We start from the raw sequence: 53664 nt of genomic DNA on the forward strand, positions 1-53664 counted from the left end.
AGGTGCTCTTCCGCAAAAAATAGTGAACTGACAGGAGGAAAGGTCTGTTTTTCGATTAAGTCGGTGTTTTTTGAACCTCAGACAGCTAGACCGTTAAAAACGGCTGCTTACTTCAGACCTTCCTTAGATGGGAATTTAAAGAAAGCCTCTTGAATAACAGCTTGATTTTTCCTGACGAGCGCTTTTGGGGCACGTTCAATTTCATTGTGGCATTCAAGAAATTTTCTTGCCGTGTCGAGTTTTTGGGATTTTCTCTTTATCTCGAACTGGTCAAGGTCAGATAAAAGATGCTCTGTGTCAACAATACCTTTTGCATTGAGTATGTTTTGAAAAGCGATAATGCTGCCTTCATCTGTTTCTTTCTTGCTTGCGTTCTTAACTGTATTTTTTAACTTGCTTCTTAATTCAATCAGTTCAGACCTGTTGTCGTTTACGATAGTTGGTGCTTCTGCTTCGTCTGCAATTTTTGCAAGCAGTGCTTCTCTCTGTTCTTTCGGGTAGTCGTCAAGTTTTGTTGTGCCCGTTTCAGGAAGCCAGATTAGGTTAAGATGAGATTGCTCATCGAGCCATTCAAGTTTTTTCGGTTGGCTTGCTGGTATGCGCAGAGAGTGGCGCAGACTCTTAAACAACTGACGGCGACCGCCATGTCCATTAGTGGATACTTTCTTGATTTCATTCGTATAGTTCAATGTTTTGAATATCATTGACGTTATTTTTTTGCCATTCATTTTGTCCTCATATTGATATATTATATTGGCGCGCCTTGTTTTTGCTTCTGCAATTCCGGCAGGAACCCGTGCTTATTACCGGAAGCGAAGCGTCTTAACGTAGTTAAGTCTGGTAGTAAGCCCAACGGGTTAAAAGAGGCCACACATAAATATTAGCATTTGGATTAATGCTTTTTTGCTTTTGGCTGGATTTGTCCAGCCTGATTTTAATTCTTTTAAACGAAGCGCTGAAATACGCCTAATCTTGACTAGGCATATTGAGGAGTAGACAAAAAAACCTAGCCTTTATAACGACTCAACAAGACTATTAATATCATCTAAATGACTCTTAAAAAAATCAGAATACTTACTTCCAACAGGCAAAAAGACCACGATACTTTCCTTTGCACGAGTAAGCCCGGTATAAACTATCTCAGGCGTATCTTTTTCACTTACAAAAAGAACTATAAATGGCGACTCATACCCTTTAAAGCTATGGATAGTTGATAACTTTGTAACACCACTATTTAAATTAAATCCTATTTTCTTAGCATTACCCATGACCTTTGTAGATTCCTTATACTTTGGATGCTTTTTCATTTCCAAAGAGGGAAAAGTAGTGAGCGTTTTTTCTTTATGTCCTTCCCCATTTCTTATCAGGTAGTCAACCTCTTGAAGCACCCCCTCCCTAGACGAGATAATTGATATATCATTAGGGTGAATACTTGAACTCCTAGCCAAACCAACAATCACTTTGACTAAACTTTCGAGTTTCGACTCATCATAATAACCACAAGCATTTATCCCGAGCATTCCTAGCGATGGCTGATATGACTCATCTACATCCACCTCATAAGTTTCAGAAAGGAAACTGCTCTGGAAATAAGTAGCCAGTTTAAGAATATGACTATCTTCCTTAAACCTGAAACTTTTAGTTAACTTCTCCCACCTACCAAAGCCCTCTACAAGTTTTGACTTCCTGTCCGAATCAACTGCCCTCGAATAAATATTCTGTTTCTCATCGCCAAACAGAACCATTTCACCATCGCTTTCAAGGAAGTACTCCCTGATTATTTTTATCCACTCTGGCTTATAGTCTTGCACCTCATCTACCAGAATAGTTTTATACTTCCTAATATCCTCTACACTTCTAAAGACATTAACATTGGAAAAGTAATTGGTCTCCAACTGCTCCCAAGGGACCGACTTTGCGGGGTCCCCTTCAAAAAACTTTATGTCTATACCGTAATTATTGAAAGCCGATGTTAGAAACCCATGATAATGAGCAATCTCAAATCCCCCCCATGAAAACCCTTCCCTCACCTCACTAATCTTGCCTTTAATATACATTTGAAGTGTTATATTAAAAGTCAAAATCAGCACTGCATCCTCATGTCTTTTAAGAGCATTCACCGCTCTCTTCGCCAGAACAGTTGTTTTACCAGACCCAGCCACACCACAAATTTTAGCTCTTGCACCAGAGTCACTTTCGCTTAATCGGCTTTGGAGCTTTGTATAAGCTATCACTTTCCCTTCATTTTCATAGTGGTATGGTGGACATAGAAGTCGCACGAATTCGTTATAAATAGACTCTTCGAAACTAACACCCATAAGATTTTTGCTGAATGCTATTTTCCCTAAGTTATCCTTTGTGACCGACAACATTGTAGCGTCACGGAGCAACTTTTTCTTCTTTCCACCTAAGTAACTATCTCGTTTACAATAATCGAAATGAGATATATCTTTATTCTTAAACCGTTGCGTATTCTCTTGCATCTGTCGAAAAAGCAACTCAACACTATCTTGATAGAATCTGCCAACCCCTTTTTTGTCGGCGCAATGAAAATAAACATAAACACTCACAATATTATAGAAATTTTTGTCTCTCAGTCTCTTTTCAAGCAGCCCATTAACATGAATATCAAAAAAGTTCTTTTTATAGTTGAACACCTGTGCAAACGGCGACTTTAACTTCTGGTGATTGCTTTTTAAAATCCAATCATTATCGACTGTGACAGCGTACCTTGACAAATCCCAGTCTTTAACCTCGACAACTATCACCCCCAGGTCTTTATTAATCAACACTATGTCTGGTCTATCACCATTAAAACATGGCTGGACATATATATCCGTTTTGGAGTCAAACCGTTCACTAAGCGCTTCAATTAAGTACAACTCGCCGCTTGTGGGCGGCTGCCGTGATTTTTTTATTTTTTCTATACTTGGAATTATATTTGCCATTTACCTTTCCTTTTAAACAACAGACACCCTACCACAGCGTACTTTTATGTTGCCAACTTAAAAAATTCGGTATTATTGAATCACGTTTCAAGACAACAGCAATATACCTCTTACTTCTCTTTAACAGATGGGTACTACAATGACGAATATCTAACAACAAGAATCGAAAACGCTAACAACAATACGCCACCGCACACATAAATTACCCCCATATCAGGAGCGTTACGATGTGAAACATCACTAATCAAGAGCCTAATAAATGCTGTAAAACCGATATATAGCAAAAATCGCAGGGGCATATGATTTTTTTTGACGATTTGGCCGGTACTTTTTTAAGAAAAATATTTAAAGATTTTTACTGATATTAATTTCCGAAAAACTCAAAAATCAATATCGTATCCTTTCAATGGACTCATTAATATCCATCATTACGTGTTGATGTAACGAAATTAGCCCCCCTGTATTCCTTATCCTCAACCCACTTCCGGCATTGACAAACCCTACGACACCTGATATGAAATCATCATTTACCGAAAATATTTCAGATGCGCGCCTATAAACATCATCCTCACCGCACATAGCTGTAATCTTCTCACTTAATAACTTAGGCGAACTAGTAAGATAATCATTCGCAACAGAGCTTATAAATTCAGACAAAACTATATCACCCGACTGCATACCTAGTGTGAGTGCTTCAAAGTCAGCAATAGTAATATATACAACCTGTTCTAATGGTATAACCAACTCAACGCCGCACTGTTCCCTTACATAATCCGCAAGATTTTCACCAATAAAATTCTCTATATTTGCGGCTGTAAGAAACCCAAAGTCTCCGTGAGTGACCACCATAGCCTTAAAATCTTTATCAGCGTACTTACTAATACTTTTCAATCGAGCAGCACACATCTGACACTGCACAAGGGCTTTTAGAATATGGTCATGAGTAACTTTCTTCAACAGGGCCGGGTCTGAACTAACTTTAAGCCAATCAGCTTGCTCGACTGCCTTGCTTTCCACAAAAACAAAATCTGATTCTTCGACTGCAAAATCAGGAAACTTATTCCCTTTTAGAGGAATTAAAAACTCACGATATATATTTTTTAAGTCACTTTCCGAATGGACTACCTTCGAAGTTTTCGCGAGACATGCTCCAACATATCCCTCAATATCCTTTCCTAACTCCCCTTTCAAATCGGCACGCTTAATTATATCAACGAGCATATAGGGGAAGCTTGAAAAAATAAGGTCGCAGTTAAAAATGTAGACATGCGCACCGGAAACCAAGAACGGCTTCCTTTTCAAAGGCGTATCGTAGTAGTAATCCTCAAACGTACCATTACTTTTTTCTTTATACTGCTCGAAATACGCTGGTAAATCTTTATAGCGTATTCCAAAATACCCAAAAAAATTTATAATTTCGTCTATCTTTACTACTGCCTGCAACCTAAACAGCAGGTCAACCATATTCAACTCAAAGACCTGACCATCCTTCCTATCTCCCATCTGTAAAAAAATATGCAGCCAAATAATTGAAAAACTTGTAACTCCAAAACCCACAACATTACGACCTGCAACTTCATACTTCTCTTTACCGCCTAAAATCTTACACTGCCTAACCAAGCTCATTATACTTTTACCCTCCCCTCCTCCTATCCACATTTGCTGATTGATTAAGGGACGAAACGACATCAATATATTTTCGTAGTCAGGTTTGAACAAGTAATCCTGCAATCTAAAAAGCAAATTAATGACACGAACAAAATCCGCCTCATTCATTTTCAATTTACCGTTTTCTTGAGATGATATTTTTACAAGCAAGAACACTAGCCAAGGTGCGTTCTTTATATTTAAACCTTCATCACTTCCACTGCGCTTATTTGCGAGGTACTTCATCGAAATTTCAAAAACTGAAATCCTCGTGTACTTACTAATTGTATTAGTCACCAAAGCAAGCTGCTGCGAATACGCCAAATCGTCCTTACTCATAATAAAAATCCTTTTTAGGTCAACAGCTAGTTCTCTGAGCGCTCTTTAACAGATGGATATTTTGAAGATGAGAATCTAACCACAAGAATTGAAATTGACAGCAGAAGCACACCACCACAGACGTAAAGAATCCCCATGTCGGGGGCGTTGTGATGTGAAACGTCGCTAATCAAAAGCCTAATCAAAGCCGTAACGCCGATGTACAAAAGGAAGCGTAAAGGCATGTGATTTGTACGAAAATAAATGCCCGCCATAGCCAGCAGTTCAAGGAAAATGAAAAGCAGCAAAATGTCATCGACAGAGATTTTAGGCTGTTGCAGCATCACTATAAAGGTCGAAATCCCGGCGTAAACCGTCACAGCCCCGATGCCAAAAAGCGCAAGGTAATGGAATGTTTCTACGAAGAGATTGCCGATTGAGTCAGCCCCACCGTGAAGTTTCTTGCGCAGGCTTTCGGCCCATTTTACTTGTTCAGTCATCATTCCCACCACCATCAAAAAATTGAGCGATTCAGTCCAGTCACACGGCACGTCAGAGGCGGGTTATGCACACCACGCCCCAGCGTTTCCGTGGCTTTCAAGGGGTTTTCCATGGCAAAATAAATTGTTAGTAACGTAGACCCTCGTCTTGAAATAAATTCCGACCATGGCGCCCAGTTCGAGGTAGATGAACAGCAGCAGAATGTCATCGATGGAGATATTGCCCTTCTCCACCATCTGCAGAAATTCCATCACCGCCGCCCAGGCAGTGACTGCGCCAATGGCAAACAACGCCATATAGTGGAAGGTCTCGACGAACAGATTGCCCATCGATTCGGCCAGTTCATGAACCTGGCGACGTAGCTTTTCAGCTTTGTTAACTCTCACGATGCAGCTCCTTGAATCGACTCGAACGGATCATCCGCATGTACATGGCCCTTTCTGCATGCAGAAATAAGGCCAGGCATCCCCAGTGAGATGGTGGCGGCCGGCTATTAGACACCTCGGATGCCCGCTGCGCACACCAATTGCGGCTAGAGTAAAAAAGCCGCTATTCAAATCCCGGGGATTGGCTTATTCTTTTTGCTGTATATAAATACAGTAATCGCTAGATAATTTACGTGAAGGCATATGAGGTGGTAAATGGCCGTCGAAGTGGTATACCGCAGCAGCCGAGATCTGGAGCGTTTGTTCATGGATAAAGCCGAAGCTGACCGTCATGACAAAATGCTGGAACTTGCAGAGTTGCTGGCTGAAGTATTGCAAAAAGCCGTGCCGTCGCTGAGCGAGCAGCAGGTCGAAGAAGCCGGCATTTACATGGCGAAAAACCGCGATGTGTTTGCCAAGGCCTTCAAGAGCCAGCCGGACGCCCTGTCCGAGTTGCTGGTCGAAAGCGAGTAACAGCACCGAGCCCTCGCTTGACTCTCCCCCTGGGGGCAGACCCTATCCTGAAAGGCCGTCTTTCAGGTTGGTGTAATGATGAGCAAGCGAGTACTGGTAATTCTGGGACATCCCTCTACCGACAGTTTTTGTGCAGCCCTGGCCGACCGCTATGTCGAAACGGCCATTGGCGCCGGTCAGGATGTCCGCGTGTTGCATCTCGCAGCCCTGTGTTTCGATCCGGTGCTGCACGAGGGTTATAAACAGATCCAGCCGCTGGAGCCGGACTTGCTCAAGGCCCAGGCTGACATCACCTGGGCGGAGCATCTGGTACTGGTGTTTCCGGTCTGGTGGGGCGGGGTTCCGGCTTTGCTCAAAGGCTTTCTCGAGCGCATCCTGCTACCCGGCTTCGCCTTTAGCTACCGCAAGGGCAAAGCTTTTCCAGAGAAACTGTTGTCAGGACGCAGCGCCTGTCTGCTGGTGACCATGGACACCCCGCCCTGGTATTACAAATGGGTGTACTGCATGCCGGCATTGCATCAAATGCGCAGGACCACTCTGGCCTTTTGTGGCATAAAACCCCTCGTGACCCTGACATTCGGCCCGATTCTGGATTCAACCGCCAGGCAACGGGACATTTGGCTCGGGCAAATCCGCGAACTCGCTGCCAGGTAAGGCTCCAATATGCGGGCGGCCATTAAAAAGGACTTTTCATGTACATCGGCAAAGCCGCCCAACGATCGGGCACCACCATCAAAAGCATTCGTCACTATGAAGACATCGGCCTGTTGCCGCCGCCGCAGCGCCGTGGCAACTATCGCGTCTACAGCGAGCAGAGTGTCGAGCGGCTGATGTTCATAAAGTGCGCCCAGCAACTGGGCTTCAAACTGAAGGAAATGCTGGCGATTCTTGATGAGCACCACGGGCAGGCACTGCCATGGGATGTGGTGCGAAACGCTATCACCGACAAAAAACAGTCAGTGCTGGAGCAGATCCAGGCCCTGCACAACCAGCATGCCGGGCTGGTCGCATTCGAGACCCGTTTTTTGGCCGCTGATCAATCCTGTCAGGCAAGCAACCTGCTGGAGCAGCCGGTGGATGCTCGATTGCTGGCAATGGCCTGAAGGTCTGGCTGTTCGGCTTGATCAGCTTCCTGGGCAAGCCTGCGCCTACGATGAGGTCGCAGTGCTTTTGGGGTACAACAACCGCTGCGCCAGCTCATCGGAAACCCGTGCCGGTGAACGCTTCTCGGCCTGGGCGTGGGCGTAGATGCCCGTCAGGCGCTGGCTGATACGCAACAACTGCTGGTTAATGGCCTCGGGGGTCGCGCCTTCATGGGTCAGCGCCATGTAAATCAGACCACCCGAATTGATCACATAGTCAGGCGCATACAATATCCCCCGGCGTTCGAGCTGATCGGCAACTTGCAGGTTGGTCAGCTGGTTGTTCGCACAGCCGGCCACTGCCGAGCAACGCAGTTGCGCCACGCTGTGCCAGTTCAGCACGCCGCCCAGACCGCAGGGTGCAAGAATGTCACAGGGGGTGCTGAGCAAGGCTTCACAGGCAACCGGATGGGCGCCAAGCTGATCCATGGCCAGGCGAACTTTACCGGGATCGGTATCGCACACCAGCAACTCGGCACCCGCCGCATGCAGTTGCTCGGCCAGGGCGTAACCGACCTTGCCCAGCCCCTGCACGGCAACCCGCAATCCTTCCAGGTTGTCACTGCCCAGACGCGACGACGCAGTGCTGCGAATACCGGCAAACACCCCCATCGCCGTATGCGGTGACGGGTCGCCTGCCGCAGTGGTACTGGTTACGTGGCGGGTGCTCTGGGCAATACAATCCATATCGGCGGTAGAGGTGCCGCTGTCAATCGCGGTGATATAGCGTCCATCGAGTTGCTCGACACAGCGACCGAATGCTTCAAACAGCGCCGCGCGACTTTCGACATGGGCCGCCCGCATGACGACTGCCTTGGCGCCGCCCACCGCCAAACCGGCCAGCGCCGCTTTATAGCTCATGTCCTGGGCCAGGCGGATGGCATCGTTGACTGCACTTTCATCGTTGGGATACGCCAGATAACGGCAGCCACCCAGGGCGGGGCCCAGACGACTGCTATGAATGGCAATCACTGCCTTGAGCCCGGTGACAGGATCGACACTGAGGTGCAACGACTCCACATGAGCACTTTGCATGAGAGCAAACATTAACCAGCCCTCGAACGATAAAAGGTAAACGCCAGTATAGGTGGCGCCAGAAAAATCGTTGAAGTGCGCAGGAATAAGTCTGAGCTGTTTTCAGGGTTTCAGACATAACCTGCCGGGGCTACAGTTTGTGCGTCTGAACCCCGGCCCGGCCATTGTCTTGTGTGCCGCTAGGCGGGTGTATCCGGTTGCCGCGCGGGGTGTGCAGCGACAAACGCGGGGTGCTGCTCTGCCAATGCCGCAACCCGGGCGATCCGCGGGTATGGCACCAGCGATACCTTGAAGCGCTCAGCCGCATACAGCTGCGGGATCAGGTACACATCCGCCAGCCCGGGCTCCGGGCCGAAGCAATAGCCGCTATCGCCAATCAGTTGTTCAATGGCCGCCAGGCCCTGGCTGACCCAGTGACCTATCCATTGCATGACCTGCTCTTCGGTCTGCCCCGTCTGGCGCAGTTGATTGAGCACGCTGGCGTTGTGCAGCGGATGAATATCACAGGCCACCAGGGCTGCCACCGCACGTTCGCGGGCACGGGTGTCCAGATCTTCGGACAGCAACGCCACCTGCGGATACCGCTCCTCGAGGTATTCGATAATCGCCGGGGACTGGGTCAGCACCCTGCCCTCCTCCGTACGCAAGGCCGGTACCCGGCCTTGGGGATTGATCGCCAGATATGCCGGCTGGCGGTGCTCGCCGCCGCCAGCGGCAATCAGGTTGACCGGCACCGCCTGATAATCCAGACCTTTAAGCGCCAGCGCGATCCTCACCCGGTAGGACGAGGTCGAGCGGTAGTAGGTAAAGAGTTGCATGGCTCGCTCCTTTAGCGCGCAGCGACGACCTTGCCCCGGCATTCGCCAAAACCGATGGAGGCATACCCTTCACGGGTGCAACGGGCACGCAGGATGATTTCGTCGCCGTCCTCAAGGAACTTGCGAACCTCGCCCGACACCAGTTCGATCGGGTGTTTACCGCCCTCGGTGATTTCCAGCAGGCTGCCCAGTTGCGAGCGGTCAGGGCCCGACAGGGTGCCCGAACCGAACAGGTCGCCCGACTGCAGCTGGCAACCGTTGACACTGTGGTGAGCCACCAGCTGCGCGGCAGTCCAGTACATGTTCAGACTGTTGCTCAAGCCCAGTCGATGGGCCGGCAGATTTTGTTCACGCATCCCCTGGGTCAGCAGTAGCACTTCGAGCTCGATGTCCAACGCGCCCTGGCCCTGATCCTTGGGATCGAGCAAGTACGCCAGGGGCTGCGGGTCGCCTTCAGGGCGGGCCGGCTGCGCGCGGCGGAACGGCTCCAGCGCTTCGGCCGTCACCACCCACGGGGAAATGCTGGTGATGAAGCTTTTGGACAGGAACGGCCCCAGCGGCTGGTATTCCCAGGCCTGGATATCACGCGCCGACCAGTCGTTGAGCAGGCAGAAACCGGCAATGTGTTCGCCCGCTTCGCTGACCGGGATGGCATCCCCCAGGTCATTGCCCTGGCCAATCCAGATACCCAGTTCCAGTTCGTAATCCAGACGTGCACAGGGCCCAAAAGTCGGCTCGGCCTGACCGGCGGGCAAGGTTTGTCCTTTAGGACGACGCACCTCGGCACCCGATGCGCGAATGGTGGAAGCGCGGCCGTGGTAGCCGATTGGCACGTACTTATAGTTGGGCAGCAAAGGATTGTCAGGGCGAAACAGTTTGCCGACGTTTTTCGCGTGTTCGATGCCGACATAAAAATCGGTGTAGTCACCGATTTTGGCCGGCAGGTGTAATTGGCAATCCGCCGCCAGCGGTAGCAGTTTCGCACCCTGGGCTTCGATCTTGCCCCGCAGGGTGCTGCCCTCGCCCAGCAGCTCCAGCAAGCGTTCGCGCAGGGCTACCCGGGCACTGCGGCCCAACGCAAAATAGGTATTCAAGGCGCCGCCCAGCGAGGCTTCCACCGCGACCTTGGCCTGACCTTCAAACAAACCGGCAGCCAGCGCCGCCTCAAGATCAAAAATGTGCTCGCCGATGGCGATACCGCTACGGGGCGCCGAGCCATTAAGGCTGAAGATCCCCATGGGCAAGTTTTGCAACGGGAAATCACTGTGGCCGTTGGCGGAGGCGATCCAGCTGCGGGTAAATGTGGACTGGGTCATGTTTATCTCCGATTCGGGTTGAAGGTTGTGGGCAGCGAAGCCCAGCAAGCGTCGTAACTGGATTGCAACTGCGGGCATTCAAGGGCGAACCGGCTGGGGCGCAACACCTGGCTGGTCTCAAACATAAAGGCCATGGTGTTGTCGATTTTGCTCGGTTGCAGCTCTGCTGCAATGGCATTGGTACAGGTTTCGGCGTCCGGGCCATGGGCGCTCATGCAGCTGTGCAGCGAAGCACCGCCGGGCAGGAACCCCTCGGCCTTGGCGTCGTAACTGCCCTGGATCAGGCCCATGAACTCGTTCATCAGGTTGCGGTGGAACCATGGTGGCCGGAAGGTGTTTTCAGCCACCATCCAGCGCGGCGGGAAGATCACGAAGTCGAGGTTGGCCAGACCCGGCACGCTGGTGGGCGAGGTCAATACCGTGAAGATCGAGGGGTCGGGATGATCGAAGCTGACGGTGCCAATGGTGTTGAAGCGCCGCAGGTCATATTTGTACGGCACGTTATTGCCATGCCAGGCGACCACGTTGAGTGGCGAGTGATCCAGCTCGCAACCCCAGAGTTCACCGAGGAATTTTTGCACCAGAGGGGTCGGTTGCCCGTTATGTTCGTAGTGGGCCACCGGGGCCAGAAAATCCCTGGGATTGGCCAGGCCATTGCTGCCAATAGGGCCCAGATCCGGCAGGCGCAGCGGCGCACCATGGTTTTCGGCCACGTAGCCACGGGCTTGCGGGTCGAGCAGTTCAACACGGAACTTGAGGCCACGGGGGATCACGGCAATCTCCAGAGGCTCAAGCTCCAGCACCCCCAACTCGGTCGCAATCCGTAGACGGCCCTGCTCGGGTACCAGCAGCAATTCACCGTCGGCGTTGAAGAACACGCGCCGCATCGAGGTGTTTGCGCAGTAGCTGTAAATGCTGATACCCGCAGGTTTGTCCGCAGCGCCATTGGCCGCCATAGCCACCAGACCGTCAATGAAATCTGTGGCCTCATCCGGGATTGGCAGCGGGTTCCAGCGCAGGCGATTGGGGGTTACCGGGCCCAATCCGCCGCCGCCCAGTTGCCGCCCGAGCTTGACGAATGCCGGGTGGTTGGCTGATGGCTTGATCCGGTACATCCAGGTGCGGCGCGATTCGCTGCGTGCCATGGTGAACGCGGTACCCGACAACAACTCGGTGTACAGGCCGTAAGGGACTTGTTGCGGGGAGTTCTGGCCGACCGGCAACGCGCCGGGCAATGCTTCGCTGCTGAATTCATTGCCAAACCCGGATTGATACACGGGATCGGACAAAGACGAGTCGAGGTTCATGGCGCCTCCAGTGTGGAGAATACAGCTGACTGCGCCCGGCCCGAAAACAGCTTGCGCGTCGCTGCGTTATTTTTATCGTAATTCAATTACGCATAACGTAATTTGATTGGTATTAAGCGTCAAGCTATAAAGACGCCCATTCGTCCCGAGATCCCAGCAGCCCATGGAAAAGCCACGCAGCAGTAACGACAGCACTGGCAAACAGAAAGTGCGCTCCGCCGAAGTCGGCACTGACATCCTCAAGGCCCTGGCCGAGCTGTCACCTTCCACTTCCCTGTCGCGTCTGGCCGAGCACGTGCAAATGCCGGCGAGCAAGGTGCATCGCTACTTGCAGGCATTAATCGCCAGTGGTTTTGCCGAGCAGAATGCAGCCACCAATCATTACGGACTGGGGCGTGAGGCGTTACGTGTGGGGCTGGCCGCACTCAACAGCATGGATGTGCTGAAAGTCGCCGCCCTGCCCATGGCCGAACTGCGCGATGACTTGAATGAAACCTGCTTTCTGGCGGTGTGGGGCAATCAGGGGGCAACCGTGGTGCATATTGAAGCCGCGGTTCGCGCAGTCACGGTGGTGACCAAACTGGGTTCGGTGCTACCCCTGCTGAGTTCGTCCACGGGGCTGGTGTTCAATGCCTTTCTGCCTGACCGGGAAACCGCCACATTGCGCGAGCTGGAGTTGCAAACCGATAAAATTCATCCGCTGAAAAAACCTGAAACCTACGCCGCAACCGGTGTACAGATCCGTGAACGGGGATTGCATTTTGTCCATGGCTTGCTGATGCCCGGGGTCGATGCATTATCGGCACCGGTGTTTGATGCCACCGGTCATGTGGCTGGCGTACTGACCGTGGTCGGGCCGGCGTCGCTGTTCCATGCCGATGAAAACGGCCCCGCAGCCAAGCGGCTGCTGGAAGCGAGCACGGCCATCAGCTGGCGGATGGGTTATCAACCGGGTTAACAACGCCTGCCGCGGTATAACTGTGGCGCCTGGTTCGGCTTTCGACTATTGCCGAAGCGGTAACAGAGATTGTCGAAAAGCGGCCTTACTCCATAACAAGACAGCCATTATTCTTATCGAACTTTCCGGCACGGCTGCCGGTCACACGGATTGAGTCAACTCGACTCTCCCCCAGATTTACCCTGACGTTGATTTGTTGCTCCTTGATGAACGTCTTCGTTGGCCGCTGTCCTTCAGCGGCCTTTTTTATGCCCGGAATTTGCCGCGGTTCAAAGCAGCAGCATCAGCAATGGCGCCGCAAACAGGTTGAGGATCCCGGTGAGGACCATGACCAGCCCCGCCACTGACCCCTCTTCACTGCCGACCTCGCGGGCGCGGCTGACCCCCGCTCCGTGGGCCCCGATGCCGAACAGGGCACCCCGCGCCAGACTGCTGCGCAGCGGTAGCCACTTGAGCAGAATCCCCCCCAGCAGTGCGCCAAATACACCGGTAAACATTACGAACACCGCAGTCAGTTCGGGGACTCCGCCCAGGTGTTGGGCCAGGGGCATGGCGAACGGCGTGGTGATGGAACGGGGCACCAAAGACATGGTCAGCGATGTGTCGAGGGCCAGTGCCCTGGCCAGCCAGAATGAGCTGCCAATGGAGGCCACACTCCCCGCCAGCATCCCCAGCAACAAGGCGACCCAATGCCGCGCCAGCAACTTGCGCTGCTGCCAGATCGGCACGGCGAAGGCCACTGTCACCGGGCCCAATACCAGCATCAACCAATGGGTATCGCTTGAGTACTCGGCATAGGCGGTGTGTAGCGGTACGGCCACTGCGAGCAACAGGGCAGGCACCAGAATCAGCGGCGACAGCAGATAGCGCCCGGTGCGCCGGTACATCCAGCGGCTCAGACCGTAGGCCCCGAGGGTGAGGATCAGCCAGAACACAGGCATCCATTCAAACTTCATGGCGCAGTCTCCAGCGGCATACGGCTTCGACGGTAAAGGCGGTCACCACCATGACCAACAAGGTGCTGACCCCGATCACCAGCAATATCCGCCATCCGTCATCGCGTACCAGTGCGCCGTAGTCGAGCAGGCTCATCAGCGCCGGGATGAAGAACAGCAACATTTCGGCCATCAATACCCCGGCACCCAATTGCAGGGTCGCCGGGTTGATCAGCCCCAAGGCAAATGCCAGCAGCAGCAAGGCCATGCCAATCACCCCGCCGGGTATTGGCAGGTGCCACCACGCCGCGATCTGACAGCCGAGAAAATAAATGGCCAGCAATACCGCCACCTCACTGACCAGACGGGCAAAGCGTTTTACATCGAAGCGTTTCATATGGGTTCCAGTGCAGACTGGACTTCAGTTTAAAGACAGGCCTTCCATCCCTAAAACGAATTGTTAGACTGGAAGCTATTCCAAAACGGAATCACGCACATGGAATTCAAACAACTGCGCACATTCGTTGAAGTGGCGCGTCAGGGCGGGTTTACCCAGGCCGCCCATCTGCTGCATATCAGCCAGTCAGCGGTGAGTAAACAGGTGGCGCAACTTGAGCAGAACCTTGGCACGCCGCTGTTCGATCGCCTGGGTTCGCAGGTGCGCCTGACGGCGGCGGGAAATGTGGTGCTGCAGCGCGCAGAAGGCATGCTGCGCCTGCACAATGAGCTGCTCAGCGAGCTGGACGACTTGAGCCAGTTGACCCGGGGCGAGTTACGGGTAGGGCTGCCGCTACTGGGCAGTAATACCTTGTTCGCCAGCCTGTTTGCCGAGTACCGGCGGCGTTACCCCAATATTCAGGTGCAACTGCTCGAAGGCGGCAGCATGCATATTGAGCAGGCGGTGATGAGCGGAGAACTGGAGCTGGGCGGCAGTCTGACCCCGAAAAACCCGCTGTTCGGCTATCAACCGTTTTGCGATGAACCGCTGGATGCGCTGCTGCCGGAGGATCATCCGCTTGCACAGGACGGCAGCGTGCGTCTGGAGCAATTGGCCGATACACCGTTTTTGCTCTACCAGCGCAGCTTCATGCTCAACGAGCGTTTGCTGCAGGCGTGCCATCAATCGGGCTTCACACCCAAAGAAGGTGGCCGCAGCGGGCAATCGGATTTTTTAGTGGCGCTGGTGGCCGCCGGACAAGGTGTGGTGCTGCTGCCCAGCGTGGTGGCCCGGGCTCTGGTACGGCCGGGGGTCGTGCGTTTGAAGCTGATCGCGCCGCATTACCTGCGCTGGGATATCGCCTTTATCTGGCGCGACGGGGCTTATTTGTCGCGGGCAGCCCAAGCCTGGCTGGAGCTGCTGCGCGAGCGGCCGGTTATTGCGTCAGTGCCTTGATCAAGTCCTGCAGCCAGGGCTCGGCGTCTTCTTCCGGGGTAACGGTGACGCTGGAGTCCAGGCGCAGCATGGGCTGCACCTCGCGCAGCCCCAACTCTGCGAACAGCTCACGGATTTGCTCGCCGCCGCCGCAGAAAGTGTCGCCATAACTTTCATCACCAAGGGCGATCACGGCACCAGGCAAGCCACGCCAGGCGGCCGGCAGCAGATCACGGATCTCGCAGTACAACGGCATCAGGTTGTCGGGCAGCTCGCCCATGCCCGTGGTCGAGGTGACGGCCAAAAAGGCTTCAGGAGCGAAGGCCTGAATATCTGCCAGGCGGGCGCGAGGATTGAGCAAAACCTCAAAGCCGGCATCGGTCAGCAGTTGTCTGGCGTTGCGGGCGACTTCTTCTGCGGTGCCGTACACCGAGCCGGAAAGGATGGCGACTTTCATCAATCTGATCCTGTAACTGACTAAAAGTCCGGGATATTAGCAGGTGAGGCGCAGCTTTCGGTGATGGCACGTAGACTGCACCTGCGACCGGCTTAAAATGCCAGCACTTTGCCGCCCCTCCGGAGAACCCCACGATGATTACTTCCCGCTTGTTGCAACGCATGGTGGACGCGTCCCAGGACGGCATTGTGATTGCCGAACAGGAAGGCGAAGACAACATTCTGATTTACGTGAACAAGGCGTTTGAAACGCTCACCGGTTACAGCAGCGACGATATCTTGTATCAGGACTGTCGCTTTTTGCAGGCTGGTGACCGCGATCAAACCGGCCTGCAATTGATCCGCGATGCCATTGCCAGCGGCCAGCCGACTCGCCAGATACTGCGCAACTATCGCAAGGATGGTGCGCATTTCTGGAACGAGCTGTCGATCACCCCCGTGTTTAACGAGAACGATCAGCTCACCTACTTTATTGGCGTGCAAAAAGATGTCACGGCCCAGGTCAAAGCCCAACAGCGGGTTGCGCAACTGGAAGCCGAACTGGCCGGGGTAAAAGCCGAACTCCAGGCGCTCAAGGCGACGAACGGAGTTAACAAAACACAGATTTGAGGGTCTTAGTCTCACCTGCGCTGATTTGTAACGCTAATTTACGAGCCAGATAATGTCCCACGAGACCCTTCTGACTCAGGACGAGTTGGATTTTATCCAGACGATGCATCAGAACCCGCAGCTCAATCAGCGGGACGCTTCGTCGAGCCTCACGGTTAAAGGGGTCTCGCAAATACGTGATCTGCTCACCCGCCTGGCCGCCTATGAACAAGTCACGATCCAGGCGCAATTTGCCGACCAGCAAATGAGCTTTCCGTTAAGCCTGGTAGAAGACGAGTTCCATGCACAGCATTTGCAGCTGGGAGCGCCGAGCATTTTTGAAGACGGGCCCCTTGGCCGCCCGTGGCGCCTGACCCTGGAAGAACCGGTGGCACTGGAGAATATTCGGGCCAGACCCGGAAACCTGTGGGTCACCCAGGTATCGTTCAAGGGACTGCTGGTGGAGGTGCGCAACAACAGTCAGCCACCGCGTCAGTTTGCCCAATGGTTCAGCCCCGTGGGCTATGAACGGATCGCCGTACGCGGCACGCTGGAGCGCAAGACCGAATCAGGCCTGTATGCCTACCGGCTTGGCCAGCACGATAAAGGCCAGACCGAGCGTCTGCGCCAGTTCATCCTGCAACAGCATCGTCTGGCGCATCCGGCATTTCACAGCTCATAGCCCTCAGCGCCCCTTGAGTTCAGCATCCAGCTGCTGACTCACCCCAGCAGCCTGGCGCCCCAAACAGGCAACCGATGTTCCCTGCAGCGCCTCTTGCGCCGTGTGCACAGCCTCGCCCGCCAAAAACAGCGGACAGTTCAGGCTGGGCGCCAACCGCGTCAGCCGCCGATGGTGCGCGGCGCCCAGGGTACGCTGAGCAAACAGCACAACGGCCTGGGGCCTGATCTTCTCGCAAATCAGCGCAAGCTCGTCCAGTGGCTGCCCTGTCGCCAACACCCTGACCACCCTATCGTGGCGGCTCAGGAGCAAGCCGGCGACCAGCAGCTCCAGCTCATGACACAGCTCCGGCACTGCAACCATCACCACACACTGTGCGGCTTGTGCCGCCTGCATCTGCAGCCGGTGCTGTACCCGTGCGCGCAGGAACCCGTCCAGCATCAGCCATTCACTGGTGCGGCCGAACTCATCCCGCCCCCTGAGCAGTTGCTGCCACAGCGGCAGAAAAATATCCTGGAAAACGGTTTCCGCCGGGTAACCGGAATAAATCTGCCCGTACAGGCGTTCCAGCTCGGGCTCGTTGAATGCACTCAGCGCAGCCCCTGCACGGCATTGCCATTCACGGTGCTCATTGGCGACAGGCTGCAGGCGCTCATGTGCAGAGTCGTTGGCCAGTAACTGCGCGACTTTGCTGACGGCCACCCCGCGCTCCAGCCAGCCCATGACCCGGCGCACTGTCTCAATATCGGTCACGGAGTACAGACGATGCCCGCTTATGGTGCGCGTTGGCTGGATCAGACCGTAGCGCCGCTCCCAGGCGCGCAGGGTCACCGGGTTGATGCCTGTGAGCCGCGCGACTTCCCTGATCGGATACAAGCCTTGCTGTTCAGGGCAATCGGCAGATAACGCTACGGGCTCAAGTTCAGTAATCACGGGCATTGGAGGGCAAGGACCAAGAGGATATGCAGGGGATTCTACGCCTCATCGCGTCATCTGGTGCTCAAACAGGGGCCGGGATTTTCACGATGCTTTGCGGGATCAGACTTGTCAGCGATACAAACCGGCGCAAAAGAGCTCAGGAGGAACAATCCTTGCTTGTTTTCCAGAACACGGCCCACCACCCCGGTGCTGTGTTTTGTGGCTGCCCTACCCGGGCAGCATCAGCCTTCTGGAGATACACAATGTCTACCACTCCTGTCACCTTGCTGGTTGCACGCCGTGTCGCTGAAGGCCGCTATCAGGAATTGATCGCCTGGCTGCATGAGGGTGAGCAATTGGCCACAGACTTTCCCGGCTACCTGGGCTCCGGCGTTCTGGCCCCGCCTGCGGGCGATGACGAGTTTCAGATCATTTTTCGCTTTGCCGACGAAGCCACCCTCCACGCCTGGGAACACTCGGTCTCGCGCAAGGCCTGGTTGCTGCGTGGCAGTGACCTGTTTGCCCATCCTTCAGAGCGCCGCGTGAAGGGTATCGATGGCTGGTTCGGTGCCAGCGGTCAGCGCCCGCCCCGCTGGAAGCAAGCGGTGGCCATCTGGCTGGCTTTCTTTCCGGTGTCACTGCTGTTCAACTTTGTACTGGGCCCGGTGCTGGGCGAGCTGAGTTTGCTGCCACGCATATTTGTCAGCACCCTGGCCCTGACCCCGCTGATGGTGTTCTGGTTTATTCCACTCTCAACCCACTTGCTGGCCAACTGGCTTCACAGCCTTCCAAACAAGCCGCCGGCCGGCGCAATCGCATCCCATCGCAGCTAAACCCGGATTCGGGCTTGGCCGTTACGTCGCGGACGCTGGTATAGTTTTGCTACTACGCCGCGACAGTTTCCGGCCTTACCTCACCGAGTCCGTCATGCCCTCTCCTTCTGCACCGATTCTGATCACTGGCGCTGGCCAGCGCATTGGTTTGCATTGCGCCAGGCAACTGCTGGCGGACGGTCATGGGGTGATCATCACCTACCGCAGTGAAAAACCCGGCGTACAAGCCTTGCGCGAACTGGGCGCCACGACGCTGTTTGCCGACTTTTCAAACGAAGAAGGTATTCTCGATTTTATCCAGCGCCTGAAAAGCCACACTGACTCGCTGCGGGCCATCGTCCATAATGCCTCGGCCTGGCTTGTGGATACCGTCGACGACCAGACCGCTGCCTTCACGCAGATGTTCAGCGTGCACATGCTCGCACCCTACCTGATCAACCTGCACTGCACTGAACTGCTGGAGCGCTCGACTCCGGCGGACATTGTGCATATCAGCGACGATGTCACCCGCAAGGGCAGCAGCAAGCATATTGCCTATTGCGCGACCAAGGCCGGGCTCGACAGCCTGACCCTGTCATTCGCCGCTAAACTGGCGCCACGCATCAAAGTCAACGGCATTGCCCCGGCCTTGCTGATGTTCAACCCGGACGATGACGCGGCGTACCGCGCCAGCACCCTGGCCAAGTCGGCGCTGGGGTTTGAACCCGGCGCCGAGGTGATTTATCAGAGCCTGCGCTACCTGCTGGATAACCCGTATGTGACCGGCACCACCTTGACCGTCAATGGCGGCCGGCATCTCAAATAGCCGTCCCCGAGGAAGTACTTCATGAGCGCAACACTGCCTGAGCAATATCGCGAGATCCTCATCGGTCTCGGTGAAAACCCTGACCGCGAAGGCTTGCTCGACACCCCAGAACGCGCAGCAAAAGCCATGCAGTACCTGTGTCATGGTTACGAACAAAGCGTTGAAACCATCGTCAATGGCGCCCTGTTTGCCTCGGACAGCGATGAAATGGTGATCGTCTCCGACATCGAGCTGTATTCGCTGTGCGAGCATCATTTGCTGCCGTTCATTGGCAAGGCGCATGTGGCCTATATCCCGACCGGCAAAGTGCTGGGCCTGTCGAAAATTGCCCGCATCGTCGACATGTTCGCCCGCCGCCTGCAAATCCAGGAAAACCTGACCCGGGAAATCGCCGATGCCATTCAGGACATTACCCAGGCCGCCGGTGTTGCCGTGGTGATTGAAGCCCGGCACATGTGCATGATGATGCGCGGCGTAGAAAAACAGAACTCAACCATGAACACCTCGGTCATGCTCGGCGCATTTCGCGAATCCAGCACCCGCATGGAGTTCCTGCAATTGATAGGACGGAGCAAGTCTTAATGCCACAACTTCAGCCAGGAATGGCCCGCATCCGCGTCAAAGACCTGTGTCTGCGCACGTACATCGGGATCAACGAGGAAGAAATCCTCAACAAGCAGGATGTATTGATCAACCTCACCATCCTCTATGCCGCCCAGCAAGCCGTGCGTGACAACGATATCGATCACGCCCTCAATTACCGGACCATCACCAAAGCGGTGATCCAGCATGTCGAAGACAATCGCTTCGCCCTGCTTGAGCGTCTGACCCAGGAACTGCTGGATCTGGTCATGTCCAATGGCGCCGTTCTGTACGCCGAAGTCGAAGTCGACAAGCCGCACGCGTTGCGCTTCGCCGAATCGGTTTCAATTACGCTGGCGGCAAGCCGCCAGGCACCCACCCTTTAAATGTCGGTGAATCCCATGACGCCCCAAGAACGCCTTGAACTCGAAGCCGCCGCCTTTCGTCGCCTGGTTGCGCACCTGGACAGCCGCAAGGACGTGCAGAACATTGACCTGATGAACCTCTCGGGTTTTTGCCGTAATTGCCTGTCCAAGTGGTACAAGGCAGCGGCGGACGAGCGTCAGATCGACCTCAGCCTCGATGACGCCCGTGAAGTGGTGTACGGCATGCCTTATGCCGAGTGGAAATCCCAATACCAGAAAGAAGCCAGCGCCGAACAGGCTGCGGCCTTCGCTACAGGAAAAAAGCATGACTGATTTGAATACCCTGCGCGCCAGCCTCAACAGCGGCGAGCACCTGTTCGCCGATACCCTGGCGTTTATCGCAGCGCACTACGATTACCAGCCACAAGCCTTCACCAATGGCGGTGTAGAGAACGCGGCCGGGCAGAATGAGGGCTCGTGCAAAACACTGGGTCTGGCCCTGCTGGAAGGCCTGAGCGATAAAGAAGCACTGCTGGCTTTCGGCGAGCACTATCGCTCGGTGGTGGCGACTCCAGACGGCACGGACCACAGCAACATCCGCGGGTTGATCGCCCATGGCCTGGCCGGGGTTGAATTCACCGCCCCGCCGTTGACCCTGTAGGAGCGAGCTTGCTCGCGAGCTCTTCTTTGCTGCTCTGAAAATCTCGCGAGCAAGCTCGCTCCTACAATTTGCCGCACACAAAAAAACCGGCCGAAGCCGGTTTTTTTATGTCGCAAACTGTCAGAACTGCGCGTTCTGCAGGCCGTCCAGGTAGCGCTCGGCGTCCAGTGCAGCCATGCAGCCCGCACCTGCCGAAGTGATGGCCTGACGGTAGACGTGGTCAGCCACGTCGCCGGCCGCAAACACACCTTCGATGCTGGTGGCAGTAGCGTTGCCTTCACGGCCGCCCTGCACAACCATGTAGCCATCCTTGAGTTCCAGCTGGCCTTCAAACAACGAGGTGTTCGGCGTGTGGCCGATGGCAATGAAGACGCCGTCGACTTTCAACTCGTCAAAGCTGCCATCGTTGTTTTTCAGGCGCGCACCGGTCACACCCATGTTGTCACCCAGCACTTCGTCCAGGGTGGCGTTGAGCTTGAGCTCGATCTTGCCTTCAGCCACACGTGCGTGCAGCTTGTCGATCAGGATCTTCTCGGCGCGGAATGTTTCGCGACGGTGAACCAGAGTCACCTTGCTGGCGATGTTGGCCAGGTACAGCGCCTCTTCAACAGCGGTGTTGCCACCGCCAACCACAGCCACAGGCTTGTTGCGGTAGAAGAAACCGTCACAGGTGGCACAGGCGGAAACGCCTTTGCCCATGAACGCTTCTTCAGACGGCAGACCCAGGTAACGGGCGCTGGCGCCTGTTGCAATGATCAACGCATCGCAGGTGTAAACACCGCTGTCGCCGGTAAGGCTGAACGGTTTGTTTTTCAGATCAACGGCGTTGATATGATCAAACACGATCTCGGTTTCAAAACGCTCGGCGTGTTCGCGCATGCGTTCCATCAAGACCGGACCGGTCAGGCCATGAACATCCCCTGGCCAGTTATCGACTTCGGTGGTGGTGGTCAGTTGACCGCCAGCCTGCATGCCCGTGATCAGCAGTGGTTTGAGGTTGGCGCGGGCCGCGTAGACCGCGGCGCTGTAACCGGCAGGGCCGGAACCCAGAATAATCACACGCGAATGACGTACTTCAGACATGACTCACTCCTATGACCGCCCGTGTCGAAACCGGGTCGGAACGCCGATTGACCGGCTGGAATAAAAAGAAATCGCAAACCTGCTCAGGCAACGCCTGAAACACGCAGATCCTGAAAAATATAGGTGCAGCGTATAGAGGCCGCAGAGAGTAAGGAAATACGCAATAACAATCCAGCTCATAGCTGGTCTCTATGTAGTCAAATAGATGCCTGGACGTCTTTGTTACAGCAATTGTCGATTCTTACGCAAGACTTTCGCCCTACAGATAAAGCCGTTAAGGTCGCCCGGTTTTCCACTGCTCGGAGCACACTATGCCCGCACCCGTTCTCTCTGGCCCACAGTACTTGCGTGAAGGCCTCAAGTTGGTCCTCAGCCCTGGCCTGCGCCTGTTCGTGCTGTTGCCACTGCTGATCAATCTGGTGCTGTTCGTCGGGCTGATTTATTTCGCCGGGCACCAGTTCAGCCTGTGGGTCGATGCCCTGATGCCGTCGCTGCCCCACTGGCTCAGCTTCCTCAACTATTTATTGTGGCCGCTGTTCGTGGTGCTGGTGGCGTTGATGGTGTTTTTCACCTTCACCATGCTCGCCAATATCATTGCTGCCCCTTTCAACGGTTTTCTCTCGGAAAAAGTCGAAGCTGTGGTGCGCGGGGTGGATAACTCGCCGCCTTTTAGCTGGGGCGAACTGATCGCCATGGTGCCACGCACCCTGGCCCGTGAAATGCGCAAGCTGGGCTATTTTCTGCCGCGGGCGATTGCCCTGCTGATCCTGTCGTTTATTCCGGTGCTCAATTTGGTAGCCGCGCCCCTGTGGCTGATTTTCGGGGTCTGGATGATGGCCATCCAGTACATCGACTACCCGGCGGACAACCACAAGCTTGGGTGGAATGAGATGCTCGCCTGGCTGCGTGAAAAGCGCTGGCAGAGCCTGAGCTTTGGCGGGATCGTGTATCTGGTGCTGCTGATTCCGGTGGTCAACATTCTGATGATGCCGGCCGCTGTAGCAGGCGCGACCCTGTTCTGGGTGCGTGAGCGGGGCGACGAAGCACTGGCCAGAACCAGAGCCTGATCACTGCAGGGGCCTCGCAATGCTCTGACGCGAGGCACCTGCAGCTATTATTTTTGCCCGCGTCATAAATCCAACATGGCGCTGACATATTGTCGACATGGCTGTACCTGACACTGAGGTCATGACAACAGCCCTGCACATAGCCCTGATCACTGAAACCTTCCCGCCCGAAATCAATGGAGTGGCCAATACCCTCAGCCATTTGAGTGACGGCTTGCGTGCGCGCAATCATCTCGTGGAAATGGTGCGCCCGCGCCAGACCGAGGATGCCAACCAGCGCAGTACCCCGACGCTGATGCTGTGTCGGGGTTGGCCTTTGCCGGGATATCCGGGTCTGCAATGGGGCATGACGTCGACCCACAGGCTGACCAGACGCTGGCAGCAACAGCGCCCGGATGTGGTGTACATCGCGACTGAAGGGCCATTGGGATTGTGCGCATTGCGTGTTGCCCGACGCCTGGGCATCGCGGTGGTCAGCGGTTTTCACACCAACTTTCAACAGTACTTCAACCAATATGGTTTGACCTTCTTCAGCCGCGCCCTGACCCGCTATCTGCGCTGGTTCCATAACCGCTCCAGCCTGACCCTGGTGCCCAGTGCCAGCCAGCGCCTGGAACTGACGCGCAGACATTTCGAGCGGCTGGAGTTACTCGCCCGCGGCGTCGACAGTCAGCTGTTCAGTCCGTCCAGACGACAAATGTCTTTGCGCCAAAGTTGGGGCCTGAGGGAAAACGATATTGCGCTACTACATGTCGGGCGCCTGGCACCGGAAAAAAACCTCGGAGCCCTCAAACGTTGCCTTGATGCATTGCAAGCACGCTATCCGGCACGGCGCTTCAAGTTGATTGTGGTCGGTGACGGACAAAAGCGGGCTGCTCTCGAGGCATCGTTGCCCGAGGCGGTTTTTTGCGGGGTGCAGTGCGCAGAAGCCCTGGCCAACCATTACGCCAGCGCAGATGTGTTTTTATTTCCAAGCCTTTCCGAGACCTTTGGCAACGTGGTGCTTGAAGCCCAGGCCTCGGGGCTGGGGGTCGTGGCCTATGACGAGGCCGCTGCCGGCCAGCATATTCGCCATGGCTATAACGGCGTGCTGGCCATGCCGGGTGATGAGTATGCCTGGCTTGAAGCCGCCTGCTGGCTGCTCGAAGACCCGGAAACCCTGCGCACCATTCGTCTCAATGCCCGCCGGCATGCCAGCCGTCAAAGCTGGCAGGGCATCATCGAGCAGTTCGAAGGCCATTTGCTGCGGGCTGCCCGGGGCTGCACCGGCGCCGTCGAGGTGCCGGTTTAGGACAGGGCTTTTTCAATCGCCTGAATAACCGTCGCATCGTCCGGTGCGGTACGCGGTGAAAAGCGTTCGAGCACGCGGCCGTCCGGCCCCACCAGAAATTTCTCGAAGTTCCAGCTGATGTCACCCGGGAACTCTGCCCCTTCGCCGGCCAGCAAGCGATACAGCTGATGACGCTCCGGACCGTTTACGTCCAGCTTGGCGCTCAGTTCGAAAGTCACGCCATAGTTCAGGCTGCAAAATTCGCGGATTTGCTCTTCAGTGCCCGGTTCTTGCCCGGCGAACTGGTTGCAGGGCACGCCAAGCACCCTGAAGCCCCTGGCCTTGTACTGCTGATAAAGGTTTTCCAGCGCGGCATATTGCGGGGTCAATCCACATTTCGAGGCAACGTTCACCACCAGTACAACCTGGTCTTTGAAGGTTTCCAGGAGCAGCGGCTTGCCGTCCAGTGCGTGGAGATTAAGTTCGTGAAAAGCGCTCATGACAAACTCCTGAATTCCCGGGCCATGTATAAACAATCGCCTGAAGTGCCGATTGCCATATTCTTCAAAAAGCAAAAAGGCGCCCGTAGGCGCCTTTTTCTGGCTAGCTCGCAATTGAGCGTAGCAGCAGTGATCAGTGCTGATGACCGCCTTCACCGTGCACGTGACCGTGAGCAACTTCTTCTTCGCTCGCGTCACGTACTGCAACAACCTTGACCTTGAAGGTCAGGCGCTGGCCTGCCAACGGGTGGTTGCCGTCTACAGTTACGTCGTCACCGTCCAGATCACGGATAGTCACGATCTGCATCTGACCGTCCGGCGCGGAAGCGTGGAACTGCATGCCCACTTCCAGTGTGTCTACGCCTTCGAACATGCTGGCGCTCAAGGTGCTGACCAGTTCGGCAGAGTACTCGCCGTAAGCGTCTTCAGGTTCAACGGTCACTGTCAGTTCTTCACCAACGGCCTTGCCGTCAAGCGCCTTTTCCAGACCCGGAATGATGTTACCTGCGCCTTGCAGGTAAACCAGCGGTGCACCGCCGGCAGAGCTATCGATGACATCACCATCGTCGTTGGTCAGGGTATATTCGATGGAGACAGCCTTGTTGGCGGCGATCGTCATGGGGCGAGACCTTTTGCAAAAAAATAAGTGAGTTCGCAAGTCTAACCAAGCAATCGCCCGAAAGCGAATACAACAAAGACCAACGGATAACTTTGAAAACTTCAACGATCATTGGCTGGCGTCAAGATGAAGAGCAGCACTGGGTCGCAGTGTTGTCATGTGGCCATACCCAGCACCTTCGTCACCAGCCACCCTGGCAATCCAGGCCCTGGGTCCTTGACCCGCAGCAACGCCAGAAAAAAATAGGTCAGCCCTTTACCTGTGGCTGGTGTGCTCAAGACGCAGATAGCGCTAATCTTGGCAATTGATTCAGGCACCCGTCCCGCACATCGGACGCTGCCCTGCACTGCCACGTCAGGAAGCTCGCATGCAAACTTTCTTTATTGCCCCCACTGATTTCGGTGTGGGCCTGACATCTATTAGCCTCGGACTGGTTCGCACGCTGGAGCGCGCGGGGTTGAAAGTCGGCTTTTTCAAGCCGATTGCCCAGCCGCATCCGGGTGATATCGGCCCTGAGCGCTCGACCGAACTGATCGCCCGCACCCACGGTCTCAAGCCGCCAACCCCTTTGGGACTGGCCCATGTGGAACGCATGCTGGGTGACGGCCAACTGGATGAACTGCTCGAAGAAATCATCAGCCTTTATCAAGAAGCAGCCATTGGTAAAGATGTACTGATCGTTGAAGGCATGGTGCCCACCCGCACCGCCAGTTACGCCGCACGGGTCAACCTGCACCTGGCCAAGAGCCTGGATGCCGAGGTGATTCTGGTGTCGGCCCCGGAAAACGAAGTGCTGACCGAGCTCTCCGGCCGGGTTGAATTGCAGGCACAGTTGTTTGGTGGCCCCAAAGATCCGAAAGTGCTCGGCGTGATCCTCAACAAGGTGCGCACCGACGAAAGCATGGAAGTTTTTTCGGCGCGCCTCAAAGAGCACTCGCCGTTGCTGCGCAGTGGCGATTTCAGACTGCTGGGCTGCATTCCTTACCAACCCGAACTCAACGCGCCACGCACCCGCGACGTGGCCGACCTGCTGGGTGCCCAGGTGCTGAATGCCGGGGACTACGAAACCCGGCGCATGTCGAAAATCATTCTGTGCGCCCGCACCGTACTCAACACCTTGCAACTGCTCAAACCCGGGGTGCTGGTGGTTACCCCCGGCGATCGCGATGACATTATTCTGGCTGTCAGCCTGGCGGCCATGAATGGCGTGCCGCTGGCCGGTCTGCTGCTGACCAGCGACACCAAGCCCGACCCGCGCCTTATGGAACTGTGCCGTGGCGCGCTGCAGGCCGGGCTGCCGGTGCTGTCAGTGAGTACAGGGTCCTATGACACGGCGAACCAGCTCAACCAGCTGAACAAGGAAATCCCGATTGATGACCGCGAGCGCGCGCAAATCATCACCGATTTTGTTGCCGGCCATCTGGACGCCAACTGGCTGCATCAACGCTGCGGCACCCCGCGGGAAATGCGCCTGACCCCGGCGGTGTTCCGCTATCAACTGATCCAGCGGGCCCAGCAAGCCAACAAGCGCATCGTCCTGCCCGAGGGCAGCGAGCCATTGACCGTGCAGGCGGCTGCCATTTGCCATGCCCGCGGAATTGCCCGCTGCGTATTGCTGGCCAAACCTGAAGAGGTTCTGGCAGTGGCCAAGGCCCACGGTTTCGAGCTGCCTGAAGGGCTGGAGATTCTGGACCCGGACCTGATTCGCGGGCGTTACGTCGAACCGATGGTGGCGCTGCGTAAAACCAAAAGCATCAATGCGCCGATGGCCGAGCAACAGCTGGAGGACACCGTGGTGATCGGCACCATGATGCTGGCCCTGGACGAAGTGGACGGGCTGGTTTCCGGGGTTATTCACTCGACCGCCAACACCATCCGCCCGGCCCTGCAACTGATCAAGACGGCACCGGGCTGCACCCTGGTGTCATCGGTGTTCTTCATGCTGTTTCCCGAACAAGTGCTGGTATATGGCGACTGCGTGATGAACCCGCATCCGTCCGCCAGTGAACTGGCCGAAATTGCCTTGCAAAGCGCCGACTCGGCCGCCGCCTTCGGTATCACCCCGCGGGTGGCAATGATCAGCTACTCCAGCGGCGAATCGGCCAGTGGCGAAGAGGTCGAAAAAGTACGCGAAGCCACCCTGCTGGCCCATGAGGCCCAGCATTCATTGCTGATCGACGGGCCTCTGCAATATGACGCCGCTGCCAATGAAGCGGTCGCCAGACAACTGGCCCCCGACAGCAAAGTGGCGGGCCGGGCGACGGTCTTTGTGTTCCCTGACCTGAACACCGGCAACACCACGCACAAGGCGGTACAGCGCAGCGCCGATTGCGTCAGCCTTGGGCCTATGCTGCAAGGTCTGCGCAAACCGGTAAATGATCTGCCTCGCGGCGCGCAAGTCGACGACATTGTCTACACCATCGCCCTCACGGCGATTCAAGCCGCCAACCGACCTATGGATGTGTAAATGCTGGATTTCCTGCCTGCGCCGTTACGCGGCGTCATCGCTTCATTGCTACTGGCGATCAACACTATCCTGTGTTGCACGCCGCTGTTCGTAGTTGCCATTTTCAAGCTGTGCCTGCCATTCCCGGCAGCGCAGCGTGTGACCGACGAGTTGATGCGCCGGATCCACGAAGCCTGGGTCAGCAACAATTCGCGCTGGATGGATTTACTGCGCAAGACCCGCTGGCACATCGAAGGCCTTGAGGGGCTGGACTACCAGCACTCCTACCTGATCACCAGCAACCACCAGAGCTGGGTTGACATCATGGTGCTGCAGTACGTGCTCAACAAACGTATTCGTCCGCTCAAGTTCTTCCTCAAGCAGGAGCTGATCTGGGTCCCGGTGATCGGTCTGGCGTGGTGGGCTCTGGGCTTCCCGTTCATGAAGCGCTACACCAAGGCTTACCTGGACAAACACCCGGAGAAAAAAGGCGCGGACCTGGCCACCACCCGTAAAACCTGCGCCAAGTTTAAAAACCAGTCGGTAGCGATTTTCAATTTCGTTGAAGGCACACGCTTTACCGAGGCCAAACACGCGCAGCAGAACTCCCCGTTTCGCTACCTGCTCAAGCCCAAGGCCGGCGGCATTGCCTTTGTCCTGGATGCGATGGGCGAACAGCTGCAATCGATCATCAACGTGACGATCCACTACCCAGGCGGCAGACCGGGTTATTGGGATCTGCTGTGCGGCAACGTGCGGGAGGTGGTGGTGGATTTCGAAGAGCTGAGAATCCCGGCCGGGTTTATCGGTAAAAACTACGACCAGGACCCTGAGTACAAGCGGGCGTTTCAGAGCTGGATCAATACCTTGTGGGAAAACAAGGACCGGCTGCTGGACGAGTTGCATCGCAAATACCCCGGCGCCTGAGCTATCCCCTTGCTCGCGTGCCTGGAATAGATCGCGAGCAAGCTCGTTCCTGCAGAGGGGAAATACACGCGCATAAAAAAGCCCGCCACCGAGTACTCGGTGGCGGGCTTTTTCGTACGGCTTAGATAGCGCCGTGTTTGCGCAACAGTTCCAGTACCAGCTTCACACTTTCATCCAGCGACAGCGATTGCGTATTGACCACCAGATCGGCATTCAACGGCACGTCATACGGGAAAGATTCTCCCGGGATGTTATCGCCACCGGCTGCATACAGCCCTTGCGGGTCACGCTCGGCACATACGGCCGGAGATGCCTGCACATAGACGGTCAGCAGGCGATCATCACCGATCAGTGCCTTGGACTCTTCACGGCCCAGGGCATCCGGAGCCACGAACGCGGCCAGGGTCAACAAACCGGCTTCATTGAACTGACGCGCCACATGGGCAGCACGACGCCAGTTCTCGGTACGCCCGGCACGATCCTGGGGCAAGCCCTTGTTCAGGTCGTGGCGCAGGTTCTGGCCATCCAGTACGAACACTGCACGCCCCATATCGAACAGCTTGCGCTCAACGGCGTAGGCCAGGGTGCTTTTGCCCGCCCCGGAGAGACCGCTGAACAGCACGGTGGCCGGTTGCTGGCCAAAACGCTGGGCCCGCTCCTCGGTGGTCACATGGGCCAGTTCACCATGATGGGTCGCGCTGCCATGGCTCTGCGGCTGGGCGACAATCATGCCCGCGCCGACGGTGCCGTTGGTCAGGCGATCGATAATAATGAATGAGCCCGTGGTGCGGTTGCTGGCATAGCCATCCAGCGCAATCGGTGCATCGAGGCTGATCCTGACCTTACCGATCTCGTTCAGCTGCAAGGCACTGGCCGGGCCTTCTTCCAGGGTGTTTACATCGACCTTGTTGACGATGCTGGCGATCGAACCCGGCACATAGCTGGTGGCACGCTTGATGTCGTATTTCTTGCCCGGCAACATCGGCTCTTCAGCCATCCACACCAGCATGGCCTCAAAGTTGTCGGTCACCAGCGGCTGGTTGTCGGCATGCACCAACAGGTCGCCACGGGAGATGTCGATCTCGTCTTCCATGGTCAGCGTCACCGCCTGACCCGGACCGGCGTGTTCCAGTTCACCTTCAAAGGTGACGATGGATTTGACCCGGCTGCTCTTGCCCGACGGCAGCACCACAATTTCGTCGCCCTTGCGCACGATGCCGCTGGCCAGCGTACCGGCAAAGCCACGGAAGTTCAGGTTGGGACGGTTCACGTACTGCACCGGGAAGCGCAGGTCGGTGAGGTTGCGATCGGCCGCCACTTCAACGGTTTCAAGAATTTCCATCAGCGACTGGCCGGTGTACCACGGCGAGCGCTCGCTTTTGTTCACCACGTTGTCGCCCTTGAGGGCAGACATCGGCACAAAGTGCATGCTGGTGGGCTTCATCTGCAAGCCTTCGGCGAACTTCAGATAATCGGCCTTGATCGACTCGAAAACACCCTGATCGAAGTCCTTGAGGTCCATCTTGTTGATGGCCACCACGATGTGTTTGATGCCCAGCAACGAAGCGATGAAGCTGTGGCGACGGGTCTGGGTCTGCACGCCGTAACGGGCATCCACCAGAATGATCGCCAGGTCACAGGTCGAAGCACCGGTGGCCATGTTGCGGGTGTACTGCTCATGGCCCGGGGTGTCGGCAATGATGAATTTACGCTTGGCGGTCGAGAAATAACGGTACGCCACGTCAATGGTGATGCCCTGCTCGCGCTCGGCTTGCAGACCGTCCACCAGCAGCGCCAGGTCGATGTCGTCACCGGTGGTGCCGCTCTTTTTCGAGTCACGGGTGATGGCTTCCAGGTGATCTTCGTAGATCATCTTGGAGTCGTGCAGCAGGCGCCCGATGAGGGTGCTCTTGCCGTCGTCGACGTTGCCGCAGGTCAGAAAGCGCAACATCTCTTTGCGCTCGTGCTGGCCCAGGTAGGCGAGGATGTCCTCGCTGATCAAATCAGATACATGCGACATGACAACCCCTTAGAAATAACCCTGACGTTTTTTATCTTCCATCGAGCCGGCACCATCGTGATCGATGACTCGGCCCTGGCGCTCGGAAGTTCGGGTCAGGAGCATTTCCTGGATGATGTCGGTCAGGGTTTCAGCCTCGGACTCCACCGCGCCGGTCAGCGGGTAGCAGCCAAGCGTACGGAAACGGACCTTTTTCTTGACGATGCGAGCCTTGTCTTCGTCAGACAGGTGCTCAAGGATGCGCTCGTCGTCGATCATGATCAGGGTGCCGTTCTTCTCGATCACATCGCGTTCGGCCGCGAAGTACAGGGGCACAATAGGAATGCCTTCGAGATAGATGTACTGCCAGATATCGAGTTCGGTCCAGTTCGACAACGGGAACACGCGAATCGATTCGCCCTTGTTGACGTTGCCGTTGTAAACGTTCCACAACTCGGGGCGCTGGTTTTTCGGATCCCAGCGGTGCTTGCTGTCGCGGAAAGAGTACACGCGCTCTTTGGCACGGGACTTTTCTTCGTCGCGGCGCGCGCCACCAAAGGCGGCATCAAAACCGTATTTGTCCAGCGCCTGCTTGAGACCCTCGGTCTTCATGATATCGGTGTGCTTGGCGCTGCCGTGGGTGAAGGGGTTGATCCCTTGCGCCACGCCGTCCGGGTTGACGTGAGTGATCAGGTCCAGGCCCAGCTCGGCAACCATCTTGTCGCGAAAGCGGTACATCTCCTGGAATTTCCACTGGGTGTCGACATGCATCACCGGAAACGGCAGCTTGCCAGGGAAAAACGCCTTGCGTGCAAGGTGCAACATCACGGCAGAATCTTTACCGATCGAGTACAGCATTACCGGGTTATCGAACTCGGCTGCCACCTCGCGGATGATGTGGATGCTTTCCGCCTCCAGCTGTTTCAGGTGCGTCAGTTTGTCGACCATGGCTACTCACGAAAGCTATCTTATGAACGGCCTGCGGGCCGTGTTCGAGGGGAGAATCCTAGCACAGCGCTCTCTTCTATTGAGGGCGCCAACTAGATCGAAACGGTCTAAGAATAGATCGACGAGTTTGCCTCTTTACCTCTGTTGGAGCGAGCCTGCCTCGCGATGTTTTGATCTTGAAAGCTCGCGGCCAATCGAGTGCCGACCGGCTGCTCCCCAGAGGGCATAAGGGTTAAATCGGGTTCGGACAGTCGATGAACAAATGTTCAAGGGCAAAGCGGCGGGCCAGGTAGTCACCCAGGGCTTGCACACCATAACGCTCGGTGGCGTGATGGCCGGCAGCAATGAAACTGATGTCGTTTTCCCGGGCACTGTGGAAAGTTTGCTCCGACGCTTCGCCGCTCAGGTACAGATCAACCCCGGCCAGTACCGCCTGATCGATGTAACCCTGACCGCCACCGGTACACCAGCCTACGCGGCGAATCATTGCACTGCCTTCAATCAGCAACGGCTCACGACCCAGGGCTTCTTGCACGCGGCGGGCAAAATCACGGGCCGTCACCGGCTCGGCCAAAGAACCCACCAACCCCACCACTTTGGCGTTGTTCGGGTCCAGCGGCCCTTCAACAGTGATGTCCAGCTGCCGCGCCAGTTGCACGTTATTGCCAACTTCGGGGTGCAGGTCGAGGGGCAGGTGATACGCCAGCAGGCTGATATCGTGTTTGAGCAAGGTTTTGAGGCGGCGCTGCTTCATCCCGGTGATGCAGGGGTCTTCGCCCTTCCAGAAGTAACCGTGGTGCACCAGCACCAGATCGGCCTGGGCCTCGACTGCCGCATCCAGCAACGCCTGGCTGGCGGTCACGCCGCTGACGATTCGCAACACCTGTGGCCGGCCCTCGACCTGCAGCCCGTTGGGGCAGTAATCGCTGATTGCAGCGCAGTTCAGGTAACGATTTGCTTCTTCTACCAGTGTGCTCAGGGCAACAGCCATAAAAGACTCCTAAATATAGCGTTCAGAGGCGTTCGGCCCTCGTATAATGGCCGCCATTATGGGCCGTCAAGATGGCTCTGCAACCTTCAGGACTGAGTTCAATGTTTAAGGCTTTGCGTTATTCCGGCTGGCCACTACTGGCGGGCGTGCTTGTCGCCATGCTGATTATTCAGCGCTACCCGCAGTGGGTCGGGTTGCCGAGCCAGGACGTCAATCTGCAGCAGGCCCCGCAAACCACTTACGTGCAGCAGGGCCCGGTCACCTATGCCGACGCCGTGACCCGCGCGGCGCCCGCTGTGGCCAACCTGTACACCACCAAGGTGGTGAACAAAAACGCCAAGCCCCTGTTCGAAGATCCGCAGTTCCGGCACTTCTTCGGCAATAACGCGCCCAAGCAAAAACGCATGGAGTCCAGCCTGGGTTCGGCGGTCATCATGAGCCCCGAGGGCTATTTGCTGACCAACAACCACGTGGTAACGGGCGCCGACCAGATTGTGGTGGCACTCAAGGACGGCCGCGAAACATTGGCCCGGGTGATTGGCAGCGATCCGGAAACAGACCTGGCGGTTCTCAAGATCGATTTGAAAAACCTGCCGGCGATCACCATCGGCCGCTCGGACACCCTGCGCATTGGTGACATCGCCCTGGCGATCGGTAACCCGTTCGGGGTCGGCCAGACCACTACCATGGGCATCATCAGTGCCACCGGCCGCAATCAGTTGGGGCTGAACAACTATGAAGACTTCATTCAGACGGACGCCGCGATCAACCCCGGCAACTCCGGTGGCGCACTGGTGGATGCCAATGGCAACCTGACCGGCATCAACACTGCAATCTTCTCCAAGTCCGGCGGTTCACAAGGCATAGGCTTTGCGATCCCGATCAACCTGGCGATGGAAGTCATGAAGTCGATCATCGAACACGGGCAAGTGATTCGGGGCTGGCTGGGGATTGAGGTGCAGCCGTTGACTGCTGAGCTGGCCGAGTCCTTTGGCCTGGCCGGACGCACGGGGATTGTGGTGGCGGGGATTTTCCGTGACGGCCCGGCGCAGAAAGCCGGCCTGCAACTGGGCGATGTGATCTTGAGCATTGACGGTGCACCGGCCAGCGACGGCCGCCGCTCAATGAATCAAGTGGCGCGCATCAAGCCTTCGGACAAGGTGTCGATAGTCGTCATGCGCAATGGCAAAGAGATCAAGCTCACCGCCGAGGTTGGCCTGCGTCCACCGCAAGAGCAGCCGCCGCAGCAAGAGGAATAACCTGCAGGAGCGAGCCTGCCCGCGATCTTTTAAAAGCTCGCGAGCAGGAGAGCAGGTTTACAGGTCGGACAAGCCTTCAATCAACGCCGCATTCTGCTCCGGCGTGCCGATAGTGATGCGCAAGAACTGGGCGATGCGCAGTTGCTTGAAGTGACGCACTATCACCCCCTGCTCCCGCAATTTTGCCGCCAGCGCGGCCGCATCATGCTCCGGGTGACGGGCGAAGATGAAGTTCGCCGCCGATGGCAGCACCTCGAACCCCAGCGCCTGTAGCTGCCCGACCACTTGCTCGCGACTGTCGATCACGACTTTGCAGGTGTGCTCGAAATACTCACGGTCTTCGAACGCCGCCGCCGCACCGGCAATCGCCATGCGATCCAGCGGGTAGGAGTTGAAGCTGTTTTTGATCCGCTCCAGCGCCTCGATCAGGTCGGGATGCCCCACCGCCAGCCCTACACGCAAACCGGCCAGCGAGCGGGACTTGGACAGGGTTTGCGTCACCAGCAGGTTCGGGTAGCGGTCGACCAGGCTGATGGCCGTCTCGCCGCCAAAGTCGATATAGGCCTCATCCACGACCACCACGGAATCCGGGCTGGCCTTGAGTATTTGCTCAATGGCATCCAGCGCCAGCAGGCAGCCGGTCGGAGCATTGGGGTTGGGGAAGATGATGCCGCCATTGGGCCTGGCGTAATCCGCAGGCTGGATCTGGAACTGTTGATCCAGCGGTACCGCGTCGAACTCTATGCCATACAGGCCGCAGTAAACCGGATAGAAGCTGTAGCTGATGTCCGGGAACAACAGCGGCTTGTCGTGCTGAAACAAACCGTTGAAAACATGGGCCAGCACTTCGTCAGAGCCGTTACCCACAAACACCTGGCCGGTCTGCACGCCGTAATACTCGGCAACCGCCTGTTTGAGCAGGTCACTGTTCGGGTCCGGGTACAGGCGCAGGTTGTCGTTTATCTGCGCCTGCATCGCTGTCAGCGCTTTTGGCGAAGGGCCGTAGGGGTTTTCATTGGTGTTGAGCTTGACCAGTCTGGCCAGCTTAGGTTGTTCGCCCGGCACGTAAGGCACCAGTTCTTTAACGAACGGACTCCAGAATTTACTCATGCTTATTGCCCCTGTTCGCTGTCAGCAATGATCCGGTATTCGGCACTACGGGCGTGGCCGGTCAGTGATTCTCCACGGGCGAGAATCGAGGCCGTCTTGCCCAGATCGGAAGCGCCCTGCTCGGAGCAGAAGATGATCGAGGAGCGCTTCTGGAAGTCATACACACCCAGGGGCGAAGAGAAACGCGCGGTACCGGACGTAGGCAATACGTGGTTGGGACCGGCGCAATAGTCGCCCAGCGCCTCGGACGTGTGACGGCCCATAAAGATCGCACCGGCGTGGCGGATCTGCGGCAGCCAGGCTTGCGGGTCGGCAACCGACAACTCAAGGTGCTCCGGGGCGATGCGGTTGGCTACGTCTATGGCTTGCTGCATGTCATTGACCAGAATCAGCGCACCACGACCATTGATCGAAGTGTTGATGATCTCGGCCCGCTCCATGGTTGGCAGCAGTTTGGCGATGCTGGCCGCCACCTTGTCGAGGAACTCGGCGTCGGGGCTGACCAGAATCGCTTGCGCATCTTCGTCATGCTCGGCCTGGGAGAACAGGTCCATGGCGATCCAGTCCGGATCCGTCTGGCCATCGCACACCACCAGGATCTCCGAAGGGCCGGCGATCATGTCGATGCCGACCTGACCGAACACGTGGCGCTTGGCAGTGGCAACGTAGATGTTGCCGGGGCCGACCACCTTGTCGACTTTTGGCACGCTTTCGGTGCCGTAGGCCAATGCCGCAACCGCCTGGGCGCCGCCGATGGTGAACACCCGGTCGACACCGGCGATACAGGCAGCTGCCAGTACCAGTTCATTGAGTTCGCCACGGGGCGTCGGCACGACCATCACCACTTCGGTGACGCCTGCCACCTTGGCCGGAATCGCGTTCATCAATACCGACGACGGGTATGACGCCTTGCCGCCCGGTACGTACAGGCCGGCACGATCCAGTGGCGTGACTTTCTGGCCCAGCACCGTGCCGTCGGCTTCGGTGTAGCTCCAGGATTCCTGCTTCTGTTTTTCGTGGTAGCTGCGAACCCGTTGCGCGGCTTTTTCCAGCGCTTCACGCTGAGGGGCCGTGATGCGGGTCAGTGCCAGCTCAAGGCGTTCGCGGGGCAGAATCAAGTCCGCCATCGACTTGACGCTCAGCCCGTCAAAACGCTGGGTGAACTCAACCAGTGCGGCGTCGCCGCGTTCGCGTACGGCTTTGATGATGTCGAGCACACGCTGGTTGACCGAGTCGTCAGACACACTTTCCCAGCTCAGCAGATGATCCAGATGCTGCGCGAAGTCCGGGTCAGCAGCGTTGAGTCGGCGAATTGCAGTGGGAGCGGTCATAGCGAGGGCCTCGGAAATTGGCGAATGCTTAGAGTTTATGGTTTTGCACAGCACAGGCACCGCAAGACTACCAAGCCATCCGCGCGGGTACCTGAGATTTCTGGCTTTTACACGGATGGATGGGCGCGACTTCAGGGTACAGATCCCGGGCCGCGCAGGTGAGTCAGCCGCGGTGTCGCGACTCCACTGCTTTGCGCAGGGTGTCGATCAGGGCTTGAATACGGGCGTGCTGCATCTTCATCGAAGCCTTGTTGACCACCAGACGGGAGCTGATGGCGGCAATGAATTCCTGGGGTTCCAGGCCATTGGCACGCAAGGTGTTACCGGTATCGACCACGTCGATGATCTTGTCGGCCAGGCCAATCAGCGGGGCCAGCTCCATCGAGCCATAGAGCTTGATGATGTCGACCTGACGGCCTTGTTCGGCGTAGTAACGCTTGGCGACATTGACGAACTTGGTTGCTACGCGCAGCCGGCCTTTGGGCTCGGCAGCCCCGATGGCACCGGCAGTCATCAGTTTGCACTGGGCAATCTGCAGGTCCAGCGGCTCGTAGAGGCCCTGGCCACCGTACTCCATCAACACGTCTTTACCGGCCACACCGAGGTCGGCCGCGCCATGCTCTACATAGGTCGGCACGTCAGTGGCGCGGACGATCAGCAGGCGGACGTCGGGCTGGGAGGTCGGGATGATCAGCTTGCGGCTTTTGTCCGGATTCTCGGTCGGCACAATACCCGCTTCAGCCAGAAGCGGCAGGGTGTCGTCAAGGATACGGCCCTTGGACAGTGCAATGGTCAACATGGGAAACGTAAGTCCTTATCAGGGTACTTATGTCCGGACACAAGCGGTGCCGGACATGCATCGAGCCTGATAATCAGGCTCGACTTGAACGATTCGAGGCCGGGTAAGGTAACGCTTGCAAGCCGTTACGTCACCTGGCGGCTGGACACCATCCCTGTGCCCATGATGCCAAATACCAGAAACTAGCCCGGAACGCGGCGGATTTTGGCACCCAGCATTTGCAGTTTTTCTTCGATGCACTCGTAGCCGCGGTCTATGTGGTAGATGCGATCGATCAGAGTGTCACCTTCGGCGACCAGCGCCGAGATCACCAGGCTGGCCGAAGCCCGCAGGTCGGTCGCCATGACTGGCGCGCCTTTGAGGGTTTCGGTACCGGTGACAATGGCCGTGTTGCCTTCGACCTGGATCTTGGCGCCCATGCGATGCAGTTCATACACGTGCATGAAGCGGTTTTCGAAGATGGTCTCGATCACTGCACCCGTGCCTTCGGCAATGGCGTTAAGCGAAATGAACTGCGCCTGCATGTCGGTCGGGAACGCCGGGTACGGTGCAGTACGCACGTTCACCGCTTTCGGGCGCTTGCCGTGCATGTTCAGCTCGATCCAGTCTTCACCGGTGGTGATCTCGGCGCCAGCTTCCTTGAGCTTTTCAAGAACCGCTTCGAGGATGGTCGGATCAGTGTCCTTGACCTTGACCCGGCCACCGGTCACTGCAGCAGCCACCAGGTAAGTACCGGTTTCGATACGGTCCGGCATTACTTTGTAAGTGGTCGGGTGCAGCTTCTCAACGCCATCAATGGTGATGGTGTCGGTACCTGCACCGCTGACCTTGGCGCCCATGGCGTTCAGGAAGTTGGCCAGGTCGACGACTTCAGGCTCGCGGGCAGAGTTCTGCAGAACGCTGCGGCCCTTGGCCAGTGCGGCGGCCATCATGATGTTCTCGGTACCGGTTACGCTGACGGTATCGAAGAAGAAGTTGGCACCGCGCAAGCCGCCTTCTGGCGCCTTGGCTTTGATGTAACCGCCTTCGACATCGATTTCTGCGCCCATGGCTTCAAGGCCACGGATGTGCAGGTCGACCGGACGTGAACCGATTGCGCAACCGCCTGGCAACGCAACTTCAGCGTAGCCAAAACGGGCAACCATCGGGCCCAGTACCAGGATCGACGCACGCATGGTTTTAACCAGTTCGTACGGAGCCACCAGGGTTTTGATGGTATTCGGGTTGATTTCGACGCTGAGTTTTTCATCGATCACAGGCTCGATGCCCATGCGACCGAACAACTCGATCATGGTGGTGATGTCGTGCAAGTGCGGCAAGTTGGCAACGGTAACCGGGCCATCGCACAGCAGGGTTGCAGCAAGAATTGGCAGAGCGGAGTTTTTCGCCCCGGAAATGCGGATTTCGCCATCAAGACGAGCACCACCGGTAATAATCAATTTATCCATAACAATCTCGACGCCAATGGGCTCAGGGGGCTCAGGTGCGCTCGGCCCAGGCCGCGCTGCTGAAGAATTTCATAGTGACCGCGTGGATACTGCCATCAGCAATCCAAGGGTTCAAATGGGCATAGATGCTTTGTTGACGCTTAACCGGGCTCAAGGCCACCAGTTCGTCACTAATCACGTTCAGCTGAAAGTTGCAGCCTTCGCCCTCAACTTCTACCTGGGTTCCAGGCAGCTTTCCTTCAAGAAAGCTCTTCACTTCTACGGCCTGCATGCTCAACCTCAATCGGCGCCTGATGCGCGCGGGTCGGCCATCATACAAAAAAGCCCCGCGCCTGCGAACCCCACTTAACAGGACTCTGACGGGGGGCTTTTCTATAAATGGCTATTAATGATGTGCCAGCAACTCGGTCAAGCCCGAGACCTGGGCGATTTCGCGCATGTCTTCGGGCATTGCCTTGATGCTCAATGGCTTGTTCAGGGCTTGTGCATCACGGATGTAACAGAGCAGCAGCGACAAACCGACGCTGCTGGATTTGGTGACCGCCGAGCAATCCACCACCAGGGTCTTGGCCAGAGCCTTTTTGATCAGGGCCTGACCTTCCTTGCGCAAGCGAGGGCCGGTCTGATAGTCGAGTACGCCGCTGAGGCGCAACTCGCTTTCGCCGGCCAGGGTCACTGCCGCCTCACTCATTGGCCGGCAGCCTTGGGAGCCGCTTGATCGGTAACTTGCTTGGCCTTGGCAACTTCGCCCGCCCAGTTATCGATGGTCTTGTCCAGATTGTTGCCATTGCGCTGCATGGCGTCGGCGAACTGGTCACGGAACAGCTTGCCAATATTGATACCGTTGATGATCACGTTACGGACTTTCCACTCGCCGTTAACCTTGTTAAGGGTGTAGGACAGCGGGTAAATCGCGCCCTTGTCGCCCTTCACCGTCATGTCGACGCTGGTGCGATCGCCACTTTCATCCTTGGCCGGCGACACGGTAATGCCTTCGTTCTTGAACTCGAGCAAGGCATTGCCATAGAACTGCATCAGGCTGCGCTTGAAGTTTTCCTGGAAGCGCTGCATTTGCGCCGGGGTGGCGTTACGCGAGTACTTCACGGTCATGATGCTTTTGGAAATACCGTCGACGTCCACCACAGGCCCGACAATGCCGTTAAGGGCATCGTAGAACTTGCTCGGGTTGGTCTTGTACAGCTCTTTATTGGCGGACAGGTCTGCCAGCAAGCGGTTGGTGGTATCTGAAACGATGTCGTGGGCAGACTGCCCCGGAGCAGCATTTGCCACCAAAGGAAGGGCTGCTGCCAGAATTACCAGCAGGCCACGGCGCAAGAGAGAAATCATCTAAAAGCTCCTTATTTGGCTTCTTTGCTAACGGTGTTGAGCAGGAATTTCCCGATCAGATCTTCAAGGACCAACGATGATTGCGTGTCATGGATGGTGCCACCATCTTTGAGCACAGCGTCTTCGCCGCCGACGCTGATACCGATGTATTTCTCCCCCAGCAAGCCAGCTGTGAGGATAGACGCTGTCGAATCGGTCGGCAGGTTATCCACGCTCTTTTCGAGCTGCAGGGTGACCCGGGCAGTGAAGTTGTCCCGGTCCAGATCAATTGCCGTGACCTTGCCGATGGTCACGCCCGCCATGGTGACTTTGGCGCGCACGGTAAGACCGGCAATATTGTCGAAGTAGGCGTAGAGCTTGTAGGTGTCGGTGCTGGCGGTCGGGGACAGTCCACTGACTCGCAGGGCAAGCAACAACAAAGCCAGGATGCCAGCCAGCAAAAACAGGCCGACACCGATTTCCATGGTGCGGTTTTGCATCAGAAATCTCCAAACATCAAGGCAGTCAAAATAAAGTCCAGCCCGAGGACTGCCAACGAGGCATACACCACGGTCTTGGTAGTGGCACGGCTGATCCCCTCTGAAGTGGGCTCACAGTCATAACCTTGGAACACGGCAATCCAGGTCACCACAAAGGCAAAAACGATGCTTTTGATGATCCCGTTAAGTACGTCACCACTGAAGGTTACGCTGTTTTGCATATTGGCCCAGTATGAGCCGTCGTAGACGCCCAGCCAGTCAACCGCGACCCACGAACCACCCCAGATCCCGACCACGCTGAAGATCATCGCCAGTATCGGCAGGGAAATGAACCCGGCCCACAAGCGCGGGGCAATGATGTATTTAAGCGGGTCGACCCCGATCATTTCCAGGCTGGACAGTTGTTCGCTGGATTTCATGTTGCCAATCTCGGCGGTCAGGGCAGAGCCCGCACGCCCGGCAAACAACAGCGCAGTGACCACCGGCCCGAGTTCACGCAGAAGCGTCAGGGCAACCATCTGCCCGACCGCCTGCTCGGAGCCGTAGCTGGACAGGATACTGAAGCCTTGCAGCGCCAGGACCATGCCGATGAACACACCGGACACCACGATAATCACCAGCGACATGACGCCCACGGAGTGCAGCTGCTTGAGCAACAGTCCGAACCCGCCACCAATGCCGCCACGCCCCAGCAAAGAATGAAAGAGGAATATCCCCGAACGGCCCAGTACCGAGACGATATCGATACCGGCCCGGCCGAATAGTCCGACACGATCCATAATTGAATGCTTGCGCATCAGCGCTTCCCCAGAAGATCGGTTCGGTAGTCCGACGCCGGAAAGTGAAACGGAACAGGACCATCCGGGTCGCCGTTCATGAACTGACGAATACGCGGGTTATCGGCGTTCATCAACTCTTCGGGCGTACCCTGCCCCAGTACCTGACCATCGCCGACTACATACAGATAGTCAGCGATACTCGCTGTTTCAGCCAGGTCGTGAGAAACCACGATGCTGGTGATGCCCAAGGCATCATTGAGCAGACGAATCAGGCGAACCAGAACCCCCATTGCGATGGGGTCCTGTCCGACAAAAGGTTCGTCATACATCAGGATCTGCGGGTCCAGGGCAATCGCACGCGCCAGGGCAACCCGGCGCTTCATGCCGCCAGACAACTCGTCGGGCATCAGATCAATGGCTCCGCGCAGTCCCACCGCCTGCAATTTAAGCAGCACGATGTCGCGAATCATTTCTTCCGGCAACTGGGTGTGAACCCGTAGCGGGAAGGCCACATTCTCGAATACGTCCAGGTCGGTGAACAACGCCCCGCTTTGAAACAACACCCCCATGTGCTTACGGGCATCGAACAGATCACTGCGCGACAACGTCGGCAGGTTCTGACCGTTGACCCACACCTCACCGCTGCTGGGACGCAGTTGCATTCCCATCAAACGTAAAAGGGTGGTCTTGCCGCAGCCGGAAGGCCCCATGATTCCCGTGACTTTGCCACGCGGAATCAGAATATCGACATTATTGAAGATGCTGCGCGTACCGCGCTTGAAGGACACTCCCTTCAGCTCGACCGCGTAGGCGTTATCGGCGCTCATCTAAACTCCTTGCGATGCAGCCTCTGCCTCTCACCCGGACACTTTGCCCCTTTATCGGGAGGCGCGTTCCCTGAGCGGGCCGAACTGGCGGCGAACTATAGCACTGCTGATAGTGACCGCCCAAGGCCGAAGGAGTGCCGTATCAGGTTCCAGACAGCGAAATAAATTCGATTCAGCTGTAATCCCGGCAGTAGTTCGTAGCGCAGACAACAAAGCACGACGATCTAGCGTGAGGGAATTGCGCATTACCGCTATAATCTTTGCCTTTTCTCAGGCTATCTGACTTCAAACATGAGCCAATCCAGCGACCTGATCCAATCTGCTCAGCGTACCATCCGCCTCGAACTGCAAGCCGTAGAAGGTTTGCTGGCTCATATCGACGCAGACTTCGTACGCGCTTGCGAGATGATTTTGGCCAGCAAGGGCCGGGTAGTCGTGGTCGGCATGGGCAAGTCCGGGCATATCGGCAACAAAATTGCTGCGACTCTGGCCAGCACCGGTACCACCGCTTTTTTCGTCCATCCGGCCGAAGCCAGCCATGGCGACATGGGCATGATTACCCGAGATGACATTATTCTCGCGCTGTCCAACTCGGGGTCGACTGCAGAGATCGTCACCCTGCTGCCCCTGATCAAGCGTTTGGGTATCCAGTTGATCTGCATCACCGGCAACCCCGAGTCGCCACTGGCCAAAGCCGCCGATGTCAGCCTGGACGCCCGCGTGGCTCAGGAGGCCTGCCCGTTGAACCTGGCACCGACCTCCTCGACTACTGCCGCGCTGGTGCTGGGTGATGCTCTGGCCATAGCCTTGCTCGAAGCCCGTGGCTTTACCGCTGAGGACTTTGCCTTTTCGCATCCCGGTGGAGCCCTGGGCCGCCGCCTGCTGCTGAAAGTCGAAAACGTCATGCACTCGGGCGCAGACTTGCCGCAGGTTGTCCGCGGCACGCTGCTCAAGGATGCATTGATGGAAATGACGCACAAAGGTCTCGGCATGACCGTGGTTATAGAAGAAGATGGTCGCCTGGCCGGAATCTTCACTGACGGTGACTTGCGCAGAACCCTGGATCGCGAAATCGATATCCGCAACGCAAGCATTGATGCAGTCATGACCCCCCATGGCAAAACCGCACGGGCCGACATGCTCGCCGCCGAAGCCTTGAAAATCATGGAAGACCACAAAATCAACGCACTGGTTGTAGTCGACAAGGAAGACCGGCCGGTTGGTGCCTTGAACATGCACGACTTGCTACGCGCAGGAGTGATGTAATGACCCTTGAACTACTCAAGCGCGGCAAAGACATAAAACTTGCCATTTTCGACGTTGACGGGGTTTTGACCGACGGCCGCCTGTACTTCCTTGAAGACGGCAGCGAGTTCAAGACCTTCAACACGCTGGACGGTCTGGGTATCAAGATGCTGATGGCCGCCGGGGTTCAGACCGCGATTATCAGCGGCCGTAAAACCCCGGTGGTTGAACGTCGCGCACAAAACCTGGGGATCGCGCACCTGTATCAGGGGCGCGAAGACAAGTTGGTGGTATTGGACGAGCTTCTTGGCCAACTCAACCTAAGCTATGAACAGGTCGCCTATTTGGGCGATGATCTGCCTGATTTACCGGTTATCCGCCGAGTTGGTCTGGGCATGGCAGTTGCCAATGCTGCCAGCTTTGTTCGCGAGCACGCCCATGGCGTCACTCAGGCACGAGGCGGAGAAGGTGCCGCACGCGAATTCTGCGAGTTGATTTTGCGCGCTCAAGGCCGTCTAGACGCGGCCCACGCAGCCTACCTATAGAGTTTTCCATGCTGAGCAAAAAGATCCGTAACATCCTGTTATTCACGGTCATTGCTGCGTTGTTCGCATCAGTTGGCTACTGGAATATCAGCCCCGAACGTTTTCTCGACACCCCTAAAGCGGCCGTCGATGAAAGCGCTATCGACTATTACGCGCTTAATGCGCGCAGCCTGCAGTTCTTGCCGGACGGCAAACTGCAGTATGAAATGACATCCGACAAAATCGAGCATGTGCTGTCATCGGAAGTCACCCTGATGACCAAGCCCGACCTGCAAATGTACCGCGGCACGGCCTTCCCGTGGCACGTACAGAGCGAGCGCGGAGAAGTTAATCCGGACGGCACCGAGGTCGAGCTGATCGACTCGGTACGTGTGGCCCGCACAGATGAAAAAAATCGCACTACGGTTATTACCAGTTCCCGCATGACTGTATTCCCCCAGAAGCAATATGCGCAGACCGAGCGAGACGTTAGAATCGACGGCGCTGGCGGCGTAACAACTGGCAAGGGCATGAAAGCATATTTGAAAGACGGCAGGATGGACCTGCTGTCCAACGTAAGAGGACAGTATGAGTCTCGTTAAATCCCTCCCTTTATTGCTCAGCCTGAGCGCAGCACTGGGAAGCGTGAGCGCCTGGGCTCTGCCGAACGATAACGAACAGCCAATCCGCATCCAGGCCAATGAAGCCCAGCTGGATGACAAACAAGGCGTCGCGACCTACAAGGGCGATGTAATCATCACCCAGGGCTCGATGAAAATCACCGGCAACACCGTCACTATTACCCGCAATGCTGCGGGTGAAATTGATATCGTGACCTCAGTCGGCAACCTGGCCTATTTCGAGCAGCTGCAAAAAGCAACCGACTCCAAGCCGGTTCAGGCCTATGCCGTAACCATTCAGTACCATGCGCCGCAAAACCGCATTGTGCTGATCGACAAGGCCAAGGTCATCAACGACGGCAACACCACCGAAGGCGAGAAGATCGTCTATGACACGGTGAAACAGGTCGCAAACGCCGGACGCGCCAATGGCTCCACAGTCACCGCACCACGCCCGCGCATCGACATGGTGATCCAGCCGAAGAAGAAAACCGACCAGCAGAAGGCCCAGTAATGGCAACCCTCAAAGCCCAGCATTTGGCTAAAAGCTACAAGAGTCGCCAGGTGGTACGTGATGTCAGCCTGTCAATCGACAGCGGGCAAATCGTGGGTTTGCTCGGCCCTAACGGTGCAGGCAAGACCACATGCTTCTACATGATTGTCGGCCTGGTCCAGGCTGACCAGGGACGCGTACTGATCGACGACCTGGATGTCAGCCACCAGCCGATGCACGGCCGCGCACGCGCCGGCATCGGTTACCTGCCCCAGGAAGCCTCGATCTTTCGCAAGCTTTCGGTCGCCGATAACATCATGGCGATCCTCGAAACGCGCAAAGAACTCGACAAGGCCGGTCGTCGCAAGGAACTCGAAAGCCTGCTGCAGGAGTTCCACATCAGCCACATCCGCGACAGCCTCGGCATGAGCCTGTCCGGTGGTGAGCGACGCAGGGTCGAAATCGCCCGGGCACTGGCAACCGCCCCGAAATTCATCCTGCTCGACGAACCCTTTGCCGGCGTTGACCCGATATCTGTGGGCGACATCAAGCAAATCATTCATCACCTCAAGGCCAAGGGCATTGGCGTACTGATCACCGATCACAACGTCCGTGAAACCCTCGACATCTGCGAAACCGCCTACATCGTCAACGATGGGCAGTTGATAGCCGAAGGTGATGCTGAAACCATTCTGGCCAATGAATTGGTCAGAGAAGTGTATCTGGGCCACGAGTTCCGCCTGTAAGGCCAGATGCATCGCGAATTCCCGGGCGCCAAGGACAGCAAAAAGTCGTCACGACTTTTATTACCTTGGCGCTCTAGGCAAACGCACCGGTTTCAGGCATATAATTTGCTTATGTTTGGCGCTCACGCGCCTTGGTAGTGGATGGCGCCATGCGCGCCGGCGAATAAGGTCTTAAGCCCCAGCCATGAAACCATCGCTAGTCCTGAGAATGGGCCAGCAGCTGACGATGACACCGCAGCTGCAACAGGCCATCCGCCTGCTCCAATTGTCGACCCTGGACCTGCAACAGGAGATCCAGGAGGCTCTGGAATCCAATCCGATGCTCGAGCGCCAGGAAGACGGCGACGACTTCGACAATTCAGATCCTTTAGCCGACAACATTGAGCAAAAACCCAACAGCGACATCCAGGAACCTTCCTATCAAGAGTCCGCGCCTACTGTGGACAACCTGGAAGAAGGCGACTGGAGCGAACGCATTCCCAATGAGCTACCCGTCGACACAGCCTGGGAAGACGTTTATCAAACCAGCGCCAGCAGCCTGCCCAGCAACGATGATGACGAATGGGACTTCACCACCCGCACCTCGGCCGGTGAGAGCCTGCAAAGTCACCTGTTGTGGCAACTGAACCTGGCACCGATGTCCGACACCGACCGACTGATCGGCGTCACCCTCATCGACTGCATCAACAACCAGGGCTATCTCGACGAAACTCTCGAAGAGATCCTTGAGGCGTTCGATCCCGAGCTGGACATTGAACTCGATGAAATCGAAGCCGTTCTGCACCGTATCCAGCAATTCGAACCGGCCGGCATTGGTGCGCGCAACCTGAGCGAGTGCCTGCTGCTGCAATTGCGCCAGCTACCGGCCAACACGCCCTGGTTGAACGAAGCCAAGCGCCTGGTAACCGATTACATCGACCTGCTGGGCGCCCGCGACTACAGCCAGCTCATGCGCCGCATGAAGCTCAAAGAAGACGAACTGCGCCAGGTCATCGAACGGGTACAGAGCCTTAATCCACGTCCGGGGTCGCAGATCGAATCCGGCGAAGCCGAATACGTCGTGCCTGACGTGATCGTTCGTAAAGACAACGAACGCTGGCTGGTCGAGCTTAACCAGGAGTCGGTACCGCGCCTGCGGGTCAACCCGCAATACGCAGGATTCGTTCGTCGTGCCGACACCAGCGCCGACAACACCTTCATGCGCAATCAGCTGCAAGAAGCGCGCTGGTTCATCAAAAGCCTGCAGAGCCGCAACGAAACCCTGATGAAAGTGGCGACCCAGATCGTGGAGCATCAGCGCGGTTTTCTGGAGTATGGCGACGAGGCAATGAAACCTTTGGTACTGCATGACATTGCAGAAGCCGTCGGCATGCACGAATCAACCATTTCCCGGGTCACCACCCAGAAATTCATGCATACCCCGCGGGGCATTTATGAATTGAAGTACTTTTTTTCCAGTCACGTCAGCACCTCCGAAGGTGGTGAATGCTCGTCCACTGCGATACGCGCCATCATCAAAAAACTGGTGGCGGCTGAAAATCAGAAAAAGCCGTTGAGTGACAGCAAGATCGCTGGTTTACTGGAGGCACAAGGTATTCAGGTGGCCCGTCGCACCGTCGCCAAGTACCGCGAGTCCTTAGGGATAGCGCCTTCGAGCGAACGCAAGCGTTTGATGTAAGCCACGGGCCACAGCGTTTCAGTGGCAGGCTGGTCGGCCTGCCACTTTATGCAATGGCAACAGAAGGAGAAACTGCATGCAAGTCAACATCAGTGGACAACATCTGGAAGTCACCCAAGCGCTCCGCGACTCGATCAACGAAAAATTCGCACGGCTGGAACGTCACTTCGACAAGATCACCAATGTGCAGGTGATTCTCTCTGTTGAAAAACTAAAACAGAAAATCGAGGCCACCCTCAATATTCACGGTGGCGAAGTTGTCGCCAATGCCGTCGATCCAGACATGTATGCGGCCATTGACAGCCTCTACGACAAGCTTGATCGCCAACTGAAAAAGCATAAGGAAAAGACCCAAAGCCTGCTCCAGGGCGCCACGGGTCGTTAATACTCCATAACCATGATTCGACTTGAAAATATCCTGACCCCCGGCCGTTCCTTGGTGAACGCGCCGGGCGGCAGTAAAAAGCGCGCACTCGAACAAATTGCCACCCTGATCAGCCGCGAAGTGCCGGGGCTGGAAATGCAAGATGTCTTCGAGAGCCTTATTGCCCGTGAAAAACTGGGATCCACCGGTTTTGGTAACGGCATCGCCATCCCCCATTGCCGCCTCAAGGGCTGCGAGTCGCCTGTCAGTGCCTTGCTACATCTTGACGCTCCCATAGATTTCGACGCCATCGATGGCGCGCCGGTCGACCTGTTGTTCGTTTTGCTGGTGCCAGAAGCTGCTACCGACGCACACCTGGAACTGCTGCGGCAGATCGCCAGCATGCTCGACCGCAAAGATGTGCGTGAACGATTACGCAGCGCACCCAGTAACGAAGCGCTGTATCAGGTTGTTCTGGACGTACAGAACGGTTAATTATCATGCGCCTAGTCATTGTCAGCGGACGCTCCGGCTCCGGTAAAAGCACCGCCCTCGCCGTCCTCGAAGATAACGGTTTCTATTGCATCGACAACCTGCCCGCCGGCTTGCTGCCAGAGCTGGCGGAACGTGCACTGATTCATACTGAACTGGCGCAGCCGCTGGTGGCGGTATCGATCGATGCGCGAAACCTGCCAAGCCATTTGTCACGCTTTCCGCAATTGCTTGAAGAAGTGCGCAACCGGCATATCCAGTGCGATGTTCTGTACCTCGACGCCGATGAAGAAACCTTGCTCAAGCGCTTCTCGGAAACCCGTCGGCGGCATCCACTGAGCAGCGCGAGCCGTTCACTGGCCGAGGCCATTCGTGATGAGAGCCAGTTGCTCGGGCCCATTGCCGACCTTGCCGACCTGACGATCAACACCACCAATCTGAACCTGTATCAGCTGCGCGACACCATCAAGCTGCGCCTGCTGAACAAGCCTGAACCCGGCACCGCCTTTCTGGTTGAGTCGTTTGGCTTCAAGCGCGGCATGCCGGTCGATGCCGACCTGGTATTTGACGTGCGTTGCTTGCCCAACCCCTACTGGAAGCCCGAACTGCGCGAGCTGTCAGGGCTGGATCAGCCCGTTGCGGATTACCTGGCAGCGCAGCCTGATGTCGAAGAGATGTTCCAGGACATCTCCAGCTACCTGCTCAAATGGCTACCCCGCTTCGCCGCCAGCAACCGCGCCTATGTCACCATAGGGATCGGCTGCACTGGCGGTCATCACCGCTCGGTGTATCTGACCGAGCGACTCGGCAAATGCCTGCAACAAACTCTGAAGAATGTCCAGGTTCGCCACCGCGACCTTACTTGAAAGGATCAACCCCGCGATGCCTGCACTGGAAATTGAAATCATCAACAAGCTGGGCTTGCACGCTCGGGCATCCGCCAAGTTCGTAGGCATAGCCGGACAGTTTCCATGCCAGGTAAGAGCAGGACGTACCGCAGAATCCATGGTCGATGGTAAAAGCATCATGGCCATGATGATGCTGGCCGCTGGCAAGGGCACAAAGATCCACCTCAAGACCGAGGGCGAACAAGAGCAGGAAGCACTGGATGCACTGGTCAAACTCATCAACAACTACTTTGACGAGGGCGAATAGCCAATTGCAGGAGCGCCGCTAGACGCTCCCCCGGCAGTTTGCAGCGTTTACCCCAACGCCGTATCCATCACCATCATCAAGCAGAACCCGACGCATAACCCCAGGCTTGCAAGCTTCTCGTGACCATTGCGCCGCGACTCGGGGATCACTTCTTGCGTCACCACCAGCAACATGGCCCCGGCTGCCAGCGCCAGGCCCAGTGGCAACAACACCTCGGCCAAATTCACCAGCCAGGCACAGAGCAGCGCAAATACCGGTTCGACCAGACCGGAAGCGGCGCCAATCAGGAATGCCTTGACCCGCGACATCCCGGCACCCGCCAACACTAATGCGATCACCAGACCTTCCGGCACATCCTGCAGGGCGATGCCCATCGCCAGGCTATCGGCATCCGGCATGCCTCCCCCTGCCGACACCCCGACCGCCATTCCTTCAGGAATGTTGTGCGCCACAATCGCAATGACAAACAACCAGATACGTGGCGCAATCAGCGGCTCGCCAGGCCGGTTGAGGAACATCTCCGGCCCCGCTCCGCTGACCTTGCGATCGAGCAAAAACAGACAGAACGCTCCCAGCAGGATGCCCGCACTGACCAGCCCGCTCGACGCCCATGATGACAACCCCAGGCTTTGGGCCGACGCAATGCCGGGCACAACCAGCGAGAAAGCCGTGGCTGCCAGCATCACCCCGGCCCCGAAGCCCAACAAGGTATCGCTCACCGCCACCGGCATTTTGCGGATGACCAGTACCGGTACTGCGCCTAAAGCGGTGCCCAGCGCGCAGAGCGATCCGCCCTGCAACGCCCGCAACATTCTTGGCACAAGGTCCAGCCAGAGCAGTCCCTTGGCCACCAACAAGGCCGTGCCCGCCAACAGCAAGAGCATGCCGAGGGCATAACGGAACATCCGCACCCCGCCGACTGCCAATATTTGCGTGCCCATAATCGGCCCGAATCCTTTTAAGTAGGCTCAGGCAATCGCTGCTTGATACCGGCGCGCCACTTCTGGCCAATTGATCACGTTGTAAAACGCATTGATGTATTCCGGACGGCGATTCTGATAGCGCAGGTAGTAAGCGTGCTCCCATACGTCGAGTCCCAGAATCGGGGTGTTGCCATTCATCAGCGGGCTGTCCTGGTTGCCGCTGCTTTCCACCACCAGGGTCTTTTGCGGGGTCACGCTCAACCATGCCCAACCGCTGCCAAAACGGGTCAGGGTGGCCTTGGTGAAGTTCTCCTTGAACAGTTCCAGGCCACCCAGTTGCTGATCAATCGCCTTGGCCAGCGCACCGTCCGGATTACCGCCGCCCTGCGGGCTCATGACTTGCCAGAACAGCGAGTGATTGGCATGTCCGCCACCCTGGTTGATGACTGCGGCCCGCAGCTTTTCCGGCAGTTGCTGAACTCCGGCGAGCAATTTTTCAACCGGCCACTGCGCCCATTCAGTCCCTTCCACTGCGGCATTCAGGTTGTTGATATAGGTCTGGTGATGCTTGGTGTAGTGAATCTCCATGGTTTGCGCATCGATATGCGGCTCAAGTGCGTCGTAGGCATAAGGCAAGGCAGGCAAGGTAAAAGTCATATCAATGTGCTCCTGGATGATGGCCGCTGACTGTTGAAAACCCGTGACCGGACTGCGCCACGGGTCTTTTGAGCAACAGATTGGAACGCGGGTATTCGCCGTGATCGCTGATGAAGTTCAAAAGCTCGACATAGGTTTTGCTGCTCTGACGCAGCGCTGCTTCTCGCAATGCCGGCCCCAGACGCGGGTTCTGCATGGTGTGCAACAAGCGCTGGTGAATGGCGCAGAGGTACTCGACGCTCTCCTCTGGCTGATTGAGGCGCAGATGCAGATCTGCCAGGTTGTGGTGCGAAATAACGCAGGCCGCCACCGCCTCATCGGCATCACTCCAGCGCTCGAGCAGTACCTGGGCCAGCGCAAGCGCTTGCAGATAATGCTCGCGGGCATCGACCAGCTCGCCCTCAGCGAAACAGCGATTGGCTCTTGCGATCGTGCGTTTCCAGTGCTCCATGTGAACCTCCAGGCGAGGGGTTAAACGCCGCCGGCTGTCAGCTTCTCGGGATCGAGCAAGACTTCAAGCTGGCTGCGTGGCAGATCTGTGTATTCAAGGGCAACGTCTATCACCGGGCGCCCCTGTTGATAGGCGGTCTTGGCTATTTCAGCGGCCTTTTGATAGCCAATGATCGGATTCAGCGCCGTCACCAGAATCGGGTTGCGCGACAGCGCTTCCTTTAGCTTGGCGTCATTAACCTTGAAGCTGGCGATCGCCTTGTCCGCCAGCAAACGGCTGGAATTGGCCAGCAGTTCGATGCTGCCCAGCAGGTTGCGGGCAATCACCGGCAACATCACATTCAGTTCGAAATTGCCGGACTGACCGGCGATGGTGATCACCGTGTCATTGCCGATCACCTGGGCCGCAACCATGGCCGTGGCTTCAGGAATCACCGGGTTGACCTTGCCCGGCATGATCGAAGAGCCCGGCTGCAAGGCTTCAAGCTCGATCTCGCCCAGGCCGGCCAGCGGGCCGGAGTTCATCCAGCGCAGGTCGTTGGCGATTTTCATCAGCGATACGGCCGTAGCCTTGAGCTGGCCCGAGACGGATACGGCGGTATCCTGCGAACCGATCAGGGCGAACAGGTCTTTACCCGGAGTGAATTGCACATGGGTCAGTGCGCTGAGCTGCTGACTGAACAGCCCGGCGAATTGCGCATGCGCGTTGACCCCGGTGCCCACAGCAGTGCCACCCTGGGCCAGCGATTGCAGGGCCGGCTGCAGGTCGTGCAAGTGCCCGATATTGGCCCGCAGCTGCTGCGCCCAGCCATTGAGAACCTGGCTCATGCGCACCGGCATGGCGTCCATCAGGTGCGTGCGGCCGGTTTTGACGTAAACGTGGACCTGTTCAGCCTTATGCTCAATCACCTGCACCAGATGGGACAGCGCCGGCAGCAGCTCCTCATGCAGGCCCAGCGCGGCGCTGACGTGAATGGTGGTGGGGATGATGTCGTTGCTGCTTTGCCCGCAGTTGACGTGATCATTGGCATTGACCGCCTCTCCCAGTACCCGGGAGGCCAGCGTGGCAATCACTTCGTTGGCATTCATGTTGGAGCTGGTGCCCGAGCCGGTCTGGAAAATATCCACCGGGAAGTGCTCCATGAAATCGCCGGCCAAAAGAATCTGCGTGGCCTCGACTATGGCGTTGCCCTGCGCTTCGCTGATCTGCTTGAGTTCTACGTTGGCCTTGGCCGCGGCAGCCTTGGCCAGGATCAGTGCGCGAATGAATTGCGCGGGCATGCGCTGATGACTGATCGGGAAGTTATTCACCGCACGCTGGGTTTGGGCGCCATACAGCGCAGCCTCAGGCACGTGCAATTCACCCATGCTGTCACGTTCGATACGGGTATTACTCATCGGGAAATCCTTGCAACAGTTCTGTTAGAGAAATGGAGGGCTCGAGCTCGCAGGTTGCCAATCGCCAGGCAAAGCTTTGCCAGTGCTTGAGACGGCAGGCACACAGGGCTTGAGTTTCGATATCGCGCAGCGGACGCCAGGCGTGGTCCAGACACAGGGTGCGCCACTGCCAGGGCAGCGCAGTGTCGCTTGCGGTGTCCAGCAGCAGCCGGAAGCTGGTCACGGCAATCGTCCAGGGCGACGTTGACGTGCAGCAGGCCAGATAGCGGCCCTCGGCCAGGTAGTGCTCAATCAGGCGCGGTTCATCAGGCGCCAGCCCGCAACGGATCTGGCGGCTCATCCAGCGCCAGCTTTCCAGATAAGGCCCTTCATGCAAGGCAGAACTCATGACCCAGGCTCACTCGATAATGAGATTCATTATTAAGCGATATTGATTATCAACACAAGCCTGCTAAAGGCTGTGCCGCGCAATCTTGTGCATGTCTAGTCCTGAAATAGGTTTACACCTGTTTCACCCCAACGCCCGATGCATTGCATCGGGCGTTTTGTATTTCAAAGACTGGTGCGGACGCTCGCTGTTGTAGATCGATATCGACTCACTCACCAT

61 protein-coding genes and 4 pseudogenes are annotated in these 53664 nt (G+C 56.6%); 29 read left to right on the plus strand and 36 right to left on the minus strand.

Annotation, left to right across the window (positions count from 1 at the left end):
* Positions 1-107 precede the first annotated feature (107 nt).
* From EQV90_RS18370 to EQV90_RS18395, 6 genes and pseudogenes are all read right to left on the minus strand, one after another.
* Positions 108-728, minus strand: a complete 621-nt coding sequence (locus EQV90_RS18370) for a hypothetical protein (RefSeq protein WP_240878524.1) — start codon at positions 726-728, stop codon at positions 108-110.
* A gap of 285 nt (positions 729-1013) precedes the next feature.
* Entirely contained in the window at positions 1014-2948 is a 1935-nt protein-coding gene (locus EQV90_RS18375; RefSeq protein ID WP_240878525.1) for an NERD domain-containing protein/DEAD/DEAH box helicase, read from the minus strand.
* Positions 2949-3082: 134 nt separating this feature from the next.
* Positions 3083-3259, minus strand: a pseudogene (locus EQV90_RS18380) (phosphate-starvation-inducible PsiE family protein); the annotation flags it as partial.
* A 76-nt stretch (positions 3260-3335) separates the two neighbouring features.
* Positions 3336-4934, minus strand: coding sequence for a hypothetical protein (locus EQV90_RS18385; RefSeq protein WP_095041517.1), 1599 nt, complete (start codon positions 4932-4934; stop codon positions 3336-3338).
* 26 nt (positions 4935-4960) lie between these two features.
* Entirely contained in the window at positions 4961-5416 is a 456-nt protein-coding gene (locus EQV90_RS18390; RefSeq protein WP_095041516.1) for a phosphate-starvation-inducible PsiE family protein, read from the minus strand.
* Between the two features lie 141 nt (positions 5417-5557).
* Positions 5558-5800 (minus strand): annotated as a pseudogene (locus EQV90_RS18395) (phosphate-starvation-inducible PsiE family protein); the annotation flags it as partial.
* 255 nt (positions 5801-6055) lie between these two features.
* Here EQV90_RS18395 and EQV90_RS18400 point away from each other — a divergent pair.
* From EQV90_RS18400 to EQV90_RS18410, 3 genes are all read left to right on the plus strand, one after another.
* On the plus strand, positions 6056-6313 hold the full coding sequence (locus EQV90_RS18400; protein WP_003439988.1) for a YebG family protein: 258 nt from the start codon (positions 6056-6058) through the stop codon (positions 6311-6313).
* Between the two features lie 78 nt (positions 6314-6391).
* Positions 6392-6967, plus strand: coding sequence for an NAD(P)H-dependent oxidoreductase (locus EQV90_RS18405; protein ID WP_240878536.1), 576 nt, complete (start codon positions 6392-6394; stop codon positions 6965-6967).
* A gap of 38 nt (positions 6968-7005) precedes the next feature.
* Complete coding sequence (locus tag EQV90_RS18410; RefSeq protein ID WP_010656022.1) at positions 7006-7416, plus strand: MerR family transcriptional regulator; 411 nt, start codon at positions 7006-7008, stop codon at positions 7414-7416.
* Positions 7417-7461: 45 nt separating this feature from the next.
* On the opposite strand, the gene EQV90_RS18415 is transcribed toward EQV90_RS18410, so the two are convergent.
* The 4 genes from EQV90_RS18415 to hmgA form a co-directional block, all read right to left on the minus strand.
* Entirely contained in the window at positions 7462-8502 is a 1041-nt protein-coding gene (locus EQV90_RS18415) for a Glu/Leu/Phe/Val dehydrogenase dimerization domain-containing protein (RefSeq protein WP_003439985.1), read from the minus strand.
* 167 nt (positions 8503-8669) lie between these two features.
* On the minus strand, positions 8670-9308 hold the full coding sequence (gene maiA / locus EQV90_RS18420) for a maleylacetoacetate isomerase (protein WP_010656023.1): 639 nt from the start codon (positions 9306-9308) through the stop codon (positions 8670-8672).
* Between the two features lie 11 nt (positions 9309-9319).
* The gene (gene fahA / locus EQV90_RS18425) at positions 9320-10624 is read right to left on the minus strand and encodes a fumarylacetoacetase (protein WP_240878526.1); all 1305 of its coding nucleotides are present in this window, start codon (positions 10622-10624) and stop codon (positions 9320-9322) included.
* A gap of 2 nt (positions 10625-10626) precedes the next feature.
* The gene (gene hmgA, locus EQV90_RS18430) at positions 10627-11931 is read right to left on the minus strand and encodes a homogentisate 1,2-dioxygenase (RefSeq protein ID WP_003439980.1); all 1305 of its coding nucleotides are present in this window, start codon (positions 11929-11931) and stop codon (positions 10627-10629) included.
* Positions 11932-12094: 163 nt separating this feature from the next.
* Here hmgA and EQV90_RS18435 point away from each other — a divergent pair, with 163 nt between their 5' ends.
* Entirely contained in the window at positions 12095-12889 is a 795-nt protein-coding gene (locus tag EQV90_RS18435) for an IclR family transcriptional regulator (RefSeq protein WP_003439978.1), read from the plus strand.
* A 269-nt stretch (positions 12890-13158) separates the two neighbouring features.
* Here EQV90_RS18435 and EQV90_RS18440 read toward each other — a convergent pair whose 3' ends face one another.
* Together EQV90_RS18440 and EQV90_RS18445 are read right to left on the minus strand one after the other, a co-directional pair.
* Positions 13159-13845 (minus strand): LrgB family protein, encoded by a 687-nt coding sequence (locus tag EQV90_RS18440; protein WP_240878527.1) that lies wholly within the window; start codon positions 13843-13845, stop codon positions 13159-13161.
* A complete protein-coding gene (locus EQV90_RS18445; protein ID WP_060781830.1) occupies positions 13835-14221 on the minus strand; it encodes a CidA/LrgA family protein in 387 nt (128 codons plus the stop codon). The genes EQV90_RS18440 and EQV90_RS18445 overlap by 11 nt, the downstream gene beginning before the upstream one ends.
* 99 nt (positions 14222-14320) lie before the next feature.
* On the opposite strand from EQV90_RS18445, the gene EQV90_RS18450 reads away from it, so the two are divergent.
* The gene (locus EQV90_RS18450; RefSeq protein ID WP_240878528.1) at positions 14321-15217 is read left to right on the plus strand and encodes a LysR family transcriptional regulator; all 897 of its coding nucleotides are present in this window, start codon (positions 14321-14323) and stop codon (positions 15215-15217) included.
* Here EQV90_RS18450 and EQV90_RS18455 read toward each other — a convergent pair.
* Positions 15198-15653: a flavodoxin gene (locus tag EQV90_RS18455; RefSeq protein ID WP_003439968.1), complete on the minus strand. Its 456-nt coding sequence runs from the start codon at positions 15651-15653 to the stop codon at positions 15198-15200. The two genes, EQV90_RS18450 and EQV90_RS18455, sit on opposite strands and share 20 nt — an antisense overlap.
* Before the next feature lie 134 nt (positions 15654-15787).
* Here EQV90_RS18455 and EQV90_RS18460 point away from each other — a divergent pair, with 134 nt between their 5' ends.
* Together EQV90_RS18460 and EQV90_RS18465 are read left to right on the plus strand one after the other, a co-directional pair.
* The gene (locus tag EQV90_RS18460; RefSeq protein ID WP_010656027.1) at positions 15788-16261 is read left to right on the plus strand and encodes a PAS domain-containing protein; all 474 of its coding nucleotides are present in this window, start codon (positions 15788-15790) and stop codon (positions 16259-16261) included.
* 52 nt (positions 16262-16313) lie between these two features.
* Positions 16314-16922, plus strand: coding sequence for a hypothetical protein (locus tag EQV90_RS18465; protein WP_240878529.1), 609 nt, complete (start codon positions 16314-16316; stop codon positions 16920-16922).
* A gap of 3 nt (positions 16923-16925) precedes the next feature.
* On the opposite strand, the gene EQV90_RS18470 is transcribed toward EQV90_RS18465, so the two are convergent.
* Positions 16926-17858 carry a MerR family transcriptional regulator gene (locus EQV90_RS18470; protein ID WP_240878530.1) on the minus strand — a complete coding sequence of 311 codons (933 nt, stop codon included), beginning with the start codon at positions 17856-17858 and terminating at the stop codon, positions 16926-16928.
* A gap of 242 nt (positions 17859-18100) precedes the next feature.
* On the opposite strand from EQV90_RS18470, the gene EQV90_RS18475 reads away from it, so the two are divergent.
* The 6 genes from EQV90_RS18475 to EQV90_RS18500 all read left to right on the plus strand — a co-directional run bounded on the left by EQV90_RS18475 (position 18101) and on the right by EQV90_RS18500 (position 21083).
* On the plus strand, positions 18101-18670 hold the full coding sequence (locus EQV90_RS18475; protein WP_010656029.1) for an antibiotic biosynthesis monooxygenase: 570 nt from the start codon (positions 18101-18103) through the stop codon (positions 18668-18670).
* A 94-nt stretch (positions 18671-18764) separates the two neighbouring features.
* Positions 18765-19475 carry a dihydromonapterin reductase gene (gene folM / locus EQV90_RS18480; protein WP_161717946.1) on the plus strand — a complete coding sequence of 237 codons (711 nt, stop codon included), beginning with the start codon at positions 18765-18767 and terminating at the stop codon, positions 19473-19475.
* Between the two features lie 21 nt (positions 19476-19496).
* On the plus strand, positions 19497-20057 hold the full coding sequence (folE, locus tag EQV90_RS18485) for a GTP cyclohydrolase I FolE (RefSeq protein WP_003439956.1): 561 nt from the start codon (positions 19497-19499) through the stop codon (positions 20055-20057).
* Complete coding sequence (gene folX, locus EQV90_RS18490; RefSeq protein ID WP_240878531.1) at positions 20057-20443, plus strand: dihydroneopterin triphosphate 2'-epimerase; 387 nt, start codon at positions 20057-20059, stop codon at positions 20441-20443. Before folE ends, folX begins: the two co-directional genes overlap by 1 nt.
* A 15-nt stretch (positions 20444-20458) precedes the next feature.
* Positions 20459-20755 carry a DUF1244 domain-containing protein gene (locus tag EQV90_RS18495; RefSeq protein WP_003439952.1) on the plus strand — a complete coding sequence of 99 codons (297 nt, stop codon included), beginning with the start codon at positions 20459-20461 and terminating at the stop codon, positions 20753-20755.
* Positions 20748-21083, plus strand: a complete 336-nt coding sequence (locus EQV90_RS18500) for a HopJ type III effector protein (protein WP_010656030.1) — start codon at positions 20748-20750, stop codon at positions 21081-21083. The genes EQV90_RS18495 and EQV90_RS18500 overlap by 8 nt, the downstream gene beginning before the upstream one ends.
* Positions 21084-21203: 120 nt before the next feature.
* Here EQV90_RS18500 and trxB read toward each other — a convergent pair whose 3' ends face one another.
* On the minus strand, positions 21204-22166 hold the full coding sequence (trxB, locus tag EQV90_RS18505) for a thioredoxin-disulfide reductase (RefSeq protein WP_003439949.1): 963 nt from the start codon (positions 22164-22166) through the stop codon (positions 21204-21206).
* Positions 22167-22477: 311 nt separating this feature from the next.
* On the opposite strand from trxB, the gene cysZ reads away from it, so the two are divergent.
* Together cysZ and EQV90_RS18515 are read left to right on the plus strand one after the other, a co-directional pair.
* Positions 22478-23233, plus strand: coding sequence for a sulfate transporter CysZ (gene cysZ, locus EQV90_RS18510; RefSeq protein WP_003439947.1), 756 nt, complete (start codon positions 22478-22480; stop codon positions 23231-23233).
* 97 nt (positions 23234-23330) lie between these two features.
* Positions 23331-24524, plus strand: a complete 1194-nt coding sequence (locus tag EQV90_RS18515) for a glycosyltransferase family 1 protein (RefSeq protein WP_240878532.1) — start codon at positions 23331-23333, stop codon at positions 24522-24524.
* On the opposite strand, the gene EQV90_RS18520 is transcribed toward EQV90_RS18515, so the two are convergent.
* Both EQV90_RS18520 and EQV90_RS18525 read right to left on the minus strand, forming a co-directional pair.
* Entirely contained in the window at positions 24521-25003 is a 483-nt protein-coding gene (locus EQV90_RS18520; protein WP_003439942.1) for a glutathione peroxidase, read from the minus strand. The genes EQV90_RS18515 and EQV90_RS18520 overlap by 4 nt on opposite strands.
* Before the next feature lie 133 nt (positions 25004-25136).
* On the minus strand, positions 25137-25622 hold the full coding sequence (locus EQV90_RS18525; protein ID WP_003439940.1) for a peptidylprolyl isomerase: 486 nt from the start codon (positions 25620-25622) through the stop codon (positions 25137-25139).
* On the opposite strand from EQV90_RS18525, the pseudogene EQV90_RS18530 reads away from it, so the two are divergent.
* The 3 genes and pseudogenes from EQV90_RS18530 to EQV90_RS18540 all read left to right on the plus strand — a co-directional run bounded on the left by EQV90_RS18530 (position 25621) and on the right by EQV90_RS18540 (position 28995).
* Positions 25621-25930: pseudogene (locus EQV90_RS18530) on the plus strand (DUF3565 domain-containing protein). The gene EQV90_RS18525 and the pseudogene EQV90_RS18530 sit on opposite strands and share 2 nt — an antisense overlap.
* Before the next feature lie 59 nt (positions 25931-25989).
* Positions 25990-28089 (plus strand): phosphate acetyltransferase, encoded by a 2100-nt coding sequence (gene pta, locus EQV90_RS18535; RefSeq protein ID WP_003439937.1) that lies wholly within the window; start codon positions 25990-25992, stop codon positions 28087-28089.
* Positions 28090-28995: an acyltransferase gene (locus EQV90_RS18540; RefSeq protein WP_003439935.1), complete on the plus strand. Its 906-nt coding sequence runs from the start codon at positions 28090-28092 to the stop codon at positions 28993-28995.
* 121 nt (positions 28996-29116) lie between these two features.
* Here the strand turns inward: EQV90_RS18540 and cysN are convergent, their stop codons facing one another.
* The 3 genes from cysN to EQV90_RS18555 form a co-directional block, all read right to left on the minus strand.
* Positions 29117-31015: a sulfate adenylyltransferase subunit CysN gene (cysN, locus tag EQV90_RS18545; RefSeq protein ID WP_003439933.1), complete on the minus strand. Its 1899-nt coding sequence runs from the start codon at positions 31013-31015 to the stop codon at positions 29117-29119.
* A gap of 9 nt (positions 31016-31024) precedes the next feature.
* Positions 31025-31942 carry a sulfate adenylyltransferase subunit CysD gene (cysD, locus tag EQV90_RS18550; RefSeq protein ID WP_003439932.1) on the minus strand — a complete coding sequence of 306 codons (918 nt, stop codon included), beginning with the start codon at positions 31940-31942 and terminating at the stop codon, positions 31025-31027.
* Positions 31943-32174: 232 nt separating this feature from the next.
* On the minus strand, positions 32175-32933 hold the full coding sequence (locus EQV90_RS18555; RefSeq protein WP_127196056.1) for a Nif3-like dinuclear metal center hexameric protein: 759 nt from the start codon (positions 32931-32933) through the stop codon (positions 32175-32177).
* Between the two features lie 101 nt (positions 32934-33034).
* Between EQV90_RS18555 and algW the strand changes: the two genes are divergently transcribed.
* Positions 33035-34192 (plus strand): Do family serine endopeptidase AlgW, encoded by a 1158-nt coding sequence (gene algW, locus EQV90_RS18560; protein ID WP_003439928.1) that lies wholly within the window; start codon positions 33035-33037, stop codon positions 34190-34192.
* A gap of 57 nt (positions 34193-34249) precedes the next feature.
* Here algW and hisC read toward each other — a convergent pair whose 3' ends face one another.
* From hisC to EQV90_RS18610, 10 genes are all read right to left on the minus strand, one after another.
* Positions 34250-35302, minus strand: a complete 1053-nt coding sequence (hisC, locus tag EQV90_RS18565) for a histidinol-phosphate transaminase (RefSeq protein ID WP_003439926.1) — start codon at positions 35300-35302, stop codon at positions 34250-34252.
* A 2-nt stretch (positions 35303-35304) separates the two neighbouring features.
* Complete coding sequence (gene hisD / locus EQV90_RS18570) at positions 35305-36633, minus strand: histidinol dehydrogenase (RefSeq protein WP_003439925.1); 1329 nt, start codon at positions 36631-36633, stop codon at positions 35305-35307.
* 163 nt (positions 36634-36796) lie between these two features.
* Complete coding sequence (gene hisG, locus EQV90_RS18575; protein ID WP_003439923.1) at positions 36797-37432, minus strand: ATP phosphoribosyltransferase; 636 nt, start codon at positions 37430-37432, stop codon at positions 36797-36799.
* A 182-nt stretch (positions 37433-37614) separates the two neighbouring features.
* Complete coding sequence (gene murA, locus EQV90_RS18580) at positions 37615-38880, minus strand: UDP-N-acetylglucosamine 1-carboxyvinyltransferase (protein ID WP_003439921.1); 1266 nt, start codon at positions 38878-38880, stop codon at positions 37615-37617.
* A gap of 31 nt (positions 38881-38911) precedes the next feature.
* Positions 38912-39151: a BolA family protein gene (locus EQV90_RS18585; RefSeq protein WP_003439919.1), complete on the minus strand. Its 240-nt coding sequence runs from the start codon at positions 39149-39151 to the stop codon at positions 38912-38914.
* A 114-nt stretch (positions 39152-39265) separates the two neighbouring features.
* Positions 39266-39571 (minus strand): STAS domain-containing protein, encoded by a 306-nt coding sequence (locus EQV90_RS18590; protein ID WP_003439917.1) that lies wholly within the window; start codon positions 39569-39571, stop codon positions 39266-39268.
* Positions 39568-40227, minus strand: a complete 660-nt coding sequence (locus EQV90_RS18595; RefSeq protein WP_003439915.1) for an ABC transporter substrate-binding protein — start codon at positions 40225-40227, stop codon at positions 39568-39570. Before EQV90_RS18595 ends, EQV90_RS18590 begins: the two co-directional genes overlap by 4 nt.
* 11 nt (positions 40228-40238) lie before the next feature.
* The gene (gene mlaD, locus EQV90_RS18600; RefSeq protein ID WP_003439913.1) at positions 40239-40706 is read right to left on the minus strand and encodes an outer membrane lipid asymmetry maintenance protein MlaD; all 468 of its coding nucleotides are present in this window, start codon (positions 40704-40706) and stop codon (positions 40239-40241) included.
* Entirely contained in the window at positions 40706-41503 is a 798-nt protein-coding gene (mlaE, locus tag EQV90_RS18605) for a lipid asymmetry maintenance ABC transporter permease subunit MlaE (protein WP_003439912.1), read from the minus strand. Before mlaE ends, mlaD begins: the two co-directional genes overlap by 1 nt.
* Positions 41503-42312, minus strand: coding sequence for an ATP-binding cassette domain-containing protein (locus tag EQV90_RS18610; protein ID WP_003439910.1), 810 nt, complete (start codon positions 42310-42312; stop codon positions 41503-41505). Before EQV90_RS18610 ends, mlaE begins: the two co-directional genes overlap by 1 nt.
* Positions 42313-42603: 291 nt before the next feature.
* Between EQV90_RS18610 and EQV90_RS18615 the strand changes: the two genes are divergently transcribed.
* The 10 genes from EQV90_RS18615 to EQV90_RS18660 all read left to right on the plus strand — a co-directional run bounded on the left by EQV90_RS18615 (position 42604) and on the right by EQV90_RS18660 (position 49629).
* On the plus strand, positions 42604-43578 hold the full coding sequence (locus EQV90_RS18615) for a KpsF/GutQ family sugar-phosphate isomerase (RefSeq protein ID WP_003439908.1): 975 nt from the start codon (positions 42604-42606) through the stop codon (positions 43576-43578).
* The gene (locus EQV90_RS18620) at positions 43578-44102 is read left to right on the plus strand and encodes an HAD family hydrolase (protein ID WP_003439907.1); all 525 of its coding nucleotides are present in this window, start codon (positions 43578-43580) and stop codon (positions 44100-44102) included. Before EQV90_RS18615 ends, EQV90_RS18620 begins: the two co-directional genes overlap by 1 nt.
* 8 nt (positions 44103-44110) lie before the next feature.
* Positions 44111-44683 carry an LPS export ABC transporter periplasmic protein LptC gene (lptC, locus tag EQV90_RS18625; RefSeq protein WP_003439897.1) on the plus strand — a complete coding sequence of 191 codons (573 nt, stop codon included), beginning with the start codon at positions 44111-44113 and terminating at the stop codon, positions 44681-44683.
* On the plus strand, positions 44670-45215 hold the full coding sequence (lptA, locus tag EQV90_RS18630; RefSeq protein WP_003439896.1) for a lipopolysaccharide transport periplasmic protein LptA: 546 nt from the start codon (positions 44670-44672) through the stop codon (positions 45213-45215). Before lptC ends, lptA begins: the two co-directional genes overlap by 14 nt.
* Complete coding sequence (gene lptB / locus EQV90_RS18635; protein ID WP_003439894.1) at positions 45215-45940, plus strand: LPS export ABC transporter ATP-binding protein; 726 nt, start codon at positions 45215-45217, stop codon at positions 45938-45940. The genes lptA and lptB overlap by 1 nt, the downstream gene beginning before the upstream one ends.
* 184 nt (positions 45941-46124) lie before the next feature.
* Positions 46125-47618: an RNA polymerase factor sigma-54 gene (locus EQV90_RS18640; RefSeq protein ID WP_003439892.1), complete on the plus strand. Its 1494-nt coding sequence runs from the start codon at positions 46125-46127 to the stop codon at positions 47616-47618.
* Between the two features lie 76 nt (positions 47619-47694).
* Positions 47695-48003 (plus strand): ribosome-associated translation inhibitor RaiA, encoded by a 309-nt coding sequence (gene raiA, locus EQV90_RS18645; RefSeq protein ID WP_003439891.1) that lies wholly within the window; start codon positions 47695-47697, stop codon positions 48001-48003.
* Between the two features lie 12 nt (positions 48004-48015).
* Positions 48016-48477 (plus strand): PTS IIA-like nitrogen regulatory protein PtsN, encoded by a 462-nt coding sequence (ptsN, locus tag EQV90_RS18650; protein WP_003439889.1) that lies wholly within the window; start codon positions 48016-48018, stop codon positions 48475-48477.
* A gap of 5 nt (positions 48478-48482) precedes the next feature.
* Entirely contained in the window at positions 48483-49340 is an 858-nt protein-coding gene (rapZ, locus tag EQV90_RS18655; protein ID WP_003439888.1) for an RNase adapter RapZ, read from the plus strand.
* A gap of 16 nt (positions 49341-49356) precedes the next feature.
* Positions 49357-49629: an HPr family phosphocarrier protein gene (locus EQV90_RS18660; protein ID WP_003439887.1), complete on the plus strand. Its 273-nt coding sequence runs from the start codon at positions 49357-49359 to the stop codon at positions 49627-49629.
* A gap of 47 nt (positions 49630-49676) precedes the next feature.
* Here EQV90_RS18660 and EQV90_RS18665 read toward each other — a convergent pair whose 3' ends face one another.
* The 6 genes and pseudogenes from EQV90_RS18665 to EQV90_RS18690 form a co-directional block, all read right to left on the minus strand.
* Positions 49677-50570 (minus strand): ZIP family metal transporter, encoded by an 894-nt coding sequence (locus tag EQV90_RS18665; RefSeq protein WP_240878533.1) that lies wholly within the window; start codon positions 50568-50570, stop codon positions 49677-49679.
* Between the two features lie 27 nt (positions 50571-50597).
* Positions 50598-51209 carry a superoxide dismutase gene (locus EQV90_RS18670; protein WP_240878534.1) on the minus strand — a complete coding sequence of 204 codons (612 nt, stop codon included), beginning with the start codon at positions 51207-51209 and terminating at the stop codon, positions 50598-50600.
* Between the two features lies 1 nt (position 51210).
* Positions 51211-51660 carry a DUF2753 domain-containing protein gene (locus tag EQV90_RS18675; protein WP_240878535.1) on the minus strand — a complete coding sequence of 150 codons (450 nt, stop codon included), beginning with the start codon at positions 51658-51660 and terminating at the stop codon, positions 51211-51213.
* Positions 51661-51680: 20 nt separating this feature from the next.
* Entirely contained in the window at positions 51681-53057 is a 1377-nt protein-coding gene (locus EQV90_RS18680; RefSeq protein ID WP_161717937.1) for a class II fumarate hydratase, read from the minus strand.
* Positions 53050-53445, minus strand: a complete 396-nt coding sequence (locus EQV90_RS18685) for a hypothetical protein (RefSeq protein ID WP_003439881.1) — start codon at positions 53443-53445, stop codon at positions 53050-53052. The genes EQV90_RS18680 and EQV90_RS18685 overlap by 8 nt, the downstream gene beginning before the upstream one ends.
* A 95-nt stretch (positions 53446-53540) precedes the next feature.
* Positions 53541-53664: pseudogene (locus tag EQV90_RS18690) on the minus strand (hypothetical protein); the annotation flags it as partial.

This window comes from Pseudomonas sp. TMW22089 (genome assembly GCF_022496645.1).
GTDB classification, from domain to species: Bacteria; Pseudomonadota; Gammaproteobacteria; order Pseudomonadales; family Pseudomonadaceae; genus Aquipseudomonas; species Aquipseudomonas paraversuta.

Bases quoted from the DNA above. Each gene is read 5' to 3' on its own strand.
- EQV90_RS18370 (WP_240878524.1), bottom strand. From the start codon at position 728: ATGAATGGCAAAAAAATAACGTCAATGATATTCAAAACATTGAACTAT.
- EQV90_RS18375 (WP_240878525.1), bottom strand. From the start codon at position 2,948: ATGGCAAATATAATTCCAAGTATAGAAAAAATAAAAAAATCACGGCAG.
- EQV90_RS18385 (WP_095041517.1), bottom strand. From the start codon at position 4,934: ATGAGTAAGGACGATTTGGCGTATTCGCAGCAGCTTGCTTTGGTGACT.
- EQV90_RS18390 (WP_095041516.1), bottom strand. From the start codon at position 5,416: ATGATGACTGAACAAGTAAAATGGGCCGAAAGCCTGCGCAAGAAACTT.
- EQV90_RS18400 (WP_003439988.1), top strand. From the start codon at position 6,056: ATGGCCGTCGAAGTGGTATACCGCAGCAGCCGAGATCTGGAGCGTTTG.
- EQV90_RS18405 (WP_240878536.1), top strand. From the start codon at position 6,392: ATGAGCAAGCGAGTACTGGTAATTCTGGGACATCCCTCTACCGACAGT.
- EQV90_RS18410 (WP_010656022.1), top strand. From the start codon at position 7,006: ATGTACATCGGCAAAGCCGCCCAACGATCGGGCACCACCATCAAAAGC.
- EQV90_RS18415 (WP_003439985.1), bottom strand. From the start codon at position 8,502: ATGTTTGCTCTCATGCAAAGTGCTCATGTGGAGTCGTTGCACCTCAGT.
- maiA (WP_010656023.1), bottom strand. From the start codon at position 9,308: ATGCAACTCTTTACCTACTACCGCTCGACCTCGTCCTACCGGGTGAGG.
- fahA (WP_240878526.1), bottom strand. From the start codon at position 10,624: ATGACCCAGTCCACATTTACCCGCAGCTGGATCGCCTCCGCCAACGGC.
- hmgA (WP_003439980.1), bottom strand. From the start codon at position 11,931: ATGAACCTCGACTCGTCTTTGTCCGATCCCGTGTATCAATCCGGGTTT.
- EQV90_RS18435 (WP_003439978.1), top strand. From the start codon at position 12,095: ATGGAAAAGCCACGCAGCAGTAACGACAGCACTGGCAAACAGAAAGTG.
- EQV90_RS18440 (WP_240878527.1), bottom strand. From the start codon at position 13,845: ATGAAGTTTGAATGGATGCCTGTGTTCTGGCTGATCCTCACCCTCGGG.
- EQV90_RS18445 (WP_060781830.1), bottom strand. From the start codon at position 14,221: ATGAAACGCTTCGATGTAAAACGCTTTGCCCGTCTGGTCAGTGAGGTG.
- EQV90_RS18450 (WP_240878528.1), top strand. From the start codon at position 14,321: ATGGAATTCAAACAACTGCGCACATTCGTTGAAGTGGCGCGTCAGGGC.
- EQV90_RS18455 (WP_003439968.1), bottom strand. From the start codon at position 15,653: ATGAAAGTCGCCATCCTTTCCGGCTCGGTGTACGGCACCGCAGAAGAA.
- EQV90_RS18460 (WP_010656027.1), top strand. From the start codon at position 15,788: ATGATTACTTCCCGCTTGTTGCAACGCATGGTGGACGCGTCCCAGGAC.
- EQV90_RS18465 (WP_240878529.1), top strand. From the start codon at position 16,314: ATGTCCCACGAGACCCTTCTGACTCAGGACGAGTTGGATTTTATCCAG.
- EQV90_RS18470 (WP_240878530.1), bottom strand. From the start codon at position 17,858: ATGCCCGTGATTACTGAACTTGAGCCCGTAGCGTTATCTGCCGATTGC.
- EQV90_RS18475 (WP_010656029.1), top strand. From the start codon at position 18,101: ATGTCTACCACTCCTGTCACCTTGCTGGTTGCACGCCGTGTCGCTGAA.
- folM (WP_161717946.1), top strand. From the start codon at position 18,765: ATGCCCTCTCCTTCTGCACCGATTCTGATCACTGGCGCTGGCCAGCGC.
- folE (WP_003439956.1), top strand. From the start codon at position 19,497: ATGAGCGCAACACTGCCTGAGCAATATCGCGAGATCCTCATCGGTCTC.
- folX (WP_240878531.1), top strand. From the start codon at position 20,057: ATGCCACAACTTCAGCCAGGAATGGCCCGCATCCGCGTCAAAGACCTG.
- EQV90_RS18495 (WP_003439952.1), top strand. From the start codon at position 20,459: ATGACGCCCCAAGAACGCCTTGAACTCGAAGCCGCCGCCTTTCGTCGC.
- EQV90_RS18500 (WP_010656030.1), top strand. From the start codon at position 20,748: ATGACTGATTTGAATACCCTGCGCGCCAGCCTCAACAGCGGCGAGCAC.
- trxB (WP_003439949.1), bottom strand. From the start codon at position 22,166: ATGTCTGAAGTACGTCATTCGCGTGTGATTATTCTGGGTTCCGGCCCT.
- cysZ (WP_003439947.1), top strand. From the start codon at position 22,478: ATGCCCGCACCCGTTCTCTCTGGCCCACAGTACTTGCGTGAAGGCCTC.
- EQV90_RS18515 (WP_240878532.1), top strand. From the start codon at position 23,331: ATGGCTGTACCTGACACTGAGGTCATGACAACAGCCCTGCACATAGCC.
- EQV90_RS18520 (WP_003439942.1), bottom strand. From the start codon at position 25,003: ATGAGCGCTTTTCACGAACTTAATCTCCACGCACTGGACGGCAAGCCG.
- EQV90_RS18525 (WP_003439940.1), bottom strand. From the start codon at position 25,622: ATGACGATCGCCGCCAACAAGGCTGTCTCCATCGAATATACCCTGACC.
- pta (WP_003439937.1), top strand. From the start codon at position 25,990: ATGCAAACTTTCTTTATTGCCCCCACTGATTTCGGTGTGGGCCTGACA.
- EQV90_RS18540 (WP_003439935.1), top strand. From the start codon at position 28,090: ATGCTGGATTTCCTGCCTGCGCCGTTACGCGGCGTCATCGCTTCATTG.
- cysN (WP_003439933.1), bottom strand. From the start codon at position 31,015: ATGTCGCATGTATCTGATTTGATCAGCGAGGACATCCTCGCCTACCTG.
- cysD (WP_003439932.1), bottom strand. From the start codon at position 31,942: ATGGTCGACAAACTGACGCACCTGAAACAGCTGGAGGCGGAAAGCATC.
- EQV90_RS18555 (WP_127196056.1), bottom strand. From the start codon at position 32,933: ATGGCTGTTGCCCTGAGCACACTGGTAGAAGAAGCAAATCGTTACCTG.
- algW (WP_003439928.1), top strand. From the start codon at position 33,035: ATGTTTAAGGCTTTGCGTTATTCCGGCTGGCCACTACTGGCGGGCGTG.
- hisC (WP_003439926.1), bottom strand. From the start codon at position 35,302: ATGAGTAAATTCTGGAGTCCGTTCGTTAAAGAACTGGTGCCTTACGTG.
- hisD (WP_003439925.1), bottom strand. From the start codon at position 36,633: ATGACCGCTCCCACTGCAATTCGCCGACTCAACGCTGCTGACCCGGAC.
- hisG (WP_003439923.1), bottom strand. From the start codon at position 37,432: ATGTTGACCATTGCACTGTCCAAGGGCCGTATCCTTGACGACACCCTG.
- murA (WP_003439921.1), bottom strand. From the start codon at position 38,880: ATGGATAAATTGATTATTACCGGTGGTGCTCGTCTTGATGGCGAAATC.
- EQV90_RS18585 (WP_003439919.1), bottom strand. From the start codon at position 39,151: ATGCAGGCCGTAGAAGTGAAGAGCTTTCTTGAAGGAAAGCTGCCTGGA.
- EQV90_RS18590 (WP_003439917.1), bottom strand. From the start codon at position 39,571: ATGAGTGAGGCGGCAGTGACCCTGGCCGGCGAAAGCGAGTTGCGCCTC.
- EQV90_RS18595 (WP_003439915.1), bottom strand. From the start codon at position 40,227: ATGATTTCTCTCTTGCGCCGTGGCCTGCTGGTAATTCTGGCAGCAGCC.
- mlaD (WP_003439913.1), bottom strand. From the start codon at position 40,706: ATGCAAAACCGCACCATGGAAATCGGTGTCGGCCTGTTTTTGCTGGCT.
- mlaE (WP_003439912.1), bottom strand. From the start codon at position 41,503: ATGCGCAAGCATTCAATTATGGATCGTGTCGGACTATTCGGCCGGGCC.
- EQV90_RS18610 (WP_003439910.1), bottom strand. From the start codon at position 42,312: ATGAGCGCCGATAACGCCTACGCGGTCGAGCTGAAGGGAGTGTCCTTC.
- EQV90_RS18615 (WP_003439908.1), top strand. From the start codon at position 42,604: ATGAGCCAATCCAGCGACCTGATCCAATCTGCTCAGCGTACCATCCGC.
- EQV90_RS18620 (WP_003439907.1), top strand. From the start codon at position 43,578: ATGACCCTTGAACTACTCAAGCGCGGCAAAGACATAAAACTTGCCATT.
- lptC (WP_003439897.1), top strand. From the start codon at position 44,111: ATGCTGAGCAAAAAGATCCGTAACATCCTGTTATTCACGGTCATTGCT.
- lptA (WP_003439896.1), top strand. From the start codon at position 44,670: ATGAGTCTCGTTAAATCCCTCCCTTTATTGCTCAGCCTGAGCGCAGCA.
- lptB (WP_003439894.1), top strand. From the start codon at position 45,215: ATGGCAACCCTCAAAGCCCAGCATTTGGCTAAAAGCTACAAGAGTCGC.
- EQV90_RS18640 (WP_003439892.1), top strand. From the start codon at position 46,125: ATGAAACCATCGCTAGTCCTGAGAATGGGCCAGCAGCTGACGATGACA.
- raiA (WP_003439891.1), top strand. From the start codon at position 47,695: ATGCAAGTCAACATCAGTGGACAACATCTGGAAGTCACCCAAGCGCTC.
- ptsN (WP_003439889.1), top strand. From the start codon at position 48,016: ATGATTCGACTTGAAAATATCCTGACCCCCGGCCGTTCCTTGGTGAAC.
- rapZ (WP_003439888.1), top strand. From the start codon at position 48,483: ATGCGCCTAGTCATTGTCAGCGGACGCTCCGGCTCCGGTAAAAGCACC.
- EQV90_RS18660 (WP_003439887.1), top strand. From the start codon at position 49,357: ATGCCTGCACTGGAAATTGAAATCATCAACAAGCTGGGCTTGCACGCT.
- EQV90_RS18665 (WP_240878533.1), bottom strand. From the start codon at position 50,570: ATGGGCACGCAAATATTGGCAGTCGGCGGGGTGCGGATGTTCCGTTAT.
- EQV90_RS18670 (WP_240878534.1), bottom strand. From the start codon at position 51,209: ATGACTTTTACCTTGCCTGCCTTGCCTTATGCCTACGACGCACTTGAG.
- EQV90_RS18675 (WP_240878535.1), bottom strand. From the start codon at position 51,660: ATGGAGCACTGGAAACGCACGATCGCAAGAGCCAATCGCTGTTTCGCT.
- EQV90_RS18680 (WP_161717937.1), bottom strand. From the start codon at position 53,057: ATGAGTAATACCCGTATCGAACGTGACAGCATGGGTGAATTGCACGTG.
- EQV90_RS18685 (WP_003439881.1), bottom strand. From the start codon at position 53,445: ATGAGTTCTGCCTTGCATGAAGGGCCTTATCTGGAAAGCTGGCGCTGG.